Raw genomic sequence first — 55,156 nt, 5'->3', positions numbered from 1 at the left:
CAAGATCACGAGGTCTTTGACCATGCGTCCACTGCGTCCGTTCAACTTCAACACCTCCGCCGAGCTCTTCCCCGCTGCGATCCGCAAGAAGAAGCGCGCGGGCTTCACGTATCGCCGGTTCGGCACTGCGGCCGAAGCCGTGCAGTTCGCGATGGAGCAGTTGCCGACGGATTCGCTGAACGGCGCCTATCTCCAGGTCGAGGAAGCGCGTTTCGACCAGAACGGCATCCGCTCGCTCTACGAGAGCGAAGCCTTCCCGCTCGAGCGCCACCGCAAGCCCGAGCCGGTCGCCGAGACCGACGCCGACGCGGCGTAAGCTCTTTCACCAAGCTCCGATGCGCGCTGAAAGCGCGATGGCCGAAAAGCCGTCGCGCTTTTTGCTTTTTTGGGGCTTTCTCGCCGCAATGACGACGCGGAGAAATTCGGCGCATGATCGACCAGATGGACGCGCGGCGAGCGTCCTCAGCCGCCGCCCTACATCCGCGGCTGCTTGTCGAGCCAGCGGCGGAGCAGGCGGACGTTGCGCATATTGGCGCGGAACATGACGTCGAAGGCGTCGCCTGCGAACGGCACGATGCCGACCACACCGTCGACGGCGACATTGCCGAGCATGCGCGCGGTAATGTACCAGGGCGCGCCGAGCGCCCGCGCCTCGCGCACCAGCCACAGCGAGATCGCGGTGGTGATGATGTCGCCGACGACAGGGATCAGCCCGATCAACCCGTCGATGCCGTAACGGATATTGGTGCCGGGCAGGACGAATGCGACATCGAGCAGTTTTGCAATCGCCTCGATTCGTGCGATCCGCTGTTCCCGCGTAAGATTGGCGAACGGATTTCCTTGACCGAAGTCGAAGCGAAACTCCTGAAACCCCTCCTTCAACGTTTCGGGGCGGATCTCGTGGCCGTCTTGATCGATGATTGGCCCGCGCGCCTCGGTGCCCGAAAAGGGCGCGCGCGAGCGGCCCCCGGAACGGGGCCGGCGCGGAGCAAGGATATCGTCGTCAGACATGGTCATGGCCTCTGGGAAACGCCCCGGTGCGGCGGAGGTTGCTACACCGCGCCCGAACGTCGCGCCCTCAGGTCGAGGCCGCCGCCGGTTGCGGCTCCTCGATATATCTATGCACGATCCAGGACGAAATCACCGACGGCACGAAGCCGACGAGGCCATAGAGGATGAACTGCACCGCGCCCGAATCCGGCCCGCGCGAGCCGTAGGTCAGCGACGCCAGGACGAAGGCGAACAGCCCGACCAGCAGCATCCGCAAGCCCGGGCGAATTCGCTTGATGTGGATCAGGATGTCGTCAACCGCGCCGATCATCAGCGATGGCAGGAAGCCGAACAGGTAGCTGTATTGCAGGGTCTTGAAGAACACCACGAACAGCTTGCCGACCTCGCCGAGGCTGGTCTGGGCCCAATAGCCGGACTGATAGGTCGTCGTCAGCAGCAGCAGGAACCCGCCGACGAACGGACCAACCAGCGCAAACACCAGATAGCGTTTCATCCAAAACCCTCACATATCCGCCCATTTATAGCAGCGCGGCGGGAAGGTTGGATAGCGGGGTTCCGACGGATGTCCGGCCCTGCCCTGTTCGGGAACGTCTGGCAAATCGGCGAGTTCTCAGGGCACTGCGAATTCTGATTTGTCCCAGCACGATTGGATCCAATGATGCGTTGTACAGCCCTGCTTCTCGCGACGGTCACGTTGACGACCGTCACCGGCCTTTCGAGCGTCTCCGCTCTCGCGCAAGGCCACATGGGCACCTCGCAGGAGCAGAACGCCTGCTCGCGCGATGCGTCGCGGCTGTGCCGCAAGGACCTCGGCAATGACGGCGCGGTGCAAAGCTGCCTGCAGGCCAACCGGGCCAAGCTGTCGAAGTCTTGCAGCAAGGTGTTCCAGAGCCATGGCATGTAAGATCGGCATGTAAGATCGGAATGTGAGATCGGCATGTAAGTGCGGAGACGCATTGTGCGTGACGTAGGCGCAACAATTGCGAATTCATTCGCGCCGCCCATTGCAGCTCTTTGACAATGGCGCATACTTCCCTCGGGCGGCGCAGCACTTTTCGATTCGAACATCATGAAATCGAGCGACCACATGCGGGATTGAGTTCCCGGCGTGAAGGCTGAGATATGCGGCAGATCAAGCCGCGTGCGGCGCCCCAAAACCAAGTGGTTCAATCCTGGGAATTCGGGGACGCATTCCGCATGACACGCTTCAAGACCATCGCAACTCTCTTCGCCCTCGCCACCACCGCCATCGTGGTCCAGACATTACCCAGCCACGCCTTCTCGTCCGAAGCACAACAGATGTGCTCGGGCGATGCGATGCGGCTGTGCTCCAGTGAGATTCCCGACATCCCCCGGATCAGGGCCTGCATGGTGCAGAAGAAAGCGCAGGTGAGCCCCGGCTGCCGCGCCGTGATGGACCGCGAGCACGCCGCCGCAACGGCGTCGCGCAAGCGGGAAGCGGCGGCGCAGTAGGACCCTGCTGTCATTCCGGGGCGATGCGCAGCGTCGAGCCCGGAATGACGAAAAGGCTAGTGTCGCCCCTAGTCGCCCCACTGCGCAAACGCATCGCTGAAGGCGCGCTCGCCGGGGACGCCTTTTTCAATGATGAGAGTGCCGCGGCGCTGGTTGGCGTAGACCAACGGCACTTCGAACCAGGAACGCGCCTTGAGAAGCTGAACGTTGCGGCTGCGGTCCGCGTCAACATTGGAGAGGCCGACCAGGAAGAAGCCGTCGGTGACCTTGACCGCCATGCCCGCAAGCGGCGTGCCGCGCGCCTGCTCGTTCGGCTTGAGCAGGATGCCCGGCACGCTGGAGACGCCGCCGCCCGGGAAATCCAGCGGCAGCACGAAGGTGAGCTCCGCAGTGTGGCTCGCCGGCAGCGACGAGTCGGTGTTGCGGCGGAACGACATCGTCATCTTGAACTTGCGGTCGGGGATCTCGATGTCGGCGCGCACCGCGACATCGGCCTTCTGATTGCCTAACGCCTTGATCGGCTCGAGCCGCCATATCACCGTACCGACATATTGCTTGCCCTTGGGATCGGACGGATCCTCGTCGCAGAGAGCAGCCTTCTGCGCCACCGGCACGATCGACTGGTCGCTGGAAGGCTGGCCGATGCGATCGGGAATCTTCGGCTTGCTCTGCGGCTGAGCCGGATCCTTCGGAGCCTCCACCACCTGCTGGGTCGGCGAGGACGTGAACAGGTTGGTCGCGACCTGGAGAATGCCGGCGCCGGCCAGGACGAGCGCGATGCCGATGGCGACGGCGTTCTTGAACGGGAAGGGTGAGCCGGTGCGGGCCGGCCGAACGGGCTTCGGGTAAGGCGTCAACGTTGAGGGCGGCGGAGGCCGATCGACGCCGCCACGAGGACCAGTTTCACCGTATCGGAGAGCCGCTTCAATTGCGCTCGCAATATCTTCAAGCTTATCGTTCGTTGCTTTCGGAGGGCGAGAGCTCTCACCACCCAATCGATTGGCCGTAACAGCTTTATCGACCGTCGCGTTCGATGTAGCTACGATCTTTTCCAGACGCCTATTCAGCTCGTCCAAGTCCGAACGCAGTGTTTCGTGCCGGATACGAAGGAATTGCCGCGTAGCCAAGCTATGAAGGGTGTCCGGAAGCTGGTCAGAGCTCGGCATTTCCGCGCGGCCTACCAAAACCGGAATGACCAGCTTCTTTTGGCTCAGGGCGGCTTCGATTTCCAACCGCACGAAGTCTCGCGGATCATCCAATCTTCTTTTGGAACCATTTGCCGCGTCGAGCCAGCGAATGCCTATCACCACAAGCAGTATGGAGCTTTGTGCTACCTTTTCTTCCAACACCTGGACGAAGTCTGCGCCAAGCGGAATCGCGTCCACATCGAAGAATACGTCTGCATGGCCGAACGTCCTGGCCAAGCGCTCGAATAAAAGATGCGCAAATGACGGGTCGTCGTCGCGCCGGTAACTGATGAAAATGCCGCCGCCCATGCCCACGCCGCGCCCCTTCGACGGCTAGCCTAGCGAATCTCCATACACGTTCAAAGTGCAATAAAGCAGGGCGAATATTGTCTCTTTAGTCGCCCCACTGCGCGAAGGCGTCATTGAAGGCGCGTTCGCCGGGGGCGCCCTTCTCGATCGCGATGATGGCGCGGCGCTGGTTGGTGTAGACCATCGGCATGTCGAACCACGAGCGCTCTTTCAGCAACTGGATGTTGCGGGAGCGATCCGCGTCGACATTCGACAATCCGACCAGGAAGAGGGTCGAGATGCCGGTCGGGCCCTTCAGCGGATCCGTCACCTTCGAATCCGTGACCTTCACGGCATAGCCCGCAAGCGGCGTGCCGCGCGCCTGCTCGTTAGACTTCATCAGGACGCCCGGCACATTGGCGATGCCGCCGCCCGGGAAATCCGTAGGAACGGTGAAGTTCAATTCGATGGTGTGGCTCGCCGGCAGCGATGCATCGGTGTTGCGCACGAACGACATCGTCATCTTGAACTTGCGGTCGGGGATCTCGATGTCGGCGCGCACGGCGACGTCGGCCTTCTGGGTGCCCGACGCCTTGATCGGCTCGAGCCGCCACACCACCGAGCCGACATATTGCTTGCCCTTCGGATCGGACGGATCCTCGTCATAGAGCACGACCTTCTGCGCCACCGGCGCGACCGGCTGATCGGCCGAGGGCTGGCCGACGCGATCCGGAATCTTGGGCTTGCTCTGCGGCTGCGACGGATCCTTCGGCGCCTCAGCCACCTGGGTCGGCGAGGACTTGAACAGGCCGCTCACGGTCTGGACCACCTGCTTGCCCCAGAGGATGCCGGCGCCGACCAGGATCAGCACGATGCCGATGGCGATCGCGCTCTTGAACGGGAACATCGAGCCGCTGCGCCTGGGCTTCTTGGCATTGCGGTCGAGGACGGGAATGTGCGGGCGCCCCGACGGCGGCCGCGGCGCATAGCGCTCGGCCTCCTCGATCGACTCGTCATAGGAATAGGGCGCCTCGCCCTCGCCAACGCGGTTCTCCAGGCTCGGCTCGAGCCGGTCGAATTCCGGCGAGGGCGAGGGCACGTTGGCATAGGTGCGGCGCGCGGCGCGGTTGGCCTGCGCGGCGGCGCCGCCGAGATCGTTGGCATCGGCCGTGATGTCGCGGAAGCCGCGTACACCCGGAGCCGGCGGCAGCGCCGGCGGCGGACCGACGTCCGCCGGACGGCGCGGAGCTGCGCGATCGCGTCCGGCCGGTGGAGGAGCCGGGGGCTCCGGCATCGGCGGTGCGGACGGACCGGGTTGGCGCGGCGCGTCGAAACGCGGCGCCCGCGGCGGACGTTGGGCATCGCCCTGGTCATCGACGTTGAAGGACGGGCGGTCGGCGCGCGGCGGCGTCGGCGCCGGACGCGTCCGGGGCGGACCAGGTGGAGGGGCGGCAGTTGCGTTGCCCTCGGCGGCACGGGTGCTAGCCCTGCGGAACGCATCGCCGCTGCCACTGGGGCGAGCAGCGCCACCGGGGCGCGAGGCCTCGCGAGCGCGCTGGGCGGCTTCCGATTCGACCTTGCGGACGGCCTCTTCCAGCGACAGCCGTTCGCGGGTGATCTCGGATTCGGAGAGCGGCGGCTGAACACTGCGAAGCTGCGCGATCAGCGCCGTGCGTGCCCGCTCATAGAGCGCGCGACGGCTTTCGCCGGGAGCGTTGGGGTCCAGGGCGGCAATAGCGCGGGCGATCAGCGGATAGTAATCAGCCATTTCTACTCAATTATACGCGCGTCCCGGTAAGATATCGTTAAGCCTCAAACGGATTTTGCACCAGGATAGTATCCTCGCGTTCGGGGCTGGTGGAAAGCAGCGCCACCGGACACCCGACCAATTCCTCGATCCGGCGGACATATTTGATCGCCTGGGCCGGCAGCTGGGCCCACGACCGGGCGTTGGCGGTCGGCTCCTTCCAGCCCTCGATGGTCTCGTAGATCGGCTCGACCCGTGCCTGGGCGCCCTCGCCGGCCGGGAAGTAGTCGATCTCCTTGCCGTCGAGCTTGTAGCCGACACAGACCTCGATCGTGTCGAAGCCGTCGAGGATATCGAGCTTCGTCAGCGCCAAACCGGTGATGCCGCACGTCCGGACGGTCTGCCGTACCAGCACGGCATCGAACCAGCCGCAGCGGCGCTTGCGCCCGGTATTGACGCCGAACTCGCGGCCGCGGCGGCCGATCTCCTCGCCGATCTCGTTCAGGAGTTCGGTCGGGAACGGGCCCTGGCCGACCCGGGTCGTGTAGGCCTTGCAGATGCCAAGCACATAGCCGACCGCGCCCGGGCCCATGCCGGTGCCGGTCGCCGCCTGCGCCGCCACCGTGTTGGACGAGGTGACGTAGGGATAGGTGCCGTGGTCGACGTCGAGCAACGCGCCCTGCGCGCCTTCGAACAGGATGCGCTTGCCGGCGCGCCGCTCCTGATCGAGCAGGCGCCACACGGTCTCGGCATAGGGCAGAAGCTGCGGCGCCAGCGCGCTCAGTTCCTTCAGGATGTCCTTGCCGTCGAACTCCGGAAGGTTGAGGCCGCGGCGGAGTGCGTTGTGGTGCGCCAGCAGCCGGTCGATCTTGTGCGGCAGCGTGTCGAGGTCGGCGAGGTCCATCAGCCGAATGGCGCGGCGGCCGACCTTGTCCTCATAGGCAGGTCCAATGCCGCGGCGCGTGGTGCCGATCGCGGTCGCCGAGTTGGACGATTCGCGAAGCGCATCGAGCTCGCGATGCAGCGGCAGGATCAGGGTGACGTTCTCCGCGACCCGCAGATTCTCCGGGCCGACCGCGACGCCCTGCCCGCGCAGCTTGGCGACCTCGTCGAGGAAGGCCTGCGCATCGAACACCACGCCGTTGCCGATGACAGCCAGTTTCGACGGGCGCAGCACGCCCGAGGGCAACAGCGCGAGCTTGTAGGTCTCGCCGTTGATGACCAGCGTGTGGCCGGCGTTATGACCGCCCTGGAAGCGCGCGACGATGTCCGCCTGCTCCGACAACCAGTCGACGATCTTGCCCTTCCCTTCGTCGCCCCATTGGGCGCCGACGACGACAACGTTGGCCATTCGCGGGTAATCCCTATTCAATCCGTCTCTTAGGAGCCATGATCCTCGCGGAAAACCGGTGCCCACTTTTCCGGGATCATGCCTGCGCCCAGCCCTCTCGGCGGCCCAGGGCCGCTCGCATGCGAGGCAGCCAACCGGATAACGGAAGCAGCCTCTCTAGGCAAGCAAGAACGGGGCTTTTTCAGGATCATGAAGACTATTTAAGCCATTGATATCCCCCGAAAATCCAGAGCCCTGCCGGGGATGGCCCGGCAAGCTTCGACCAAAGCGTGAGACCCCATATCTGCCGCCGCATGGTCGCGATGCATCCGACCCCCGTTGCTGCAACCGCGATTTCCGTGTCTGTGGGCTGCGCCGGGCTATGAGCCGGCCCTGATATCGCAGGGCCGGGGCCTCGGCGCATGACGCGGGGCCATAACAATCACAATGTCCGCCACCGGCCAGACCACGAGCACGGATACATCCGGTCACAACTGGATCGCCAACCAGCCTTATCTGCTGCTCAGCATCAGCGCGCTGTGCTGGGCCGGTAACGCCATCGTCGGGCGGCTTGCCGCCGGCCACATCCCGCCGGTGACGCTGTCGTTCCTGCGCTGGACCTTCGCCTTCCTGCTGGTGCTGCCGTTCGCCTGGAAGCATCTGGCACAGGACTGGCCGGCGATCCGCAGCAAGCTCGGCCTGATGGTGACGCTCTCGATCATCGGCATCGGCGCCTTCAACACGCTGCAATACTGGGCGCTGGAGCATACCCAGGCGCTGAATACGCTGCTGCTGCAATCGGCCGCGCCGCTGATCGTGGCGCTGTGGTCGCTGGCCATCCTCGGTATCAGGCTCACCGCGGCACAGGCGTTCGGCGTGCTCTTGTCGATGTGCGGTGTGCTGATCATCCTGCTGCATGGCGACTTCACCACGCTGTCGAACATCGACTTCAACAAGGGCGACCTCATCTTCATCGTCGCGCTGATCTTTTTCGCGCTCTATTCGGTGCTGAGCCTGAAGCGGCCGGCGATGCACGGCCTGTCGTTCCTCGCCTTCACCTTCGGCGCCGGCGCCGCATGTCTCATCCCGCTCGAGATCTGGGAGCTGTACGCGCGCCCGGTAATGAAGCTCGACGCGCCGAACCTGCTCACCTTATTTTATGTCGCAGTATTCCCCTCGACGCTCGCCTATCTCTGCTTCAATCGCGGCGTGCGCCTGATCGGCGCCAACCGCGCCGCGCCGTTTTTCCACGTGGTGCCGGTGTTCGGCTCAATCATGGCCATGGTGTTTTTGGGCGAACACCCGCAGGCGTTCCACTTCATCGGCTTTGCGCTGGTGCTGTCGGGCGTGTTCGCGGCGTCACGGAAGCAGGCGGCGTAGGCTCGAGCATTCCGTCAAAGGTCATCGCAAGCCGGTCGGCGATCAGGCGTTCGCCGACGGGTTCATCCATACCATTTCCCAGACATAACCATCGGGGTCTTCGACGTGCCGGTTGTACATGAAGCCGAGATCCTGTGCAGGGTTGGGGTCGGCGCGACCGCCCGCAGCCACCGCGCGAGTCAGCGTCGCATCGACGGCATCGCGGTCGTCGACCGTGAGAGCGAACATGGCCTGGCTGTCGCGGCGCGCGTCGCCGATCTGGCGCTGGGTGAATTCACGATAGTGGTCATGGGTGAGCAGCATCACGCCGATCGCGTCGGTGAACATGAGCGAGGTCGAATTCGCGCCGGAGAACCGAGGATTCACCGCGCCACCGAGCGCCACGTAGAACGCCGTCGATGCGGCGAGGTCGCGTACGGGCAGGTTAACCAGAATCATCTTGGACATTGCTCTTCCTTCAAATGCGGCCGGAAGCCGCGTTATGGTCTGACATCAGGACCAGAAAACTCTCGGCGCTCCACATCAGAAGCTGCCTATCGGCCTCTCGGACACCTTGAACCGCATTCAAATGTAGCGCGCAGCGCCCATGCACAGCGCGGCGATGCCGAGCAGGCCCGCTGCCACGCGCTGAGCCCCGGCGATACGTGAACGCAGATCCTCCGGATTGCCGACGCCGCGACGCAAGGCCGCGAGCGCACGGGGACCGATCGCCGCCTGCACACCGGCCGCGATCAGTGCGCAGACCGCGCCGACCGCAAGCACCTGTTCGGTCGTGCCGAAACTGCCGGAATGAACGAGATGCCCGAGATAGCCGCCGGTCAGGATGGCAATCGTCGCCGCGCCGAGTTGTGGAAAGACGAGCTGCTCCCCGCCGGCACCGCCCGTGCGGGCCAGCGCAAAGCTTGATCCCGCCCAGAACACGGACGACAACACGTGAAGCGACAGGGCGATCACAAGGGCGGACTGCATGGCAAGCTCCAGCTTTCCAAATTTGATATACAACATGTATATCCAATACGTCGACATGGCAAGGTCATGACGAAACGCAATTATGTGAGCCCTGCGCGTGCCTCAGCGGCGGCAGAGACGCGCGAGCGCATCATTGCGGCCGGCGCCAAATTGCTACGCAGGGACGCCAGCATCGCGAACTTCTCGCTCGACGTCGTGGCGAAGGCGGCCGGCGTCACCCGGCTGACCGTCTACAATCAGTTCGGATCGCGGCGCGGTTTGCTGGAAGCCGTGTTCGACGACATCGCGCGTGAAGGCGGCCTGTTCGAGCTGCCCGACGTGATGACGATGACGGATCCGCGCGCAGCACTCGACCGCGTCGTCTCGATCTTCTGCGCGTTCTGGTCACACGACCCTGCCATCGGCGGGCTCAACCAGGCCATGGCGACCGATCCCGAATTCGGCGACTCGCTGATCGAACGCAACGAGCGCCGGCGCGAGCTGCTGGCGGCGCTGCTGCCGCGCATCGTCGGCAAGCCCCCGGCGAAGCACGCCGTGCAGGATGCGGTCGATCTGATCTTCGTGCTGACGAGCTATCCGACGTTTGCGGCGCTGAGCCCGCAGCGATCGGCGGAGGAGGTCTGCCAGCTGTTGCTAAGGGCGTGTCGTGACGCCGTGGATGCAGTCGTGGAAGAACGGAAGACATAAGCGCGTTGCGCCGAGCTGGACGTCAACCGATCTTGAACTTGCTGTAGGCTTCGCTGGTCGCGATGATGACGTGCTCGGCGCAGCCGTTGACGCGATGCGGGTCGGCTTCGCGCTCGTAGGCCTCCGACGTCATCATGTCGAGGAAGGCCGCGACGGATGGATAAAACACCAGCGCGACGAAATCCCAGTTGTTGCCATCGTGCAGACCGAGGGCGATCGCCCTGGCCTCGCCGGTCCAGAGCAGTGTGCCGCCGCGAGCCTTGATCATCGGCACTGTGATCGCACTGTAACGAAGATAGGCGTCCCAGCCCGATCCGTCGCCGTCGCGCGAGCGATCATGGAAGCGCATCAAGTTCAGCATCACCACCGGCGCATCCCGGTCGAGGCCTTCCAGGCCCGCGATGTTCAACATATTAACCGCCAACGGCACCTCCTCCGGTCGAGCCTGCATTGTAGCATTGCGGCGGCGTGACTTGTGCCACGACGGCAATCCGGCGCAAGGTTGTTTCCGACGCCAATGACGATTGCTTCGCCCGCGCCGAAGGCCTCCAATCCGGCCAGCTGGCTCAACAACCAGCCTTATCTGCTGCTCAGCCTGAGCTCGCTGTTCTGGGCCGCCAATATCGTGCTCGCGCGCCATGTCGGCGCGCATGTGCCGCCGTTGACGGTGACCACGATCCGCTGGTTCGGCGTGTTCCTGATCCTGCTGCCGTTCTCATGGCCGCATCTCAAGCGCGACTGGCCGGCCTTGCGCAAGAGCCTGCCCTTGATGCTGTTCCTGTCGCTGGTCGGTTTCGCCTTCAACAACGCGATCTCGTACTGGGCGCTGCAATATACGGAGGCGCTGAACGCGCTGCTGATCCAGTCGGCAGGTCCCCTGTTCGTGGCGCTGTGGTCGCTGGTGCTGTTCGGCGTTCGGCTGACGCGCGGACAGCTCGCCGGCATCGCCATCTCGCTGCTCGGCGTGCTGATCATCATCCTGCGCGGCGATCTCGCAGCGCTCGCGAGCATCAGCTTCAACAGGGGCGACATCATGTTTGCGTCGTCCCTGATCGCTTTCGGGATCTACTCCGCCTTCATCCCGCGCCGGCCAAAGGTTCATCAGCTCTCCTTTCTCTCCTTCACCACCTGCTGCGGCGCGATCATGCTGCTGCCCACGGCGATCTGGGAAGCCCTCAGCGGCAAGGTCCTGCAATTCGACACGGTGACGCTGGCGACGTTGGCCTACATCCTGATCTTCCCCTCGACGCTCGCCTATCTCTTCTTCAACCGCGGCGTGGCGCTGATCGGTCCGAACCGGGCTGCACCGTTCTTCCATCTGGTGCCGGTGTTCGGCTCGGCGATGGCGATCCTCCTGCTCGGGGAAAAGCTCCAGCCGTTTCATTTGATCGGCTACGCGCTGGTTCTCGCCGGCGTCGTGATCGCCTCGCGCCGGGGATCTGCGGCGACGTAATTCCGCGGCACGGGCGATCTCTTGTCCCGGACGCGCTGCGGCACGTAGTGACGCTGCGCAGAGCCGGGACCCAGTTTGCCGCGGCATGGGCCCCGGCTCTGCAGCGCACCGCTGAAGAAGCGCTGCGCTGCGTCCGGGGCACGAGACCGAGTTAACTCACGCCTTTTGATTTTTGCTTGGACAAGCTAGGTTCCCCGCCAACGAAAAAGAGGGAACGAACAACACATGCTGTCATCACTGATCCGCGCCCTGCGCACTGCCGGCGCGGCCGCGCTCTGCGTTGCAGCCGCATCCGCCGCACAGGCCGACACCTGGCCGAGCCGCAACATCACGCTGGTGCTGCCGTTCGCGGCCGGCAGCGGCACCGACACCACGACGCGGCTGATCTCGCAGCATCTAGCCCAAGCGCTCGGCGTCGGCATCGTGATCGAGAACAAGGCGGGCGCCAACGGCATGATCGCTGCGACCTATGTCGCGAAAGCGGCGCCCGACGGCTACACGCTGCTGGTGACGACCAACACCACCCATTCGGCCAACCCCTTTCTGCTCAAGAGCCTGACCTACGATCCCGTCAAGGATTTCACTCCGATCGCGCGCACCGGCGATCTGCCCTTCATGCTGGTGATCCATCCCGACGTGCCGGCCAAGACCGTCGGCGAGCTCGTCGCCTACGGCAAGGCCAATCCGGGCAAGCTGAGCTACGCCTCGGGCTCGTCGTCGGCGATCGTGTCGGGGGCGACCTTCGCGCAAAAGGCCGGGCTCGACCTGCTGCACGTGCCCTACAAGAGCTCGCCGCCGGCGCTCAACGACGTCATGGGCGGCCGCGTCTCGATGATGTTCGTCGACATCCTCACCGGCCTGCCGCATGTGCAGGGCAACGCGCTGCACGCGCTCGCCGTCACCACCAGGGACCGCACACCGCTGGTGCCCAACCTGCCCTCGATGCAGGAGGCCGGCGTGCCTGATTTCGACATCTCGTCCTGGCAGGGCTATTTCGGCCCGGCCGGCATGCCGAAGGACATCGTGACGCGGCTCAATGCCGAGATCCGCAAGATCGTCGAGAAGCCGGAGATCAAGGCCCAGCTCGCCACGCTCGGCATGGATGCCTTCTCCGGCACGCCGGAGGAGCTCGGCAAATTCGTAGATCAGCAACTGGTGCTGTGGGAGCGGCTGATCCGCGACGCGGGGATCGAGAAGCAGTAGGGCAGCGCCCTCAGCACCCTCCGTCATGGCCGGGCTTGTCCCGGCCATCCACGCGCATCCGAGCGTGCGGTGCCTGAGAATGTGGATGCCCGGGACAAGCCCGGGCATGACGTCGTGGTTGATAGCAGCGCAAGCAGGTTTGGCTTTACGCCGCGCGCACCTTGGAGAGGAAACCGTCGACCGCGCTGCGTAGCGCGCCGGACTGGCTGTCCAGCTCGCGGGCGTTGGTCAGCACGTCGGTGGCCGCCGCGCCGGTCGCTTCCGCGGCCGAGGTGACGCTGCCGATATTGGCGTTGATCTCGCTCGAGCCGGCGGCGACCGACTGGATGTTGCGCGCGATCTCGCGGGTCGCCTCGCCCTGTTGCTCGATCGAGGCGGAGATGCCCGCCGTGATCTCGCTCATCTCGGCGATGGTCTGCGTGATGCCGCCGATCGCGGCGACCGCATCGCTGGTCGAGGTCTGCATCGCCGCGACCTGGGCGGAGATTTCCTCGGTGGCCTTGGCGGTCTGGTTGGCGAGCGCCTTGACCTCGGAGGCGACGACGGCGAAGCCGCGGCCGGACTCGCCGGCACGCGCGGCCTCGATGGTGGCGTTGAGCGCGAGCAGATTGGTCTGCGCCGCGATCGAATGAATGAGCTTGACCACCTCGCCGATCTTCTCGGCGCCGGTGGAGAGCTCCTGCACCGTGGCGTTGGTACGCTCGGCATCGCTGACGGCGCGGCTCGCAACTTCGGTCGAGCGCGTCACCTGGCGGGAGATTTCCGCAACCGAGCTCGACAGCTCTTCGGCAGCCGCGGCAACCGTACCGACATTGCCGGAGGCTTTTTGCGAGGCGGCGCCGACTGTGGCCGCGCGCGACGAGGCGTCGCTGGCGGTCGCGGTCATCGACTGCGCCGTGCTCTGCATGCCGGCCGCAGCCGACGAGACCGAGCGGACGATGCCGTTGACGCTACGTTCGAAGTCGCTGGCGATGCCCTCCATCGCACTGCGACGTTCCGCCGCGGCGCGTTCCTTGGCGTCCGCCTCGGTCTTCTCGAGGTCGCGGATACGGACGGCGTTGTCCTTGAAGATCTGGACGGTCGAAGCCATCGCGCCGATCTCGTCGCCGCGGCCGACGCCGGGGATGTCGCCTTCGAGCTTGCCGTCGGCGAGATCCTTCATGCGGGTGCCGAGCAGCGCCAGCGGGCGGCTGATGCTGCGGCCGATCAGCCAGGCAACGCTGCCGGCAACGATGACGATGCCGAGGATGGCGAGGCCGAGCAGCCAGAACACCGGGCCCATCTTGGCGTCGATGTCGTCGAGATAGGCGCCGGTGCCGAGATACATGTCGAAGCCGGGGACCGCCACCGCGTAGCCGATCTTGCGGATCGGCTTTTCCTGGCCGGGCTTCACATATTCATAATAAAGCAGGATCGAGCCGTTGGCCTTGACGCCTTCCATCAGCTCGACCGACAGCTTGCGGCCGTTGGTCACGACGTCCATGCGGTTGGCGCCGATCTGCTTCGGATCGGGCGCGAGCTGCGTGATGCCGTCATAGGACGTGCCGAACAGATAGCCCGAGCCGTTGTCGTAGGTCATCGCATTGCCGTAGCGGCGAAGCTCGGCCATGGCCGCATCCTTCGTCAGCTCGCCGGCATCGACACGTTTCTTCAGCGCGGCCGCATAGTTGCGTCCCAAGTCGGCGATCGACTTGGTCTGATCGATGCGTGCATTCACCATCTCGTGCTTCATCAGATAACCGGCGAGAACGCCGGAGATGCACAGGCCAAACAGCGTGACGCCGACAAGGATGCCAAGCTTGGGGGCGATCTTCAGATTGCTCAACTTCACGGGATGGCTCCGGCAAAAAAGGGATACGGGCACGCGAGTGAATCGTTCGAAATTGAATCAACTTTTAGTGTGAGACCCCTTAGCAAGTTACTTACGTGCCTCCGTAGAAGCCCTGACGATGCCGTCAAAACCGGCAATAATCATCATGCCGGACAACCGTGAATTGTACGCAGGCGCATCGAATTCGCGTAAAAGACGCAAAGGCCCGCCAAGAAGGCCGGGCCCGCAACAAGAACCGACAAACCAAATCGGGAGCAGGAAATGCCGAAATACAGGGTGGTGACGCCAAAGGGCGCGAGCTTCACGGTCGCGGGCAGCGATTATTCGTACGAGCGCGAGGCGCTCGATCCGATCGACGCCGAGATCGTCGAGGCGCCGGCCAACGAGGCGGAGTTCATCGCCGCCGCCAGGAATGCCGACGCGATCTACGCCAAGGGCATCCCGATCACCAAAACCATCATCGAGGCACTGGAAAGCTGCAAGGTCATCACGCTCGGCTCGGTCGGCGTTGACAGCGTCGACGTCAAGGCCGCGACCGCGCGCGGCATTCCCGTCACCAACATCCCCGACACTTTCATCGAGGAGGTCGCCGACCACGCCATGATGCTGCTGCTCGCGGGCTTCCGCCGCCTGGTCGAGCAGGACCGGATGGTGCGCGACGGCCGCTGGGCCGAAGGCCGGCCGGCCCTCCTGAAAGTCCCGCGGCTGATGGGCCAGACGCTCGGCTTCGTCTCGTTCGGCCGCGTCGCGCGTGCGGTTGCGAAGCGCGCAGCGCCGTTCGGCCTGCGCATGATGGCCTACGATCCCTTCATCCAGGAAACGCTGATGTCCGAGCACGGCGTCATCCCGGCAACACTGAACGAGGTACTGTCGCAATCCGACTTCGTCTCGATGCACGCCCCTGCCCGGCCTGAGGTGCATCACATGCTGACCGAGAAACATTTTCGGCAGATGAAAAAGAGTGCGGTGTTCATCAACACCGGCCGCGGCGCCACGGTGGATGAGGAAAGCCTGATCAAGGCACTGCAGGAGGGCTGGATCGCGCATGCCGCCCTCGACGTGCTGGAGAAAGAACCGCCGTTGCACAACAACCCCATCCTCAGCATGGAGAACGTGACCCTGACCGCCCATGTCGCCTCGGCCTCGGCACGGTTCGACGAGGCGCGCAAGCGCCGCGTGGGCTACGAATTGTCACTGGTGCTTCAGGGCATGTGGCCGGTAAGCTGCGTCAATCCGTCGGTGCTGCAAGACACCGCGCTCCGCCGCTGGCAGCCCGTCGGCATGGACCGCGGGCCGAACAGCTAGGCGGCCGGCGCAACAAGCGCCAAAAGACCGAAACGGCCCTTCACCGGCGATCAACGCCGGGAAGGGAGACATCATAGGGAGGTACTGATGAGGAACGACATCACACGTCGTGATGCCTTGGCGCTGGGCCTGTCCGCTGCGACGTTTGCCGCCACTGGTGCTGCAGCGCAAACATCCAACATCAAGGCTGCCGACGTCCCGGCGCCCAAGCGCGAGATCGAGAAGGGCGCAACGCTGCGCATGCTGCGGCCGGTGCGCTTCGTCCAGGCCGACGAGGACGTGTTCCGCGCCAATGCGGCCAAATTCACCAAGGAGACCGGCGTCGAGGTCAAGGTCGACTTCGTCGGCTGGGAGGACATCAACCAGCAGACCGCGGTCACCGCCAATTCCGGCGCCGGCCCCGACATCATCATCGGCTTCTCCGATGCACCGCACATCTATATCGACAAGCTGATCGAGCTCACCGACGTCGCCGACTATGTCGGCAAGCGCTATGGCGGCTGGCTGCCGCTGGCGCAGCGCTACGGCAAGAAGAACAAGAGTGATTCCTGGATCGGGCTGCCGTTCGGCGCCACCGCGGGTCCCCTGATCTATCGCAAGTCGATCCTGCAATCGGTCGGCTTCGACAAGGTGCCGGAAGACCATGCCGGCATTGTCGACCTCTGCCAGAAGCTGCAAAAGGCCGGCAAGCCGGCGGGCTTCGCGCTCGGCAACGCCAAGGGCGACGGCAACGGCTTTGCGAACTGGGCGCTGTGGTCGCACAACGCCGCCTTGCTCGATGAAGAGGGCAACGTCGTCATCAACAGCAAGGAAACCATCGCCGCGCTGAACTGGGTCAAGCAACTCTACCCGACCTTCATCGCCGGCACGACGTCGTGGAACGACGTCAGCAACAACCGCGCCTACGCCGCACAGGAGATCTCCCTGAGCGCGAACGGCGTCTCGCTGTATTTCTCTCTGAAGAACGATCCCGCGACCAAGGCGATCGCCGAAGACACCGAACATCAATTGCTGCCGAAGGGCCTGGCCAAGGTCTCGCCGATGGCGGGCCTGACGCTGAACGCCATGGTGTTCAAGCACAGCCAGTATCCCAACGCCGCAAAGGCCTTCCTGCAATTCATGCTGGAAAAGGACCAGTACGAGCCGTGGCTCAACGCCAATTCCGGCTATTGGGCCCAGCCGCTGGCCGCCTATGCCGAGGCCGCCGTGTGGTCGCAGGATCCCAAGGTGAAGCTGTTCAAGGACACCATGAACAGCACCTATTATGACGGCTATGCGGGCCCGATCTCGACCGCGACCGGCGCCGTCAGCGCCGACTACGTGCTGATCCAGATGTGCGCGTCCGTCGCAACCGGCGCCGCCACGCCGGAGGCCGCAGCCGCGGAGGCCGAGCAGCGCTGCAAGCGGTATTTTAGAAGGCAGAAGTAAGGCCGTCATTGCGAGGAGCGAAGCGACGAAGCAATCCAGACTGTAGCTGCGGAGACAGACTGGATTGCTTCGCTTCGCTCGCAATGACGGGTGTGGTGACTTTCACAGACAGGACAACCCCTCAATGTCCGTGACGACGCTCTCTTCTCCCGCCTTTGTACACCGCCAGCAATCCTGGCTGGTCCGCCTGTTCGACTACAAGCCGTTCCTGATCGTGATGTGCCTTGCGCCCGCGATCGGGCTGCTCGGGGTGTTCCTGACCTATCCGCTCGGCCTCGGCATCTGGCTTGCCTTCACCGACACCACGATCGGCCGCAAGGGCGTCTATGTCGGCCTCGAGAATTTTCAGTATCTGCTCACCGACTCGTTGTGGTGGAACGCGGTGTTCTACAGCGTGGTCTACACGGGCATTGCGACCTTCGGGAAATTCGCGCTCGGCTTCTGGCTGGCGCTGCTGCTCAACAACCATTTTCCGTTCAAGAGCCTGCTGCGCGCGATCATCCTGCTGCCCTGGATCGTGCCGACGGTGCTCTCGGCGCTGGCGTTCTGGTGGATCTACGATCCGCAATTCTCGATCATCTCCTATCTGCTGGTCGACGTGCTGCACTGGCGCTCGACCAATATCGACTTCCTCGGCTCGCCCTGGCCGGCACGGTTCTCGCTGATCGCCGCCAACATCTGGCGCGGCATTCCCTTTGTCGCGATCTCGCTGCTCGCTGGACTCCAGACCATCTCGCCCTCGCTCTACGAGGCCGCGATGCTCGACGGCGCCAGCGCATGGCAGCGCTTTCGCTACATCACCTTCCCGATGATGATGCCGATCCTCGCCATCGTCATGACCTTCTCGATCATCTTCACCTTCACCGACTTCCAGCTGGTCTACGCCATCACCCGCGGTGGCCCCGGCAACTCGACCCATCTGCTGGCGACGCTGGCGTTCCAGCGCGGTATTGCCGGCGGCGAGCTCGGCGAAGGTGCGGCGATCGCGGTATCGATGATCCCGTTCCTGGTGTTCGCGACGCTGTTTTCCTATTTCGGCCTGGCGCGCCGCAAATGGCAGCAGGGAGAGAGCAATGACTGATACCGTCGCTCAACCGGCCGTCGCCGACGCGAAAGCGGCGCCCGACACCATGGCCTGGGATTCCGGGCTGCGGCGGCTGATGATGATCTATCTGCCGCTCGGCTGCTTCGTGCTGATCCTGCTGTTTCCGTTCTACTGGATGGCGATCACGTCGTTCAAGCCGAACGCGGAGCTGATGAACTACAAAGAGCACAACCCGTTCTGGATCTCCTCGCCGACGCTCGCCCACATCAAGCATCTCTTGTTCGACACCGCCTATCCGCGCTGGCTGTGGACCACGATGATGGTGGCGATCGGCTCGACCACGCTGTCGCTGATCGCGAGCACGCTTGCGGCCTACGCGATCGAGCGCCTGCGCTTCCGCGGCAGTCCCTATGTCGGACTCGGCATCTATATGGCCTATCTCGTGCCGCCGTCGATCCTGTTCATTCCGCTGGCGACCGTGGTGGTGCAGTTCGGCCTGTTCGACTCGCCGCTGGCGCTGATCCTGGTCTATCCGACCTTCCTGGTGCCGTTCTGCACCTGGCTGCTGATCGGCTATTTCAAGTCGATCCCCTACGAGCTCGAGGAATGCGCGCTGGTCGATGGCGCCACGCGCCTCCAGATCCTGCGCCGGATCACGCTGCCGCTGGCGGTGCCCGGCCTGATCTCGGCCGGCATCTTCTCGTTCACGCTGTCCTGGAACGAGTTCATCTACGCGCTCGCCTTCATCCAGAGCGGCGCCAACAAGACCGTGCCGGTCGCGATCCTGACCGAGCTCGTCACCGGCGACGTCTACCAATGGGGTGCGCTGATGGCGGGATCGCTGCTCGGCTCGCTGCCGGTCGCGATCTTCTACTCGCTGTTCGTGGATTACTACGTGTCCTCGCTGACAGGTGCGGTGAAGGAGTAGCAGCTTCCGTGCGATCGCGAAGGTTCGTGCACTCCTGATAGATCGCTGACGCGTTTCGTTCGATCTTGCGGCGCAGATGGCGGGGGACGCCCCTTGACGCCGTCGTTGATCCCTCGAGATCGCGAGGCTTGCATGTCATCGCCACGACCTCATCAACTCTCAAGGCGCGGCTTCTGCCTGTGTTGCGTCGGCGGCGCGGCGTTCGCGGCCACCGGCGGATGGCTCACCCCGAGGCAGGCCTACGCGGAAGCGCGCGGCCTTGTCAGCCTGATCAAAGACAGCGCGGCAATTTCACCGATCAAGACCTACAAGCTGCGCGGAAATATCAGCGTGCTCGAAGGCTCCGGAGGCACTATCGCCGTTCTGACGGGACCTGACGGCAAGTTGCTGATCGATGCGGGCATCCGTGTCTCGCGTCCCCAACTGACCAAGGCGCTGGCCGATCTGGGCGCCGATCCCGTCACCCACCTCGTCAACACCCACTGGCACTTCGATCACGCCGACGGCAACGAATGGCTGCATGCGGCGGGCGCAAAAATCATTGCGCAGGAAAATACCCGAAAGCACCTCGCCGAAGTGCAGCGGGTCGAGGACTGGGACTACAATTTCCTTCCGCTCGGCGCAGGCGGAATTCCAAGTGAGGTCTTTGCCCGCAGCCACGAGCTCAAGCTCAACGGGGCCTCGATCGCCCTGAAATATTACGGACCCGCGCACACCGATAGCGACATCTCCGTCACCTTCGCCGAAGCCAACGTCGTTCACGTCGCCGATCTGTTCTGGAACGGCATCTATCCGTTCATCGACTATTCGACCGGCGGCAGCATCGACGGGATGATCGCTGCCTGCGACGCCAACCTCGCGGCCATGGATAAGGACACGATCGTCATCGCCGGGCATGGCAAGCCAGTCGGCAGCAAGGCCGAATTCCTGGCCTTTCGCGAGATGCTCGTCGGGATCCGCGACAACGTCGCCCGGCTCAAGAAGCAGGGGCGAACGCGGGACGAAACCGTTGCGGCCAAGCCGACCGCGGCGTTCGACGCGATATGGGGGCAGTTCGTGATCGACCCCGGCTTCTTCACCCGACTGGTCTACGAAGGCGTTTGAGAACCCCGCCGTCATCGGCAATCCCGCATTCTGAAAACGAGATTGACATGAGCACCGCAGAAATTTCGTGGACTATTACGTGTCATCGCTGACGGGCGCAGCGAAGGAATAGCAAGAGCTAGGTGAGTTGCGCCTTGAGGCGTGGGATGACCCAGTCAATAAAGGCACGGAGCTTGAGCGGCATGGGCTTGCGCTCCTGATAGACGACATGTACCGGCCACGGCGCCTGTTCGAATTGATCGAGCATGATGACGAGCTTTCCGGCCCGCCGTGCGGCCTCCATCTTGTAGGACATCACGCGGGTGATGCCGGCGCCCGCAACGGCGGCTTCGATCGCTGCCTCGGAGTCGCTGACGGTCAGTCGCGACCGTATCGGGACCGCGATCTCACGGCCATCCGTCACGAACTTCCAGGCGCGCTGAGCCGCAAGGCTGTCTATGCCGATACAGTCGTGAGCCGCGAGATCTCCAGGCGCCTTCGGCTCTCCGCGTTTGGCAACATAGCCGGGGCTTGCACAGAGCACGAACCGGACCGAGCCGACCCGCGTTGCGATCATATTGCTGTCCGGGAGATTGCCGATCCGAACCGAGACATCGATGTTCTCCTCGACCGTGTCGACGATGCGGTCGGTCATCACGAGCCGCACGGCGATCTCGGGAAAGGCGTCCATGAACCCGAGAGCGATCGGCAACAGGTGCATGTGCCCCAGCCCCCATGGCGATGTGACTGCGAGATCGCCCTTCGGGGTCCTGTACTCGCCGGAAACCTCCCGCTCAGCTTCTTCCACCTGCTCGACGATGCGCTTGCATGCGTCGATGTAGGAACGCCCGGCATCAGTCAGCGCCGTCCGACGCGACGATCTCTGAAACAATTGGGCTGCCAGCCGCGACTCGAGTTCGGCCACAGTGCGGCTGACGGTCGCAACCGGAATATTGAGGCGCCGGGAGGCAGCTGAAAAGCTACCGGTCTCGGTGACCGCGATGATCACCGACATGGCCTCCAACCGGTCCATACGTCCTAGCTTTCCACATCCTGAGAAGTTGCTTACCGATCTTATCGGCTGCTCGGCACTGCAGCAATCGGCTACTGCGAAGCCGCGCCGCCTCTATGCGCGAATATGAGTATTTTGACTGGGGATAACGACATGACTACAGCAAGGGTTACGCCGACAGCCAAGCTCGATCGCCGGCACCTCGTTCTTGGATTGTCGGGAATGGCGGTTGCTGCAGCGGCTTCGGATGCATCGGCAAAGCCGCAGCAGAGCAGCCACCGCGCCAGCACCGGATATCCGGTCACCTACCATCGAACCAAGACGGTCGACGGGATCAAGATCTTCTATCGTGAAGCCGGGCCGAAGGACGCTCCCGTTGTGCTGCTGCTGCACGGCTTCCCGACCTCCTCGCACATGTTCCGCAACCTGATCCCGGCACTCGCGGATCGCTACCACGTGATTGCCCCCGATTACCCCGGCTATGGCCAGAGCGACATGCCGCCGCGCGAATCTTTCAAGTACACGTTTGATCGCTTCGGCGAGCTCGTCGACGGCCTGCTCGACCAGCTCGGTGTCAAGCGCTATACGATGTACGTCATGGATTACGGTGCTCCCGTCGGTTGGCGGTTGGCGCTGAAGCATCCCGAGCGCGTCAGCGGCCTGATCGTCCAGAACGGCAACGCCTATGATGAAGGGCTGAAGGAGTTCTGGAATCCGATCAAGCAATACTGGGCCGACGGGTCAGCGACGAGCCGTCAGGCGCTAATGAAGCTGCTGACGCTGGAGACGACCAAATTCCAGTACACCGACGGCATGTCGGACGTGGCTCGGATTTCGCCTGACAACTGGGTCCATGACCAGGCGCTGCTCGACCGGCCGGGAAACAACGACATCCAGCTCGACATGTTCTATGACTATCGGACCAATCTGCCGCTCTATCCGGCGGTGCAGGCCTATTTCCGCAAGCACAAGCCGCCGACGCTGATCGTCTGGGGCAAGAACGATTTCATCTTTCCCGCCGACGGCGCGCATCCCTACAAGCGCGACCTGCCGCAGGTGGAATTTCATCTGATCAACTCCGGCCATTTCCTTCTCGAGGACAGGTTCGACGAGGTCGCGCCACTGATCCGCGATTTCCTCGCCCGCAAAATTGCCTGATGGCTCCGAAGGGACGGTCATGAATGCCGCCTTCGACGCCATGACCGTTCCGGCCGCCTCCGCGCTGTTTGCATCGGCGGCCAACGCCCAGAGCGTCCGCGACCTGCGTGGGCCTCTTTGCCATCTTCCATTCGCTGTTCGTGGACTACTACGTGTCATCGCTGACCGGCGCGGTAAGGGAATAATCTGCGGGCGTCTTTACAACGGAAAATCGCGCGCATAGGCTCCAGAACATTAATTTCTGATTTTCTGGAGCATTTGACATGAAGACATTGGCATTGATCGTCGCCGCCGTTCTGTTGCTCATCCCTGCTGCATCCAGCGTGCAGGCTCAAACCGCAAGTTCGACGGCGGCGAAGAAGAGCAGCAAGCCATCACAGGCCAATAACCTCCCGCGCTGCACCAAGGCGAGGAAAATGTCCGGCCAGCCGTGCTACGGCGGATAACGCTTCGCGGCAGGCCAAACGAAGCTCCGGAGATCGCTCCGGGGCTTGCGCCTGCGGCCATTGGCCCGGTTTCACAAAACTGCAATGTGCCGTCCGCATAAGGCGTCGTCCGCTAACAGGAGACGCACATGCGCGCGACTTTTCTCTCTACCGTCGCAACGATCATTCTCGCCGCGAGCACGGCGCTCGCGCAGAGCGAAGGCGAATTCCCGGCCAAGCTCGCCGGCCACGTGGTGATGCCGGCCGCGACCTTCATCGACGCGCCGGCCGACGCGCCCGCCGATCTCAAGACCTCGGGCAAATACACCACCGGCAAGCGTGTCGACGCGCTCGGCACCGTGATGGGCAAGTCCTATGAGCGGTCGACCGGCGTGTCGCTGCCGTTCAAGGGCCAGCCGCTGCAGGGCCATTCCGGCATCAAGCACATGCCCGACGGCAGCTACTGGGTGATCACCGACAACGGCATGGGCGCACGCGCCAACTCGCCGGACTCGATGCTGTATCTCAACCGCTACAAGATGGATTGGGCCAGCGGCAAGATCGAGCGTCAGGAGACCATCTTCCTGCACGATCCCGACAAGAAGGTCCCCTTCCGCATCGTCCACGAGGACACCCAGAAGCGCTACCTCACCGGCTCCGATTTCGACACCGAGGGCTTCCAGATCATCGGCGACACCTTCTGGATCGGCGACGAGTTCGGCCCCTACATCCTGAAGGCCGACAAGACCGGAAAAATCCTCGGCGTGTTCGAGACCATTGCCGACGGCAAGCCGGTGCGCTCGCCGGATCACTGGGCGGTGGCGACGCCGGGCGCGCCGGGCGCGACCTACACCAACGTCAATTTGCGCCGCTCCAAGGGCTACGAGGGCTTTGCCTCGTCGAAGGACGGCAAATTCCTCTACGGCCTGCTCGAGGGGCCGCTGTGGGACGCCGAGAAGAAGGATTGGGAAAAGGTCGACGGCAAGGAAGCCTCCCGCATCCTTGAGTTCGACATCGCCGCGGAAAAATTCACCGGCCGCTACTGGCAGTATGTGTTCGAGCAGAACGGCAACGCCATCGGCGATTTCAACATGATCGACCCGAGCGCCGGCCTCATCATCGAGCGCGACAACGGCGAAGGCACCGCAGACAAGGCCTGCCCGCAAGGCACCCGCGGCGAGAACTGCTTCCCTGACGTGGCCAAGTTCAAGCGCGTCTACAAGATTGAGCTGAGCGACGCCAATGTCGGCAAGCCCGTGCGCAAGATCGGCTATATCGACCTGATGAAGATCCAGGATCCCGACAAGAAGGCCCGCAAAGCCCTCAATGACGGCGTCTACACTTTCCCGTTCTTCACCATCGAGAACGTCGATCGCGTCGACGACACCCACATCATCGTCGGCAACGACAACAATTTGCCGTTCTCCTCCAGCCGCGATCCCAACAAGGCCGACGACGACGAGTTCATGCTGCTCGACGTCGCGGATTTTCTGAAGGCGAAGTAAAGCGACGCTCTCTCAACACGGTCATCGCCCGGCTTGACCGGGCGATCCAGTACGCCGGGGCGCCAGCGATAGAAGCGTGCAGCCTCGGCGTACTGGATGCCCCGGTCAAGCCGGGGCATCCAGTGGTGGATTTAGCGCACCGTAAACTCCACCGGGATCGAAAAGCTCATCGAGCCGTTCTTGATCTCGTCCGGGATCGGCGGAAACGGCGAGGCCTGGCGGATCATCGACATGGCCTGGGCGTCGAAGGCGGCAACGCCCGACGAACCACCGAGACGGCTGGACGTCACCTGCCCGCTGCGGCTGAGGGTGAAGCTCAGCCTGGCGACGCCGCGCGCGCCGCCGCCGCTCGACGGATATTGGTGAAAGCGCATCAGATGCGCGCGGACGCGTTGATTGTAGGACGCAACAGCTGAAGCGACCGCACCTGCGCTCATAGCGGATGCCATCGGCGCCTCGCGCTCGGCCCGCGGCGGCGCGCTGGTGCGCGGCGCGGGCGTTGCGTCCGACGGCTTCTTCGCCTCGCGACGAACGACCTTCGGCCTCGAAGGTGCGGGCTTTTCGACCGGCACGATCTTCGCCGGCTCGGGCTTGGCCGGTGTGGCTTCCTGCTTCTGCTCCGGCGGCGCCACGACGTCAGGCTTTTCCTGCGGCGGTGTCGGCGCGATGGTCTCTTCGACCATCTGTCGCTGCACCGGCTCCGGCGGCGAAGCGTCGGCCTCCTGCATCAACAGCCCCGGCGCAACATCGTCATGCGTCGGCTGCGGCGCCGACGTCGCCGGCGACATATCGATCATGATCGCCGGCAGGGTCACGCCTTGCTCGGGCTGCGACCTCAGCCAGCTCATCGCCAGCAGCGCGGCGGCAATATGCAACACCACGATCACCGCGCCCGACACGCCCCAGCGCGCGGTTTCGCGCTCTCGCAGCGACTCGTACAGGGCAAAGGCGTTCGCCGCGGCCATCAGCTGCGTCCGTCGAGGCCGACCAGGGCGACCTTGAGATAGCCGGCATTGCGCAGGGTGTTCATCACCTTCATCAAGTCGCCATAGGAGACGGCCTTGTCGGCGCGCAGATAGATGCGCTCGTCCTTGCGGCCCTTGGTGACGGCGTCGAGCGCAGCGGCGAGACCGTCGCGCGCCATCGTGTCTTCGCCGACGGCGATGGTGAGATCCGGCTTCACCGTGACAAAAATCGGCTTGTCCGGCCGCGGCGCCGGCTCCGCGGCCGTCGCGGGCAACTCGACGCCGATGTCGACGGTGGCGAGCGGGGCTGCCACCATGAAGATGATCAGCAGCACCAGCATCACGTCGATGAACGGCGTGACGTTGATCTCATGGGTGACGTCGAGATCGTCAGGGACGCCGCGCTTGAGCGGCGATCCGGTACGTGCGCCGAGCTTCGCGCCCATGGCCTACTCCGCCGCCCGCGACAGGCGGAACTCCCTGTTGTCGCGCTGGCGGCTGACCAGCAGCATCAACTGCGCCGAGGCGTCGCCGAGCAGCGCACGGTAATTGGCGATGCCGCGGACGAGATGGTTGTAGATCACCACCGCTGGAATAGCGGCGACGAGGCCGAGCGCGGTGGCGAGCAACGCCTCGGCGATGCCGGGCGCGACCACCGCAAGGCTCGTGGTGTGGCTCTCGGAGATGCCGATGAAGGCGTTCATGATGCCCCAGACGGTGCCGAACAGGCCGACGAACGGCGCGGTGGCGCCGATCGTCGCGAGCACGCCGGTGCCGCGCGCGATCTGCCGCGACATCGCCGCCTCGACCCGCTCCAGCCGCAGCGCCACGCGCTCCTGAAGGCCGTCGTCGAGCACGCCGCCGGAGAGCTCGGCTTCCTTCGCGCAGGACTGGATGAGCTGGGCGACTGCATCACGTGCGTCGCCGGCCCGCTCGGCCGCCTCCGTCAGCTTGATGTTGCCTTCGAGCTCGCGCGTGCGCTGCACGGCGAGCGTGCCCTTGCGGCGCAACTCGATGGTCTTGGCGAGCCACACCGTCCATGTCACCAGCGAGGCGATGGCGAGGCCCACCATCACGGTCTTCACGATGATGTCGGCGCCGAGGAACATGCCCCAGGGCGACAAATTGCGCGGCAACAGCGCCTCGTCGATCGCGAAGGCCGGGGCCGGCACGAGCGCCAGCGCGATTGTTACGATCATTTGCCGAAGCTTTGAAACGCCCTGCATCCTGATCTCCCGACAGAAAGTAGGCTACGCCACGACCGAGGCCGCGATCCGCTCCGCAAGCTGCCGGAACCGCACCAGCTGATCGCTGCGCAGCGCCCGGGTCTCATCGCGGCCGACGAACACCTTGAACATGATGCCGCCATCGGCATTGACGAAGGCGATGAACGCCGAGCTTTTGCCCATGAAGGGACGCTCGACGAAAGCGACAGCCGCACAGCGCTCGTGGCGGAGATGGCCGTGCAATCCCTTCGGCTGCATTAGGTTGAAATAGCCGCGGCCGATCTCGCCCGCGGGAATGGGACCGGTGAACTCGAAGATCGCATCGTCGGTGTGGACGATCAGCGTGACCTCGCCCCATTGCGCGATGTCCTGCATGGCGGCGGCGAAATGCTCGCCGCCTCCAATCCGCACCATGGACGACGGCAGCGCCTCGATCACCGCGCGCGGGGTGACCTTGCGCTCACGCGCAACGTCCTCGATCACCACGCCGGGATTGTCGGCCATATACGCCTTGAGATCGGTGCTCAGCATGTCCAGCTCCTTATCGACGCCGCCTCAGGCGGCCGCGGCCTTGCGCTCGCTCTGGATCACCTCAAAGCCCTCGAACTTGGGGTGGCCGAGATAGAGGCTCTCGCCGGTCGGATTGTCGGCGCGGGCATGGGCACGACGGAATTGGTCCGAGCGCGTCCACGCCTCGAACGCCGCTTTGTCGGCCCAAAGCGTGTGCGACGAATAGAGCGTGTGGTCCTCGGCCTCCGGGCCCTTCAACAGATGAAACTCGACGAAGCCCGGCATGGTGCCGAGATAGGATTCACGGGTCGCCCAGACGGTTTCGAACGCGGTCTCCGCGCCCTTCTTCACCTGGAAACGATTCATGGCGATGAACATAAGAGTCTCTCCTTCTGATCAAAACGAAAACGCACCGAGGCCGCGCTGGAGCATCAGCGCGGCCCGGCGGGATTGCTGGTGTTGCGGCGCCTAGGGCTTACGCACCTCCAAAGTGAATCTTCAGGCCCGCCTTGTAGACCCGGCCCGGACCCGGGCTCGTCCACAGCACGTCGTTCTGCGTGGTGCCGTCGGTCGAGCTGCCCGGAATCGCGTAAGGCCGGTAGTACTGGTTCAGGAGATTGTCGATCGAGGCCGAGAACACGATGTCCTTGGTCGCGTTGTAAGTCAGGTACATGTTGATCAGGTCGTAGCCGGTCGAAGGCACATAGCCGGCGGGCACATCGTTGTTCGGACCGTATGACGCCCACTGCGCCGACAGGATCAGGGTGCGATCAAGCAGGCGGACACCGCCTGTCGTGACGACCTTGGTCGGGGTGATGGTCGCGAGCCCGATATTGGTCTGGACGTTCTTGCCCTTGATGTAATGCCCGGCGACGCCGACGAACCAGTCGCCGGCATCGTACATCGTCTCCGCCTCAAAGCCCTCGATGCGGGCATTGGCGATGTTCTGGTACTGGTAGAACTGGCTGAACGAGCCGAACCCGGTCGGGACCGGCGTCGATGCCACGAGGTCGATGTAGTCGGAGACGTCGTTGCGGAACAGATTGATCTTGCCGCGGAACGAGTCGGAGGCCGAGAAGATGTTGTCGTATTTCAGGTTGAAGCCGACTTCCTTGTTCTTGCCGACTTCAGGGCGAAGGTTCGGGTTGGGCAGGAAGCAGAACAGGCCGGACGTGCCGTCGGGGCAGACGAAGAAGGCCGGACCGCCGCCGGTCGCATGCGCGCCGGAGATCACCGTCTCGGTGATCGAGGGCGCACGATAGCCTTCGGCGTAGCTGACATAGGGCTGGAAGCCCGCGACCGGTGTGACGCCGAGGGTGATCTTCGGCGAGAAGCGGTCGCCGCCGGTGTTGGTGCTGCCCGATTGCAGATTGTAGCGGTCGTAACGGATCGCGCTCACAGCCTCGAACCAGGTGCCGTAATTCTGCTTCAGCTGGATGAAACCGCCCGACACGGTGCGGATGCCGCTCGGCGTGGTGATGTTGGAGTTGCCGCGGCTGTCGGTCGTGATCACGTCGTCCTGGAACGCGTCGAAGCCGTAGGTGACGGCATTGCGCCAGTCGCCGACGTTGAAGCGCGTGGTGTTGTTGGCGTCGATGCCAAACGTGTCGAGCGAATAGCTGCGCTTGTCGCCGACGCAGCCGGAGATGTTGTTGCCGACATTGCCTGCGCCGCAATAGGCCGCGCCCGAGGTCGAGTAGTGATAGGTCTTGGTCTGGTCGTTGTCGGTGCGGTTGCCATAGACCGACACGTGCGAGTCGAACAGATTGTCGCTCGGCAGCGAATAGTTCCAGGTGACCGTGCCGGTGTAGTTCTTGGTGTCGGACGCATACACCGACGAGCCCTGATAGAGCGCGCGCTGCGCCGCGGTCGCCACCGGACCGGTGTTCATCTGCCCGATCGTGTATTGATAGTCCTGGAAGGTGGCGCCGAACTTGACCTCGTGACCGAGGGCGGGGCGCACCGTGAGCTTCAACAGCCCGGCCTCGACCTGGTTGTTGGTGTTGCCGATCTCGGTGCCGTTGCCGTCCTTGTAGTTGCCCTGCGTGCGGTAGACCGCGCCGCCGAAGACATCGACATCGGGCGTGGCGCGGACGCCGCCGAAGACCGAGCCGAGGCCGCGATTGTTGTTGGAGCCGTAGGTACCGGAGAGATCGACGCCCCAACGCTCGCCGGGACGCAGCACGTCGTTGATGTCCTTGGTGCGGAACGAGACCAGGCCGCCGATCGCGCCGGAGCCGTAGATGTTGGCGGTAGGTCCGCGCACCACGTCGACGCCGCCGATCAATTCAGGATCGAGGAAGAAGGAGCCGTTGGCGTTGTGGCCAGTGCGCTGATAGTTCTGCCGTGCGCCGTCGACGACGACCGCGACGCGGCCGAAATCCTGCAGGCCGCGGACGTTGATGACGGTCGCGGGATCGTCGCCGCGCTCCTGGAACGACACGCCGGGCACGGCATAGAAGATGCCCGACAGCCGGTTGGGCTGAAGCCCCTGGATCTGCTCGAGTGAAATCGAGCTGACCGGCGCGAGCGCGTCGATCGCGCGCTCCTTGGTCTTCGTTGCAGCGACCGTGATCGTGTCGAGCGTTTGAACGGACGCCGTGCCGGCCTGGGCGCGGGCGTTCATGGCGTCGGGCGTTGCCTGCTGCGCAACTTGCGGCTTGGCCGGCTTGCGCTTGGCCTGCTTCGGCCGTTCCGAGGACACACCTTCAGCCTGTGGCTGAATCGTCTGCGCAAAACTGCTTTCCGTCGCCAATGCCGCGATCGAAACCACCGACGCGCCCAAAATCAAGGCGCGCGAATACCTAGCCCCGTCAGCCATAACCCCAACCCAATCATCTATCTTAATTTGGCTGGCGTGCGCCGCACGAGGCGAGCGACTGGCTGGCTATTTTCTGGTGCGGACTCCCCGGCCGCATTGCCATAATTGGTTACGTGGCAACACTCGGGCGGTCAATGTCATCAGGTTGCAGTTTATATCGATTGTAAATTGCCGCCGTTGGAATGCGCCTGATGCCGCCTGTACAAACAGGCAGCATCTGAAATTTCGAAAGCGCATCACACCAACAATGTCAGCAGCATCCGGAGACAACCACGGCGATGCCGCCGGGCCGACACAAAGCCCTTCTGCAACAACGAGAACGCTCACCGTGCGCGGGAGCCGGATCGACAGCCGCGAGCTGTTTGCGGCCGAGCGCGAGATCATCATCGCGCATGGCGAGGACAGCTATCGCCTTCGCCTCACCTCGCAGAACAAGCTGATCCTGACCAAGTAACCCGTCATGACATTTTGTCGCACCCTCACACAGCTCCTGATCTCCGGCACGATCGCGCTTGTGTCTCCCGCGCACGCTGCCGGTATCACCGTGCATGACGCGCGCAATCGCGACGTCACTGTTGCCGATTTCGCCCGCACGGTCTCGATCGGCGGTGCCATCACCGAGATCCTCTATGCGCTCGGGCTGGAGAGCCGGCTCGTCGGCGTCGACACCACGAGTCTTTATCCGGCAGCGGCGCTGCACGACAAACCCAATGTCGGCTATATGCGCCAGATTTCCGCCGAGGGCGTGCTCGGCCTCAACCCGACGCTGATCCTGGCGATCCAGGGGTCGGGCCCGCGCGAGACCATGGACCTGCTGGAGACGGCGAAGGTGCCGCTGGTGCTGGTGCCCGAAACCTTCTCCGAGGACGGCCTGATCGAGAAGATCAAGCTGGTCGGCCATGCCATGGGCGTCGATGCGCGCGCCGAGTGTCTGAGCACCGCCGTGAGTGCGGATCTTGCGCAGCTCCGCGCCCTCCGCACCAAGGTGACGAAGCCGGTGCGCGTGATGTTCGTGATGTCGCTCCAGAACGGGCGCGCGATGGTCGCCGGCCACAAGACCGCTGCGGACGAGATCATCCAGCTCGCCGGCGCGGCCAATGCGGTCGAGGATTACGACGGCTACAAGATCATCGGCGACGAGGCGATCGTGGCCGCAAAACCCGATGTCGTGCTGTCGATCGAGCGCGGCAAGGAATCGCTCCAGGCCGACGCGGTCTACACCCATCCCGGCTTTGCGCTGACGCCGGTCGCGGCCAACAAGAGTTTTATCACGATGGACGGGCTCTATCTGCTCGGCTTCGGTCCGCGCACGGCAGCGGCGGCGCGTGATCTCTCCGTCAAGCTTTATCCGGCGTTGGCCGATGGCGGCGCGTTCAAATCGGCTCTGTCAGCAACGAATTGCCGGCAATGAATGTGGCGGCCGGGACGGATGCGCAGAGCCCGCGACGAGCGGGCGCGGGACGGCGGTTTACGTCGATTGCGATTCCCTTTCTGCTCGCAGTGCTGGTTGTCACCGCCATCATTGCGCTGACGGTCGGCGCAGCCGGCATTCCCCTCTCCCGTTTGCCCGCCGCGCTCGGATTCACCGGCAACACCACCGCCGATGCCATGACGGCGCGCGACCAGCTCGTGCTGTGGTCGATCCGCATTCCCCGGATCGCGGCGACCGCGATGGTGGGCGGCCTGCTCGCCGCGGCCGGCGCGATCATGCAGGGCCTGTTTCGCAATCCGCTCGCCGATCCCGCGCTGGTCGGCGTCTCCAGCGGCGGCGCGCTGGCGGCGGCAAGCGCGATTGTCTTCACCGATTCACGCTTCGGCGAGACGCTGCGCTTTCTCCAGACCGAGCTGCTGCCGCTCGCGGCCTTCGCGGGATCGCTGGCCACGACCGCCCTCCTCTATGGCATCTCCAGCCGCGCCGGGCGGACCTCGATCGCGATCTTCCTGCTCGCCGGCGTCGCCATCACCGCCATTACCAATGCCGGCGTCGGGCTTCTGGTGTTCATCGCCGACGACCGCCAGCTCCGCGACATCACGTTCTGGCTGCTGGGCTCGATGAGCGGCGCGACCTGGACCAAGGCTGCCGTGCTGGCGCCGATCCTCGTCATCGGGCTTGGCGCCTGTGTGTACATTGCGCGCGGCCTCGATTTGCTGGTGCTTGGCGAGGCCGACGCCTTTCACGGCGGTGTCGATGTCGAGCGTCTCAAGCGGATCTCGATCGTCATGGTCTCCGCCATGACCGGCGTTGCGGTGTCGATCAGCGGCGTCATCGGTTTCGTCGGCATCGTCGTGCCGCATCTCTTGCGCCTCGTCATCGGCCCCGCGCATCGCCTGCTGCTGCCGGCCTCGGTGCTGTCAGGCGCGATCCTGATGGTCGGCGCCGATACGCTGGCGCGCACCATCGTGGCGCCGGCAGAAATGCCGATCGGTATCTTGACCGCCGCGGTCGGCGCCCCGGTCTTTTTGGGGATTTTGCTGCGACAGCGCGGGCTCGGCTCGCTATGAGCGCGGTGATCGAGGCGCAAGCCCTCAGCAAGCGCGCCGGTCGCGCGACGCTGCTCGATGGCGTTAGCCTCTCGGTTGCAGCCGGCGAGATGGTCGCCATCATCGGTCCGAACGGCGCCGGCAAGTCGACCTTGCTGCGGCTGCTCTCCGGCGATCTCCGACCGAACGAAGGCGAGGTGCGGCTGAAGCAGCGCGATATCCGCGGCTACACACCACGCGAGCTCGCTGCGCGCCGCGCAATGCTGTCCCAGCACATCAACGTCACCTTCCCGTTCACGGTCGAGGAGATCGTGCTGATGGGCGCGGGCGACCGCAACGCGCGCGACGCCGGTTCGCTTGTCGACGCTGCGCTGGATGAGGTCGGGTTATCGCATTTTCGCGAGCGGAAATTGCCGACGCTGTCCGGCGGCGAGCAGCAACGCACCCATTTCGCCCGCGTGCTGGTGCAGCTCGCCTGCGGCGAGGCCGAGCATGGACCGGGATTGCTGCTGCTGGACGAGCCGACGTCGAGCCTCGACCTGCGCCACCAGATCGACCTCGTCGAGGCCGCGCGCCGCCGCGCGGCCAATGGCACGGCCGTCATCGCGATCCTGCACGACCTCAATCTCGCGATACGCTTTGCGGACCGGCTCGTCGTGCTGAACGGCGGCAAGCTCGCCGCCGACGGTCCCCGCGCGGACATCGTCACGCGCGAGATCATCCGCGAGATTTTCGAGATCGACGCCGTCGTTCACGAGGCCGACGGCGTGCCCTACGTGCTGCCGCAATCGATGCGGGCGGTGGTGCCACAGTGACGGTCCGCTCCCTCCCCCGCTTGCGGGGGAGGGCTGGGGAGAGGGTGTCTCCGCAACGGGACAATCCCCCAGAGGAAAGAACCCTCACCCCTCCCTCTCCCGCAAGCGGGAGAGGGAGCGCACCTCCTTCTTGACAAACTAACCCGCCGGCACGATCACCACGCTCTTGTCCTTGGGCCAGCGGATGCGCCAGGCGAACTTGATCTCCTTGATCTCTCCGGGTTTTGCGTCGAACGCCCATTCCAGCACGCCGCGCTTGTCGCGCAGATTCGTGGTCGTGGGCGGTGTGGTCGAGGACTGCATCTCGACGCCAATCTCCTCGTTTTCGCTGACCGGAAGTTGATCCTCGATCGCGATGCGGATCGGGAAGTCGTGACCGTTGCGAACGACGGTGCGGAACGAACGCGCGTCGGTCTTGGAGGACACGATCACGCCGGCCGTGCCTTCGTTCTGCCTGATGACGGTGCGCTCGATCTTGATCTTGTCGTCGGCGCCGAAGCCGAGCCGGATCGCGTCGTTCCGCGCGGCAGTCGAGAATTTGCTGCGGCCGACGAACGTGCCGTCGCGGAAGATCGCGACCTTGCCGGGCAGCAGATTGGTATCCTCGGCGAGCTTGAACGACGCCTCGAGGTAAGCGGTGGGATCCACGACCGGGACGGCGCGGATGGCGAGGTCAGGCGTCACCGTCATGGAGGAAATGAGCAGGCTCTTGGCACCCTCGGCGGCACCGAGGCTGACGCGGCCGGGAATCCTGAAGGTGGCCTGGAAATCGCCGATCTCGGCGACCGCCTGCTGCTCGTCGGCGCGTTCCGCAAGATCTTCCCCGGATCTACTAGCGGAGGCGGCGGCTTCCATCTTTCGCAGCATCGGCGCCGCAGCCGGCATCGCCGTATCGGAGGCGGACCCGAATGCCCGCGGCTTCGGCACTTGCAAATATTGCGCGATCAATGAATTCAGCTCCGGCGCACTGCCGCCGCGGCCGATGCGCACCGTGGAGACGCCGAGCGTGACATTCGACCAATCCTCGCCGGTCGATTGCGTGACCTCGGCGCGGCGGACCAATTCGACCTGCGGCTTGCGATCCTTGGCGCCGGTGTCGAGCCGGGCGTCATAGAGCGGCAGCCAGCGCGCATTGCGCACGGCATAGGTCACCCGCAGCGTCGCCTTGGTCGCGGCGGCCGAGGCAACGTCGATCCGGACCTCGAGCTTGCTCGGCGGCTTGGCCGAGCGCTCGGCTTCGAGTTGCGCGATCTGGCGGTCGATCTCGCGCTGCTTTCGCGCGGCATCGCGGATCGCGGTGTCGGCGGTCGCGATCTCCTCGGCGACCGCGGCAAAGGCCGTGCGCCATTCGGTGATCGGCCTCGCCTCACCCTTTTCGCCAAGGCCGGCGGGAGAGGCTTCGGCAAAGTGCTGCGCGAATTTGCGCCGCGCAGTGGCCGAGTCGATCGCGCCTTGCAGATCGGCGCGCTGATCCTTGAGCGCCTCGATGCGCTTGTCGAGCTCGGGCAGGTTGACGGGCGGCGCGGCACGTGGCGGCCGCGCGTCGATCGTGCCGATGGTGAGTTTTGCGCCCGCCTCGCCTTCGACCCGAAGGGAGGACGGATCGAGCGAGAGCGGAAAATCCCTGGCGACCAGCGTGCTGTCGCCTGAGGCAAGGTCCAGTGCAATGACACGGGTGACAGTGGCGCCGTCAGGGTAAACCGTGACGGTGTCGATGGCCGATGTGGCATCCACATCGGCGGCCCATGACGGTGACGCGAATGCCGCGGTCACCAGGACCAGGCTCGTCGTTGCTAAACATCTTGCGGTGATGCGCATAAAAGTCCCTCCTGCCGATATCGCTACGCCGCCAGCCGGACGCGCGATCAAATGCCTCGCCAACATGGTTGGACGCGGCAGGGAAGGAACTGGTTCGATTGGGGTTTCCGTGGGGCGCCGCTGCGGCGACGCCATGGCCGCGGAACGTGTCGTCGTCCCGCGGCTGAACGTTACATTTGGGTAGGCGAACCCTGACCGAAGATGCGGCGGAGCAGATCTGTCACGTTCTTGGCGCCGGCCTTCTTCAAAATGCCGGCACGGTAGCCCTCGACCGTCCGCGCACTGAGATGCATGCGCCGGGCGATCTCCTTGTTGGTCAAGCCGGCAGCAAGATGCTCGAGCACGTCGCCTTCGCGCCCCGTCAGGGGTTCACAGCCGGGCAGCCAGCGCTGCCGGCTCGCGCCGGGCTGCGCGACCTCGTCGATGGCGGCATCGATCCGGTCGACGATGTCGCGGGTGCGGAACGGCTTTTCGATGAAGTCGGCCGCGCCGCTCTTGATCGCGTCGACCGCCATGGCGATGCTGCCGTTCGCCGACGTCACCAGGACCGGCGCCATGCAATTGTCCTCGCGCAACCGCCTGAGCACGTCGAGGGCGGAGCGATCCGGCGGCATCTCCAGCAGCACGCAGGCCGGCATCCGCGCCTTGGCTTCCGACAACAGCGAAGCGCCATCGGCGAAGCAGATCATGTCATAGGCGCTCTGTTGGAGCGCGCTTGAAAGTTGTTCGCGGGAGGCGGCGTCAGTTTCAATGACGAACACCTCACCCTTGGAAAGCATGTTCCCCGGCATAATCCCGATCCAGCAATGTCTTGGTCAAATGAAAGGAGACGGCCGGGGCTCCATCGCGCCCGCCGTCCATGAGCACGGCATTCACGCCTGTGCTTCGGTCTTCCTTATGTATGTTCCACGCTGTTCCCGGATTTGACGGATCGGGACAGAAACTTTACATTTGGGGACATCTGCCGGAATGATTGACGGGAACAGGTCACATGACCGACCTCATTCGCAGCGCAGGCTTGAGTTGTTACCCGGAGGTCGCCCGGTCGGTCGGGCTCGACCCCAGACAGATGATGCGCAAGGTCAGGCTGCCGCTGACCGTCCTCGACAAGCCGGATACGCCCATTGCGGTCTCTGGCCTGCGTCGGCTGCTCGAATTGTCAGCAGAGGCGTCCGGTGCCGAAGATTTCGGCTTGCGGCTCGCCGAGCACGGCGGGCTGACCAATTTCGGCGCGGTCGGCCTGATCGTGCGCGAACAGGCAACCGTCGGCGAAGCGATCGACGCGTTCTCGCGATTCATTCACATCCATCACGACGGCATGAAGCTCGACGTCTCCCGCAGCAAGCAGACGGTGACCATCACGCTGCATCTACGCGGCCGGCAGCCCACCGCGCCGCGGCAGTCGATCGACATGGCGCTGGGCAGCATCCACCGCATCATCCAGTCGCTGTTCGGCAGCGATTGGCGGCCGCTGGAGGTGCGTCTGCATTATCCGCCGCCGCACGACCGCAAGCGCTATCGCGACTTCTTCGGCTGCCGCGTGACGTTCAACGCCGAGGACGATGCGATCCTGCTGTCGGCGCATGACATGGAGCGCCGGATCCCGAGCGCGCACCCGCTGATCGCGAGCTATCTGCGCAAGCGGATCGAGGCGATCGAGACCCGGCCGGCGAGCTGGGAGGGGAAGGTCGACGAGGTCGTGCGCAGCCTGCTCGCCACCGGCGACTGCACGGTCGAGCGCGTCGCCGAGCATCTCGCCTGCACCCGCCGTACCATCCACCGGCATTTGGCCGAGGCCGGCACCAGCTTCTCGGCCATTCTCGACGCACAGCGCGCCGATCTCGTGATCCAGTTGATCGACGATCCCGACCGGCCGCTGTCAGATATCGCCGCGCAGCTCGGCTTCTCCGCGCAAAGCGCGATGGCCCGCTGGTTCAGGGGCCGCTTCGGCTGCAGCATCAGCGCATGGCGCAAGGGCGTGCGGCCGCTGGCGAGGGCCCGCGGCGTGCCGTCGGCCAGCGCGGCTTAGGCGCGATCCGTAGATCAGGCGTGCTCAAAGGGGCCGACTTCGCGGATGACCTTGCAGATTTGCAGGAAGCCGCTCGCATAGAATTCGGCATGCCCCCGTTTCATGGTCTCGACGTGCTCCGGATGAGTCCGCCAGGCTTCGAGTGCCGCCTCCGACGCAAAGCGAAACACGGTCAGCTCCTCGCCATCGTCGGCCTTGAACGACTTGACCGACAGAAAGCCTGGAAGGCTGCTGACAATATTGTACATGCGCTCGCCCAGCCGGTCATACTCCTCGAGCGAGACGCCATCCCGCAAATTCAGGCCTCCGATCACAACGACTTCGCCGATCATTTTCGATCCATTCCTCAATCGTGTTTCCACGCCAGGCTAGCAGCAGGCGCACCTCGAATGATAGTTTCGGATCGATGGCGGCGCTTGTTACGCCGGAGAAAATTTTAGCGTGCCGGGACCGGCACGCCGATGATCGCGAGTGCGCGCCGGGGTCTGCCGGCGAGCAGCGGGCCGAATGCGACCGCAAACCCGAGGAACGCGACGATCCAGCCGCAGGCCGCGATGTGCAGCAGCGCATCGCTATGGGCCGGCAACACCACGGCCGCGACCCGTGCCAGCGCCGCGACGATGATTGCGACATAGATGCCTTGGGTCGCCGGTGAGGCCGTCAGCGCCTGTCCGGTATGGCCGAGGCTTGCGCGCGTCATCACCGCGAGCGTCATGATTCCGGCAGCCCCCGTCATCCAGGCGTGAATGCCCGCACTCGGCGGCAGCACGCCGAAGCCGGCCAAGGCGTTCAGCAGGAAGCCTGATGGCACGAAGGTGTAGCCGATGTGAAGGATCACGAGCAGCCGCTCGCGCATGGTGCGGTCACCGGCCCAGCGCGCCAGCCGGACCAGATGCAGCGCGCCGACAAGCGCCATCACCGCACCGGTGATCGTGTTCAGCGGCGCCACGATCCATGCGATCAGCGCCAGCGCGCTCAATCCGATCACCGCGCCGTCGAAGCGCCCGAACGGCACCGGCAGGCGGCCGGGATTGAACTTGACCAGCCAGTTGCGGGTGAAGCTCGGGATGATGCGGCCGCCGATCAGCGAGATCATCACCACAACCACACTGACGCCGACGCGGATGCCGACATCGGCCGCGCCTTCGTAATGCGCTTCGAGATGGAAGCCGACATTGCCCGCGAGCAGCACCAGTACGAGCACCACGACGGGTAGGTTGCGCCAGTTACCGCCCGCGATGATCTCGCGCGTGGCGGCCGCGACGACCAGCGCCAGGAAGGCGGCATCGACGACCAGCGCAAACGCCCAACCGATCTCGGCGGACAGCGTCACTGCGGCGCGCCCGGCGAGCCAGACCACCAGCAGCGCCCCCAGCGAGGTCCCCTGGATCGGCAGCCGCCCGGTCCAGTTCGGGATCGCCGTGAACAGGAATCCGGTGATGACGGCCGGCAGGAAGCCATAAAGCATCTCGTGGACGTGCCAGTCGCGTGGCGCGAAGGCCGATGTCACCGACAATTCGCCATAGAACATCGGCAACCAGACTAGGATCGACAGCCCCGCCTGGATAGCGGCGAGCAGGAAAAAGGGCCGAAAGCTGTTCGCAAACAGCGGCCAGCCTTCAAAATTGCGGGTTCGGGTGCCAGCCATGGGGCAACTCCTGTGAATTCGGACTGTTGTCTGGAAAATACTGCCGTCCGGCCGGCCCGTTTTGCGCTATCGCAAACATCTGCTGCTGCACGGCCATGTCCGCGCGGCCAAGACCACGCCGACCGGCGAGCAGATCGTGTTGCGCTATGTCGCGCCCGGCGAAACCTTTGGCCTCGCGATGGCGATTGGCGCTGCGCATTATCCGGCGACCGCGATGGCGGTCGAAGACAGCGTCGTGCTGATCTGGCCAATTTCGGCCTGGCGGCCTATGCCTCTCCCCGCAGGCGAGCAGAGGTGAAAACTACACCGCACGGCTGTGCAATTGCTTCCCCGGATCCAGATGCGCATCGAATGCGGCCGCAACGCTGCGAACCAGGAAGCGCGCGTCGGTCGCGACCGCGAGCCGGTCGCCGTCAAGCTTCACGACGCCGTCCGAGATCAGCGGCTTCAGGCGCGACGCCGATTGCAACATCGTCTCGGCCTCTGCGCCGTGGCGCGCACAGATGTCGCCGAGATCGGCGCTGAACTCGCACATGATGCGCTCGATGATGTCGGCGCGCAGCCGGTCGTCGTCGGTGAGCCCATAACCCTTCACGATGGCCAGGCCGCCGGCGGCGATGCTCTGCGCATAGGCCCCGATCTGCACCTCGTTCTGGACATAGCCCTGCGGCAGATGTCCGATCGCGCTCGCACCAAAGCCGAGCAGCACCTCACCTCTGTCGGTGGTGTAGCCCTGGAAATTACGGCGCAGCGTCCGGTCCTCGAAGGCTACGGCCATGGCGTCGTCGGGACGCGCGAAATGATCGAGCCCGATCTGAACGTAGCCAGCCTCCTTCAGCGCATCGGCGATCGCGCAGGCCTGATCGTGCCGCGCGAGGCCATCCGGCAGGTGCTTCTCATCGATCATGCGCTGGTGCTTCTTGAAAGCGGGCACATGCGCATAGCCGAACACCGAGAAGCGGTCGGGCCCGAGCTCAAGCGAGCGCCGCACGGTGGCCAGGCAGGACGCGACGGTCTGGTGCGGCAGTCCATAGATGAGATCGAAGTTGATGCCGTTGACGCCGGCGCGCTGGAGCATGCCGACGACGGACGCCGTCTGCTCAAAACTCTGCACGCGGTTGATCGCGCGCTGCACGATCGGGTCAAAGCTCTGCACGCCGAGGCTGGCGCGGTTGACGCCTGAGAGCCGCATGGCCTCGACCATATCGGCCGTGAGCGTCCTCGGGTCGATCTCGACCGCGATCTCGGCCGATGGCAGCACGAAGAATGCGTGGCGCATCTCTGCCATCAATTCGGCAAAGGCCTCCGGCGCCATGATCGTCGGCGTGCCGCCGCCGAAATGGATGTGCTCGACCTTGATGCGGCGGCCGATGGTTTTTGCGACCTGCGCGATCTCGCTGCGCAGCGTCCGCTGATAGGCCGCGATCAATTCGTCGCGGCGGACGATCTGGGTATGACAGCCGCAATACCAGCACATCTCGCGGCAGAACGGCACGTGCAGATACAGTGACGCGCTGGCGCCGGAGGGAAGCTCGGACAACCACTTTGCGTAGGAATCGGCGCCGATCGCCGGCGAAAAGTGCGGCGCGGTCGGATAGCTCGTGTAGCGCGGCAGGCGTTCTTCGCCGTAGCTCGCTGCGAGGTCAGTCCTCATATCTTACCCATTCGTATTCATGCCGCGGCGCGACGCGGCAAATTCCGGATGGCATTGGACTACCCGTTTTCGGACCAGCGACCTTGCGCTCGCTCAAAGTCCGGGCGCCGGATCTGGCCGATGATGGCGTCAATGTTGAAGAACGACGGCGGCGCCTCAGACCCCGTCATTGCGACGAAGCGGAGCAATCCAGAATCTTTCAACAGTCTGGATTGCTTCGTCGCAAGGGCTCCTCGCAATGACGAGATGGGAGCGGGCGCGACTCTCAACTGTCACCGCCTGCGCGGTAACATCACATCGTCCGCGCGAACATGCGGAAGCCCGGCGCGCCGATGATCGCCTCGAAAGCGGGATCGCGTTTCTCTCCCGCGAACGCAAAGCCGGCCTTGGCATAGGCGCGCTCGGCGGGCGTGTTGCCGATCAGGAACGAGACCGTCGCACGGGCAAATCCAGCCTCCCGCCCCTTCTCCAGCGCGTGCGCGATCAGTGCCTGCACGAGGCCGCGGCCACCATAGGCGGGATCCGTCGCGACATGCTCGATCATCCAGTCGCCCTCGCCGCCCTGGACCCAGCAGGCACGCGTGTAGGTGCCGCGCCGCCGGATGGCTTCGAGCTCAAGCGCTGCAAGCCCCGCCTCGGCGGCGACTTCCTCGACCGCGTGCCAGGCCGCAGGCCCCGTGCCGGCCGCCGGCAGCGCGCATAGTGCGGCAGCAGGCCTGGCATCGATCTCGGCGACCAGGAATTGCGAGACGTGCCACATCGACACCGCGCGCGCGACCGCGATGCGCGCGATGAATTCGCGGCACTCCGCCTCGGGCCAGCCGAGCGCGACGTCGAACCAGCCGCGCGGCCGGTGGCCGCGCTGCGCTGACAGGATGGTTTGTGCGATGAAATGAGCGTCGTCGGGACGCGCAGACCGTATCGTCATGCGCGCCCCTTTTTGCTGCGACCTTACGTGTTCTTCAGCGCGACGCGGAATTCGGCTTCGGTCTTGGCCTTGACCTCGTCGAGCGAAACGCCGTCGGCGAGCTCGATCAGGGCCATGCCGCCGTCGCCGTGCTTGTCGATGGTGAAGACAGCGAGATCCGTGACGACCATGTCGACCACGCGCTCGCCGGTCAGCGGCAAATTGCACTTCTTGAGCAGCTTCGAGCCGTCCTTGGCCGAATGCTCCATCACCACGACGACGCGCTTGACGCCGGCGACGAGATCCATCGCGCCCCCCATGCCCTTGACCATCTTGCCGGGGATCATCCAGTTGGCGAGATCGCCATTCTGGGCCACCTGCATGGCGCCGAGGATCGACAGGTCCATGTGACCGCCGCGGATCATGCCGAACGAATCCGCGCTGGAGAAATACGAGGTCGACGGCAGCTCGCTCACGGTCTGCTTGCCGGCGTTGATGAGGTCGGCGTCTTCCTCGCCCTCATAGGGGAACGGGCCCATGCCGAGCATGCCGTTCTCGCTCTGGAGGCTGACGTCGACGCCATCGGGGATGAAGTTCGAGACCAGCGTCGGGATGCCGATGCCGAGATTGACGTAGTAGCCGTCACGCAATTCCTTCGCGGCGCGCGCAGCCATCTGTTCACGGGTCCAGGCCATGTGGCTCTCCTGATCTTAAGCGGCGGTGCGCGGGCGGGTGTTGCGGAATTCGATGCGCTTCTTGGCCGAGCCGACCTCGACGATGCGCTTCACGAAAATGCCGGGCGTGTGGATGTGGTCGGGATTGAGTTCACCGGCCGGAACCAGATGCTCGACCTCGGCCACCGTGATTTTGGCTGCGGTCGCCATCATCGGGTTAAAGTTGCGCGCGGTCTTGCGGTAGATCAGGTTGCCGGCGGTGTCGCCCTTCCAGGCGTGCACGATGGCGAGATCGGCGAACAGGCCGCGCTCCATCAGATACTTCTCGCCGTCGAACTCCTTCACTTCCTTGCCTTCGGCGATCAGCGTGCCGACGCCGGTCTTGGTGTAGAAGGCCGGGATACCGGCGCCGCCGGCGCGGATGCGCTCGGCCAGCGTGCCCTGCGGGTTGAATTCGAGCTCCAGCTCGCCGGCGAGGAATTGCTGGGCGAACAGCTTGTTCTCGCCGACATAGGACGAGATCATCTTCTTGATCTGGCGGGTTTCGAGCAGGCGGCTGAGGCCGATGCCGTCGACGCCGGCATTGTTGGAGACCACCGTCAGGCCCTTGACGCCGGACTCGCGGATCGCGTCGGACAGCGCCTCGGCAATGCCGCAGAGGCCGAAGCCGCCCGACATGATCATCATGTTGTCTTTGAGAACGCCCTCGAGCGCCGACTTGGCGTCGGGATAGACCTTGTTCATGCAAAAAACCTCGACTGAACCTTCGGCTTGCAGGCGTCGCGCCTTATTGGCGGCGATTATTAGGCGAAATCGTCCGAGGCCGTCAATGATACGGGGTTCTCCGCTGCACGGGGCGGTGGTAGAAGCTGCCCACGCGGTGGGCAGAACCGCCCGTGGCCTTGAAAGCGACAAGAAAACCCATCAAGTTGCGGCACTTAACATAACAGGACTTGGACAGGATCCTGGGCGCGGGGGCGCGCAGGTTTTCCGGCCCGCCCTTCTGGCTCCAACGACCAACCCGATCAGGACATGCCATTGACCATGGCCCAAGGAATAAAGCGCCTCGGGACGCCGATCGCGGCTCTGCTCGGCGTCGTGCTGATCGCCCTGATCGCGACCTCATGGCTCGTCAACCGCGACGCGCTGCGCAAGGCGGTCGAGGCCCAGATCCGCGACGTCACCGGGCTCGAGCTCAATGTCGCAGGCAACATCGACATCTCGCTGCTGCCGGCGAGCTACATCTCGTTCCATGACGTCGGCCTGAAGGGCGGCGGCACCAGCGACCCCGCGCTGCATGTCGACGTACTCACCGCCAATCTGCGGCTGCTGCCGCTGCTGCTCCAGCGCTTCGAGATCGCCGACCTGACGCTGCTGCGGCCGCGCATCCATGTCAGCCTGAAGCCGGACGGCGAGAGCAACTGGACGCCCTTCATCCAGACCATCGCGCGCACGATGAAGCCCGGGGCCGACAACCAGGTGTCGTTCTCCGAGATCAGGATCCAGGACGGCGTGCTCAATTACGAGGACGCCGCCACGCATGCCACCGAGAAGTTCGAGGACATCGATCTGTCGCTGGCCTGGCCCTCGATCTCGCGCTCCTTCGCCGCGACCGGACAATTCGACTGGCGCGGCGAGCGCGTCGACGGCGCGATCAGCTTTGCCGACTTCGTCGCCGCCCTCTCCGGCGACCGTTCCGGCCTGAAGGCGCGGATCGCCAGTCCCCCGCTCAAGCTTGCCTTCGACGGCAGCGTCGCCAACCGGACCAGCCCGATGATGGAGGGCACGCTCACCATCGACAGCCCATCCTTGCGCAACGCGCTGCGCTGGACTGGCCAGCCGCAACCCGGCAGCGGCGGCTTCGGCCGGTTCGCGCTGAAGGCGCGCGCCAACGTGGTCGGCGCCTCGATCGCGCTCACCAACGTCAATGTCGAGCTCGACGGCAATACCGCCGAGGGCGTCATGACCTACGCCAATAACGGCCGGCAGACGCTGCAGGCGACGCTTGCCGCCGACGCGCTCGATTTCACGCCCTATATCTCGACCTTCCGCCTGCTCGCGAGCGGTGCGCGCGACTGGAACAGGCAGCTGTTCGATCTCAACGGCCTCTCAACCACCGACCTCGACATGCGCCTGTCGGCAGCAAAGCTGACGGTCGGGCCGACCAGGCTCGGCCGCACCGCGATCGGCGCCAATTTGCGCAACGGCGCGCTGGCGCTTTCCGTGGGCGAAGCCCAGGTCTATGGCGGCATCGCCAAGGGCTCGTTCGGCATCGCGCGCTCCGACACCGTCGCCGACATCAAGGCGCAATTCCAGTTCACCGATGTCGACCTCCAGGCCTGCGCCTCCGAACTGTTCGGCCTCAGCAAGCTGTCCGGCCGCGGCAACATCAACGTCTCCCTGTTCGCTTCCGGCTCGAGCCCGTTCGGCCTCGTGCAGTCGCTCGACGGCAGCGCGAACGTCACGGGGCATGACGGCGCGATCGCGGGCTTCAACGCCGAGCAGTTGCTGAAGCGGCTGGAGCGGCGGCCGCTGTCGGGCGGCGGCAATTTCCGCAACGGCTCGACCCCCTTCAACAACCTCACCATCGCAGTGAAATTCTCCGACGGCGTTGCCACTGCCGAGGACATTCGCATCGAAGGGCCGGCTACGAAGATCACGCTGACCGGCACCGCCTCCGTGCCGACGCGAGAATACGACATGAAGGGGGTGGCGAGCCTCAACACGACGTCCGGCTTCGAATTGCCCTTCGTCGTACAGGGCCCCTGGGACGATCCCCTGATCTTCCCGGATTCGGAAGTCCTGATCCGCCGCTCGCCTTTCGGTGCGCAGCTGCTCAAGCCGCAGAAGGACGACAAGACTGGCGACACGGTGCGATCGGTCATCGAGAAGATCACCGGCGTCAAGCGCCCCGCGCCGGCAGACTCGCCGACGGCCGAGAACGCCAAGGAAAACGCCAAGGACAACGCCAAGTCCAACTAGAGCGGTCGGCGTCGTTCTCTTTAGGATTGCCTGCCTGCGCGCCACGGGCTCGGCTTGCCAAACCCAATACCGCGACCGATTTTCATCCAAGCGCGACGTCAAGCGGCCGATTGCGTCGTCGAAATCCAGCTCTTGTCCTCCCGCACCGCTGTTGCGGGCTCGATCTTCGTGCCGGTCGCGACTTCGCGAGTGCCGCTCTGTCCCAGTTCACGGGCCAATACCTCGCGGTCACAGGCGTCCTCCCACAGCGAAACCGTTATGGCTGCGACACAGTTGCTGATCATGCTGGTCAGCGCCCGCGCCTCCGACATGAAGCGGTCGATGCCGACAAGCAGCGCCACGCCGGTCACGGGCAAATCCGGCATAACGGAGAGGGTCGCGACAAGCGCGACGAAGCCGCTGCCGGTGACACCAGCCGCCCCTTTGGACGTCAGCAGCATCAGACCGAGCATCGCCGCAATCTGCCCCCATGACAGGTGAATGTCGCAGGCCTGCGCGATGAAGATGGAAGCCAAGGTGAGATAAATGGCGCTTCCGTCCAAGTTGAAAGAGTAGCCCATCGGCAATACAAGCCCCGACACGCCTTTCCGGCATCCGAGCTGCTCCAGTTTGCGCAGCGCGCCAGGCAGTGCCGGCTCCGACGATGACGTGCCGAGCACGATTAGCAGTTCTTCCTTGAAGTAGCGGATGGTCTTCCACAGACTGAAGCCGTTCAGCCGCGCCAGCGTACCAAGCACGACAACCACGAAGACGGAGCAGGCGATATAGAATGTCAGGATCAGCAGTCCGAGCGAGCCAATCGAACGGACGCCGTAGCGGCCCACCGTGAACGCCATAGCTCCAAACGCGCCGAGCGGAGCGAGTTTCATGATGAAGCCGAAGGACACAAACAGCACCTGTGAGAACGAGGCGACCGCCTTTGTCACCACAGCACCCCCATCGCCGGCACGGCTGAGGCCAAAGGCGATCAGGATGGAGAGCAGCAGCACCGGCAGCACTTCACCATCGGCAAACGCCCCGAAGAATGAATGCGGGATGATGTGAAGCACGAAGTCCGCGAATCCGGTCACGCCTGCCTGCTTGGTGAATTTCGCGGCCACCGACGGATCCAGCGTACTGACGGAAACATGCATGCCGACGCCCGGCTGGATCAGCGATACAGCGATCAGCCCAGCCACCAGTGCGAGCACGGTCAGCAGGTAAAACAGCGCCATGGATTTCACCAGCGTGCGGCCGACTTCCCGGGAATCGCTGAGGCTGTTGATGCCGCTGACGATGGTGCAGAACACGATCGGCGCGATCATCATCTTGACCAGCTTGACGAAGCCGTCTCCGAACGGCTTCAGCGCGGCACCGAATTCAGGCCAGAGGTGGCCCGTGAGGACACCCAGGATGAGACCGATCAGCACCTGAACGTAGAGAATCCGGTAGAATGGCTTTCGCGCCTCACTGTTCGCGGGCTCAACCAGCGCTTGCATGTGCATTCTCGTTTCTCCCATGGGTCTGATTTTTTTTGGCTCTGATTTTTTTGAAAGCTTCAAAAACGGTCCGGCTTCAGGCCGCCAGGACCGAATGAGGCACGTGCGATCGGCGGGCGAAGACGTGGCCTTCGAAAATTCGGCGGGCGGTCCGCTGCACCCGGGCAACCGGACCAGGCTCCAGCCGAACCACGAGCTGGCCGGAGGGATGGGCGAGCGTAATCGCCACCGGCGGCGCCAGCGGTCCGACCATCTCTGCGGCGATCGTTCCGGGCGTGACGCAGGCCGTCGCGATCGCGACAGCGCCGGTCACGGCCAGCGCGCTATGGCAGTCGTGCGGCATGAAGTACCGGGTGTTCAACGTCGCCAGGCCTGCGGACGCAATCAGAACCGGTTTCGGAATCACCATTGCCCCAGAATTCCGAAAGCCCATCCGGCATCCAGCCTCGATGCGCAAGCCTTCGAGACGGGCGCGGAAAGAGCTGTCGGCGAAGTCCGAGGGTGCCTCGCGGCCGCTCCACCCCAGATCCGCCGCGCGGACCAGCATGACGGGCATGGCCGCGTCGATGCAGGTCACATCGATCCCTTCGATGTGGTCGACCGGTCGTCCTGTGGGTAGCAGGCGACCGGTGCGTGCGCCGGCCGCATTGGGGAACGACAATTCAATAGGCGCGGCCGTTCCGGGTACCCCGTCTATCTGCGCTTCGCCCTCGTAGGTCACCCGCCCGCCGGGGGTAGCGACCGTCGCATCAATCAGCTTGCCAGTGTTGACGTTGTGAATACGCACGTGGGTGCGATCTGCGACGGCGGCGACCAAGCCCGCTTCTATTGCGAACGGCCCCACGGCCGCCAGCATGTTTCCGCAGTTGGGCGAGGTATCGACGATCCCTTCACGAACCCGCACCTGGGCAAACAGGTAATCAACATCGGCGCCGGGCACCGATCCCGGTCCAATGATCGCGACCTTGTTGATCACGGCATTGCCGCCGCCGATCCCATCGATTCCAAGGTCGTGCCCACCTCCCATCACGGACAGCAGGACCGCGTCGCGCAAGCTGGGGTCGGCCGGAAGATCGCTGGCCAGAAAAAACGGCCCACGGGAGGTGCCTCCGCGCATGACCACACAGGGAATCGCAATCTGATCGTTCATGGAGCTCTTCCGTTCGGCGACATCTTCGCTTCAACAGACGATCCTTCGTCGCAACTATTTTGTAAAATGCAAATATCTGAGGTATTAATGCATAATGTGGTATAATGGAGCCTGCGCATGAATGCGGAACTGCTCGACCTCAAGGCGTTCATCACCGTCGCGGAGACGGGGAGCTTTGTGCGGACCGCCAAGGCGCTGAACCTGTCTCAGCCAGCGCTCAGCCGACGCATTCAGAAGCTGGAAGAAAGCCTCGGTGCGCCGTTGCTCGAACGGTCGACCCGTCACGTCAATCTCACCATGACGGGCCGCGACTTCCTGCCGAAGGTGCGCCGCCTCATCGACGAGTTCGAGACCTCGGTGCTCGCCATCCACGACATCGGCGCGCGAAGTTCAGGATTGGTCTCGGTGGCTGCGGTGCCGACGGCGGTGTTCTATTTCCTGCCGCGTGCGATCGGCCGGTTCGCCGAAGCGTATCCGCGCATTCGCATCCGGATTCTGGACATCGGTGCCAATGAGGGATTGGAAGCGGTCGCGCGTGGAGAAGCCGACTTCGGCATCAATTTCATCGGTGCCTCGCATGCCGAAATTGAATTTGAGAAGCTGGTCGAGGACCCTTTCGTCCTGGCCTGCCGTCATGACCACCCGTTGGCATCGCGCAAACAGGTAAGTTGGTCCGAGATTGCGCCGCACCGAGTCATCACCGTCGGTCGTAACAGCGGCAATCGCGCGTTGATCGACAATGCGCTGGCGCAACACGGCCTGCAGCTGAACTGGTCCTATGAAGTCGCTCACCTCTCCGGATCGCTTGGCCTGGTCGAAGAGGGACTTGGGATCGCCGTACTGCCGAGGCTCGCGACGCCTGCCGCCGGTCATCCGATCATTCACACCATTCGGTTGATCGAGCCTGAAGTGTCGCGGACGATCGGAATCGTGCGCAGGCACGGGGCGACACTATCACCTCATGCCAGCCAATTTCTGAAGATGCTCCTCGAGGCTTGGCGCTCTCCTTCCCAAGCGAACGCGCAAGGCAAGCCGCGGTCCCGATCCGCGGAGACGAGCTCGAATGCCGTTTCCGTCAACCTGAAGGGGAAACGCTGATAGCTCGCCCGCGTAGCGGTCGCAAGACCGTTCCGGTTTGGAGTTCCCCGGATCAGGCCCGCCGTGCTCTCAAAGGCATTTTCGGATGGCGCGGCCGGAGCACTGTGCGCCGGGTGGTTGCGTTGCGTGCTTATACTACAAGCAAGCAGGTCTTTGCTGGCGCCGAGCAGGTGTGTGGACCAGCGGACGCCCGGACGGGGCCAGAACGCACGAAGCGAATTGATTGCCACGAATTAATGCGGCGATTGGATCGATGCACGCATTAAGCATCTCCGCTCGCCGGACACCCCCACGACCTAGGTCTGACAAGATGCGTTGATTGCGCTACCACCATGCGCTAGTGTTTTTTCCGACCGGTTAAAACACCGGCGGCTTGAGGGAGAAAATCGTGAAATCCAAGGTTATTGGCGCAGTATCAATGGCGGTCGCTGCGGCCGGGCTGTTTGCAGCCGCTGCACCCGCATTTGCGCAGCAGAAGACGATTACGGTCTGGTGGGGCAAGGGCTTCTACCGCTCCGAAGACGACGCATTGCTCGACACGATCAAGAAGTTCGAAGCCAAGACCGGCATCAAGGTCGAATTGTCGCAGTATGCGATCCAGGACATGATTCCGAAGACGGTCGCAGCGCTCGACGCCGGCACCGTGCCCGATGTCGCCTATTCCGATTCCTATGACGTGCAGGCGCAGGGCAAGTGGGCCTATGAGGGCAAGCTCGAGGACCTCTCGGACGTCATGGAGCCGATCAAGGGCCGGTTCGTGCAGAACACGCTCGACGCCTCGATCCTCTATAACGATGTCACCAAGAAGAAGGCCTATTACGGCTTCCCGCTGAAGCAACAGAGCATGCATGTCGAGATCTGGAACGACATGCTGGAGAAGGCCGGCTTCAAGCTCGCCGACATCCCGACCGATTGGGCGGGCTACTGGACGTTCTGGTGCGACAAAGTGCAGCCGGGGATCCGCAAAGCCACCAGCCAGCGCATCTACGGTGTCGGCCAGCCGATGGGCGTGGAATCCACCGACGCCTTCCAGTCGTTCTACACCTTCATGGACGCTTATCACGTCAAGCTGGTCGATGACGACGGCAAGCTCCTGGTCGACGATCCCAAGGTCCGCGAGAACCTGATCAGCGCGCTGAAGGACTACACCGACACCTATATCAAGGGCTGCACCCCGCCCTCCTCCACGACCTGGAAGGATCCGGACAACAACGTCGCCTTCCACAACAAGACCATCGTGATGACCCATAACTTCACGATCTCGATCGCGGCGAAGTGGTTCGAGGACTCCCAGAACCAGGCTCTCACCCAGGAGCAGCGCGACGCCGGCAAGAAGGCCTATGAGCAGGACATCGTCACGGCGTCCTTTCCGAAGGCGCCGGATGGTTCAACCATCCGCTACCGCTCGGACGTCAAGACCGGGCTGGTGTTCACCGCGGCCAAGAACAAGGCCGAGGCCAAGCAGTTCATCAGCTTCCTGCTGCAGGAAGAGAACGTGCGCCCCTATATCGAGGGCGCGCTCGGCCGCTGGTTCCCGGTGACCAAGGAAAGCCAGGCCAGCCCGTTCTGGCAGGCCGACAAGCACCGCAAGGCGGTCTACGCCCAGTTTACCGGCGGCACCGCGGCGTTCGACTTCACCAAGAACTGGAAGTTCACGATCCTCAACAACGAGAACGTGTGGGCGAAGGCGATGAACCGCGTCGTCAGCGAGAAGGTCCCGGTCGACAAGGCCGTCGACGAGCTGATCGCCCGCATCAAGCAGGTTGCAGGCTAAGTTCTCTCTCCCTCTCCCCGCTGGCGCGGGGAGAGCTGAAACGCTAATACCGGCCGCCTCGTGCGGCCGGAAGTCCTTTCAAAGAGTCCCAAAGAATGGCGATTACGCTCTCTGGCGATCAGGCGATCCCCGCCCCACCCTTGTCGTCGCGGCTGACCCCGGCGCAGGTCTGGGGCATCGTGCTGCTCGCGCCCTATCTGCTGGTTTTCCTCGCCTTTGTCGTCTATCCCGTCTGCTACGGGCTGTGGCTGGCGCGGGCCCCGTCGAACTATGTCGCGCTGTACAACGATCCGATCTTTGCGCGCGCCGCGGTCAACACGCTGATCTTCCTGGTCATCGGCATCAACATCAAGATGCTGATCGCGCTGTTCCTGTCGGGCTTCTTCGCCCAGCAGCGCACCTGGATCAAATGGCTCTCGGTGATCTTCATCCTGCCCTGGGCGGTGCCGTCGATCCCGACCATTCTGTCGGTGCGCTTCATGTTCAATCCCGAATGGGGCGTGATCAACCACCTCATCTTCTCCTTCACCGGCGATGACGGCCCGAACTGGCTGAACGACCCGACCGTGGCGCTGACCATGGCGATCGGCGTGCACATCTGGAAGTCGCTGCCGTTCTGGACGCTGATTCTGATCACCGGGCGCCTTGCGATCCCGCACGATCTGTTCGAGGCCGCCGAGGTCGACGGCGCGAGCTGGTGGCAGAAATTCCGCTTCATCACCTGGCCGTCGATGCAGACGCTCTACATCACCTGCACGCTGCTCTCGATGATCTGGACGCTTGGCGACTTCAACAGCGTCTATCTGCTCACCGGCGGCGGGCCGGCCGACCTGACGCACGTGCTGGCGACGCTCGGCATCCGCTATCTCCGGCTCGACCAGCTCTCGCTCGCGATGGCTTCCATCGTCTGCGCGATGCCGTTCGTCCTGCCGCTTGTTTACTTCATGATGAAACGGTTGTCGCGATGAAGCTCCCCGGCGTAAGCGAATTCTCCTGGCGCGACGTCGCGACCGAGGCACGGTTGCTGCTGATCGGCATTCCCGTCTTCCTGTGGACGATGATTCCGATCTATCACATGTTCCTGTTCGCAATTTCTCCTAAGGAGGACGCGTTCTCGGGCAAGCTGTGGCCGGACCATCCGACGCTGCACAACTTCGAGATCGTGTTCAAGCAGCAGCATTACTTCCTCCGCGACTTCTACGCGCAGTTCTGGAATTCGCTCGTGATCGCGGCCGCCGTCGGCGTGCTGACGCTGATCATCGCGACCGCCGCGGCGTTCTCGATCTCGCGGCTGAAGGTGCCGGGCGGCCGCACCGTGTTGAACCTCGCGCTCTTCACCTATTTCATCCCCGCGGCGTTCCTCGCTGTGCCGATGTACCGGACCATGGGCAATTACGGGCTGCTCAACAATCATTGGTCGCTGATCCTGGCGATGGTGACGATCGCGAGCCCCTACGCGATCTGGGTGCTCAAGCAGGCTTCCGACAAGCTGCCGGTCGAGCTGGATGAGGCAGCCGTGATGGACGGCGCGACGACGCTGCAGATCTTCCGCCTGGTCTATCTGCCGCTGATGATGCCCTCGCTGGTCGCGATCGGCACCTATGCGGTGCTGCTGGCCTGGAACGAATATCTCTACGCGTTCCTGCTGCTGTCGAACGACCGCGAGATCACCCTGCCCGTCGCGCTCGGCAACTTCCTCGCCGCCGACGATTCGCCGTGGGAGCTGTTGATGACCACCGGCTTCATCTACGCGCTGCCGCCGGCCGCGGTCTACTACGCCTTCCGCCGCTACATGGTGGGCGGGCTCACGGCGGGTGCGGTGAAGTCCTGACGCAACAGGACGGATCGAGGCGCTGCAAACAAGGCGTTCGAGCAATACCGTGGACAATTGAAGATTGTCCACGACTGCTCTAACCTCCTTGCCCCAAGGCGGGGCCCGGCATCATGCGCAGCAACGACGCAATCCATCTCGGCTTGATGCTGCTGGCTCTCGCAGCAGCCTATCGGGTGCCGTTCGAACTGTTGCTGCTGGCCTATGTCGTGCTGGGACCGGCGCATTACTTCACCGAGATTTCCTGGCTGCACGACCGCAGCTACTATCTGCCTCACCGCGGGATTGCCGTGGTCCTCGCAATCGTTGCCGTGGTCGCCGCCCTGATCGACAATGCCTCCTGGTTCGGCTTTGCGATGTGGGGCGCGCTAATCGTCTGCGCCATGCTGGCAGCGACCCATTCGGCGGTCGAGAGCATGCTGCTGTTCATGGCAGCGATCGCACTGTCGGCGATCATGTATTCGAGCGGCTCCTCGCTCGCCGTGATCGGCATCCTGATTCCGACGCTGATCCATGTCTCGCTGTTCACGCTGGTCTTCATGGTGCTCGGCGCGCACCGGTCCGGTAGCCGGGTGCAGGTTGCGCTGGTGATCTTCTATCTCGTCGCGATCGCCACGATCCTGCTGCTGCCGCCGGCCGCGGAAATCCGGATCGCGAGCTTTGCCCGGGTCGGGCAGGACTATTTCGGCAATGTCGGCCCGGCGCTGGGCCGGCTGTTCGGCGTGCCCGGCCTTGTGCTCGACACCAGGCTGACCAGCCTGCTCGCCTTCGTCTACACCTATCACTACCTCAACTGGTTCATCAAAGCAGACGTGATCCGCTGGACCGCAGTGCCGAAAGCCCGGCTGGCGGCAATGGCCGCCGCCAGCGCCGCCTCCACGGCGCTCTATTTCTACGACTATGCGTTCGGCTTCACCTTCCTGCTGGCGCTGAGCCTGATCCACATCCTGCTCGAGTTTCCGCTCGACAGCCTTGCGCTGCGGCAGCTCGGCGCCGCCGTGCAGGGCGCGGTACGCGCGCGGCGCGCCGGTCCCGTCGCGGCTTCCGCGACGCGGGTCCGGTCGACAGGCACGAAGGCGTCGCAACGGACGACGCGGCCGCGGTGACCCGAAATCAGATCTCCGCGATGCGCCTGACGAAGGGTGGCAGCGCGCAAAGGTCCTCAGGCCGCCTTGCGCACAGTCTGCAGAAACTCCGCGACAGCTGTCTTGAGAGCGCGTGCCTGATCCTGCAACGCCGAGGCGGCCGTGAGTGCGGCTTCGGCGCCGGCATCGGTCTCGCCGGCCACGGTGCGGACGTCGCCGACCTGGTCGGTCACGGCCGCTGTGCCGTTGGCGGCCTGCTCGACGTTGCGCGCGATCTCGCTGGTTGCCGCACCCTGCTCCTCGACTGCTGAGGCAATCGTCGTCGCGATCTCCGTCATCTCGGCGATGGTTCTGCCGATCTGGCCGATCGCAGCGACCGATTGTCCGGTCGAGCCCTGGATCTCGGCGACAAGCCCTGCGATCTCTTCGGTGGCACGCCCGGTCTGGGTCGCAAGGCTCTTCACTTCGTTGGCGACCACGGCAAAGCCCTTGCCGGCGTCGCCGGCCCGCGCCGATTCGATCGTGGCATTGAGCGCCAGAAGGTTGGTCTGGCTCGCGATCGCCTGGATCAGCTGGACCACGGTGCCGATCCGCTCGGCCGAATCCGACAGCGCGCGCATCAACGTCTCGGTACGCGAGGCCTCTTCCTTGGCCTGATCCGACACCGATACGGAGCGCGCGACCTGACTCGAAATCTCCTTGATCGAGGCGGCGAGCTGATGCGTCGCGGCCGCGACGGTCTGCACGTTCGAGGACGCCTGGGCCGATGTCGCGGCGACCTGCTCGGCCAGCGAGCGACCGCGCTCGGCGACACGGGCGAGACTTCCGGCGCTCTGGCCCATCTCCTCGGCACGGCTCGAGACGCCGCCAATGACGCCCTCCATGCCGCGATCGAAGCGGTCGGCGAGCTGAGCCATCATCGACGCACGTACGGTCTCCGCCGCGGCACGCTGCGCGGCAGATTCCTGCTCCATGCGCCGGACGGTCTGTGCATTCTGACGGAACACCTCGACGGCACCGGCGATACGGCCAATTTCGTCACCGCGCTCGCCGCCCGGGATCGCCTCGTCGAGTTCGCCCGCCGCAAGGCTCTGCATGCGCAAGGTCATCTGACCGATCGGGCGCGACACGCTACGTCCGATCAGCCAGGCCAGCAGGGCACCCAGAACAAGCGCGAGCGCGGCCACGGTGAAGACGAGATTGCGGGTCTGATCGACCGACCCGGCCGTCAGCCGGCTCTGCTCGGTGCGCATCGCGCCGAGCGCCCGGCTGATCTCGGCCGCCTTGGCGTCGATCGCGCTGCTGGACTTGACGAGATCGGCCTGCGCCTTGCGCAGTTCGCTCATCGCGGCAGACAGCTCCGTCAGCGTCGCCGATTGATCGGCAAGCACCTTTTTCAGGGCCGCGATCAGGCTCTTCAATCGCGGCGCGTCGACATCGGCGATCTCCGCCTCGCTGTCGGCCACCGCGGCCAGCGCATAGCCGATCGTCATCCCGGCATCGTCGGCGTCGACCTGGGCCTGGGTAATGGTGAAGCGCAGCATCGAGACGCGCATCGCATCCACCGTGCCGGCCAGACGCAGCGGCTGGAGCAGACGGTCAGGCTGGTTCGCAAGCGCCACATTGATCGCGCCGACATCGAGTCCTGCCGAGGCGCCGAGCGCCTCGCCCTTTGTGCTCGCGCTGCGCAGGCGATCGACCGCGGCAGCAACCGCCGTGAAGGATTTTCGATATGTGCCAAGCGCATCGACCAGAGCGCTCC

Annotated in this window: 53 protein-coding genes and 1 pseudogene (1 of these 54 cut by a window edge); 27 read left to right on the top strand and 27 right to left on the bottom strand. The window is 64.2% G+C overall.

Features of this window, described 5'->3' with window-relative positions; genetic code table 11:
* Positions 1-22: 22 nt before the first annotated feature.
* Positions 23-316 (top strand): hypothetical protein, encoded by a 294-nt coding sequence (locus B5V03_RS36750; RefSeq protein ID WP_129275288.1) that lies wholly within the window; start codon positions 23-25, stop codon positions 314-316.
* A gap of 158 nt (positions 317-474) precedes the next feature.
* Here B5V03_RS36750 and B5V03_RS36745 read toward each other — a convergent pair whose 3' ends face one another.
* Together B5V03_RS36745 and B5V03_RS36740 are read right to left on the bottom strand one after the other, a co-directional pair.
* The gene (locus B5V03_RS36745) at positions 475-1,017 is read right to left on the bottom strand and encodes a DUF4112 domain-containing protein (RefSeq protein ID WP_129275287.1); all 543 of its coding nucleotides are present in this window, start codon (positions 1,015-1,017) and stop codon (positions 475-477) included.
* 61 nt (positions 1,018-1,078) lie between these two features.
* Positions 1,079-1,504 (bottom strand): DUF5413 family protein, encoded by a 426-nt coding sequence (locus B5V03_RS36740; protein WP_129275286.1) that lies wholly within the window; start codon positions 1,502-1,504, stop codon positions 1,079-1,081.
* Between the two features lie 165 nt (positions 1,505-1,669).
* Between B5V03_RS36740 and B5V03_RS36735 the strand changes: the two genes are divergently transcribed.
* Positions 1,670-1,915 (top strand): hypothetical protein, encoded by a 246-nt coding sequence (locus tag B5V03_RS36735; protein ID WP_164988550.1) that lies wholly within the window; start codon positions 1,670-1,672, stop codon positions 1,913-1,915.
* Between the two features lie 293 nt (positions 1,916-2,208).
* The gene (locus B5V03_RS36730) at positions 2,209-2,484 is read left to right on the top strand and encodes a hypothetical protein (RefSeq protein ID WP_164988521.1); all 276 of its coding nucleotides are present in this window, start codon (positions 2,209-2,211) and stop codon (positions 2,482-2,484) included.
* A gap of 68 nt (positions 2,485-2,552) precedes the next feature.
* Here B5V03_RS36730 and B5V03_RS36725 read toward each other — a convergent pair whose 3' ends face one another.
* The 3 genes from B5V03_RS36725 to B5V03_RS36715 all read right to left on the bottom strand — a co-directional run bounded on the left by B5V03_RS36725 (position 2,553) and on the right by B5V03_RS36715 (position 7,057).
* Positions 2,553-3,980, bottom strand: coding sequence for a toll/interleukin-1 receptor domain-containing protein (locus B5V03_RS36725; RefSeq protein ID WP_245502468.1), 1,428 nt, complete (start codon positions 3,978-3,980; stop codon positions 2,553-2,555).
* 85 nt (positions 3,981-4,065) lie between these two features.
* Positions 4,066-5,727 (bottom strand): hypothetical protein, encoded by a 1,662-nt coding sequence (locus B5V03_RS36720; protein WP_129275283.1) that lies wholly within the window; start codon positions 5,725-5,727, stop codon positions 4,066-4,068.
* Positions 5,728-5,764: 37 nt separating this feature from the next.
* Positions 5,765-7,057 carry an adenylosuccinate synthase gene (locus tag B5V03_RS36715; RefSeq protein ID WP_129275282.1) on the bottom strand — a complete coding sequence of 431 codons (1,293 nt, stop codon included), beginning with the start codon at positions 7,055-7,057 and terminating at the stop codon, positions 5,765-5,767.
* Positions 7,058-7,483: 426 nt separating this feature from the next.
* On the opposite strand from B5V03_RS36715, the gene B5V03_RS36710 reads away from it, so the two are divergent.
* Positions 7,484-8,416 (top strand): DMT family transporter, encoded by a 933-nt coding sequence (locus B5V03_RS36710; protein WP_129275281.1) that lies wholly within the window; start codon positions 7,484-7,486, stop codon positions 8,414-8,416.
* Between the two features lie 42 nt (positions 8,417-8,458).
* Here the strand turns inward: B5V03_RS36710 and B5V03_RS36705 are convergent, their stop codons facing one another.
* Together B5V03_RS36705 and B5V03_RS36700 are read right to left on the bottom strand one after the other, a co-directional pair.
* Positions 8,459-8,863: a VOC family protein gene (locus B5V03_RS36705; protein WP_129275280.1), complete on the bottom strand. Its 405-nt coding sequence runs from the start codon at positions 8,861-8,863 to the stop codon at positions 8,459-8,461.
* A 117-nt stretch (positions 8,864-8,980) separates the two neighbouring features.
* Positions 8,981-9,385: a hypothetical protein gene (locus B5V03_RS36700; protein ID WP_129275279.1), complete on the bottom strand. Its 405-nt coding sequence runs from the start codon at positions 9,383-9,385 to the stop codon at positions 8,981-8,983.
* A 66-nt stretch (positions 9,386-9,451) separates the two neighbouring features.
* Here B5V03_RS36700 and B5V03_RS36695 point away from each other — a divergent pair, with 66 nt between their 5' ends.
* Positions 9,452-10,072, top strand: coding sequence for a TetR/AcrR family transcriptional regulator (locus B5V03_RS36695; protein WP_129275278.1), 621 nt, complete (start codon positions 9,452-9,454; stop codon positions 10,070-10,072).
* A gap of 22 nt (positions 10,073-10,094) precedes the next feature.
* On the opposite strand, the gene B5V03_RS36690 is transcribed toward B5V03_RS36695, so the two are convergent.
* Positions 10,095-10,484, bottom strand: coding sequence for a DUF1330 domain-containing protein (locus B5V03_RS36690; protein WP_206736240.1), 390 nt, complete (start codon positions 10,482-10,484; stop codon positions 10,095-10,097).
* Between the two features lie 105 nt (positions 10,485-10,589).
* Here B5V03_RS36690 and B5V03_RS36685 point away from each other — a divergent pair, with 105 nt between their 5' ends.
* Together B5V03_RS36685 and B5V03_RS36680 are read left to right on the top strand one after the other, a co-directional pair.
* Positions 10,590-11,525 (top strand): DMT family transporter, encoded by a 936-nt coding sequence (locus B5V03_RS36685; protein WP_164988519.1) that lies wholly within the window; start codon positions 10,590-10,592, stop codon positions 11,523-11,525.
* Between the two features lie 225 nt (positions 11,526-11,750).
* Entirely contained in the window at positions 11,751-12,728 is a 978-nt protein-coding gene (locus B5V03_RS36680; RefSeq protein WP_129275276.1) for a Bug family tripartite tricarboxylate transporter substrate binding protein, read from the top strand.
* Positions 12,729-12,873: 145 nt separating this feature from the next.
* Here B5V03_RS36680 and B5V03_RS36675 read toward each other — a convergent pair whose 3' ends face one another.
* The gene (locus tag B5V03_RS36675; protein ID WP_129275275.1) at positions 12,874-14,559 is read right to left on the bottom strand and encodes a methyl-accepting chemotaxis protein; all 1,686 of its coding nucleotides are present in this window, start codon (positions 14,557-14,559) and stop codon (positions 12,874-12,876) included.
* A gap of 261 nt (positions 14,560-14,820) precedes the next feature.
* On the opposite strand from B5V03_RS36675, the gene B5V03_RS36670 reads away from it, so the two are divergent.
* From B5V03_RS36670 to B5V03_RS36650, 5 genes are all read left to right on the top strand, one after another.
* Complete coding sequence (locus tag B5V03_RS36670) at positions 14,821-15,864, top strand: C-terminal binding protein (RefSeq protein ID WP_129275274.1); 1,044 nt, start codon at positions 14,821-14,823, stop codon at positions 15,862-15,864.
* Between the two features lie 87 nt (positions 15,865-15,951).
* A complete protein-coding gene (locus B5V03_RS36665; RefSeq protein ID WP_129275273.1) occupies positions 15,952-17,292 on the top strand; it encodes an ABC transporter substrate-binding protein in 1,341 nt (446 codons plus the stop codon).
* Positions 17,293-17,416: 124 nt separating this feature from the next.
* Positions 17,417-18,373: a carbohydrate ABC transporter permease gene (locus B5V03_RS36660; RefSeq protein WP_129275272.1), complete on the top strand. Its 957-nt coding sequence runs from the start codon at positions 17,417-17,419 to the stop codon at positions 18,371-18,373.
* Complete coding sequence (locus B5V03_RS36655; protein WP_129275271.1) at positions 18,366-19,265, top strand: carbohydrate ABC transporter permease; 900 nt, start codon at positions 18,366-18,368, stop codon at positions 19,263-19,265. The genes B5V03_RS36660 and B5V03_RS36655 overlap by 8 nt, the downstream gene beginning before the upstream one ends.
* A 132-nt stretch (positions 19,266-19,397) precedes the next feature.
* Positions 19,398-20,369 (top strand): MBL fold metallo-hydrolase, encoded by a 972-nt coding sequence (locus tag B5V03_RS36650; RefSeq protein WP_129275270.1) that lies wholly within the window; start codon positions 19,398-19,400, stop codon positions 20,367-20,369.
* A gap of 118 nt (positions 20,370-20,487) precedes the next feature.
* Here the strand turns inward: B5V03_RS36650 and B5V03_RS36645 are convergent, their stop codons facing one another.
* Complete coding sequence (locus B5V03_RS36645; protein WP_129275269.1) at positions 20,488-21,381, bottom strand: LysR family transcriptional regulator; 894 nt, start codon at positions 21,379-21,381, stop codon at positions 20,488-20,490.
* A gap of 132 nt (positions 21,382-21,513) precedes the next feature.
* On the opposite strand from B5V03_RS36645, the gene B5V03_RS36640 reads away from it, so the two are divergent.
* The 3 genes from B5V03_RS36640 (at position 21,514) to B5V03_RS36625 (ending at position 24,448) form a co-directional block, all read left to right on the top strand.
* Complete coding sequence (locus B5V03_RS36640) at positions 21,514-22,518, top strand: alpha/beta fold hydrolase (protein ID WP_129275268.1); 1,005 nt, start codon at positions 21,514-21,516, stop codon at positions 22,516-22,518.
* Positions 22,519-22,781: 263 nt separating this feature from the next.
* Positions 22,782-22,964 (top strand): hypothetical protein, encoded by a 183-nt coding sequence (locus tag B5V03_RS36630; protein WP_129275266.1) that lies wholly within the window; start codon positions 22,782-22,784, stop codon positions 22,962-22,964.
* 128 nt (positions 22,965-23,092) lie between these two features.
* Positions 23,093-24,448, top strand: coding sequence for an esterase-like activity of phytase family protein (locus B5V03_RS36625; RefSeq protein ID WP_129275265.1), 1,356 nt, complete (start codon positions 23,093-23,095; stop codon positions 24,446-24,448).
* Positions 24,449-24,579: 131 nt separating this feature from the next.
* Here B5V03_RS36625 and B5V03_RS36620 read toward each other — a convergent pair whose 3' ends face one another.
* The 6 genes from B5V03_RS36620 to B5V03_RS36595 all read right to left on the bottom strand — a co-directional run bounded on the left by B5V03_RS36620 (position 24,580) and on the right by B5V03_RS36595 (position 29,970).
* Positions 24,580-25,413, bottom strand: coding sequence for a TonB family protein (locus B5V03_RS36620; RefSeq protein WP_129275264.1), 834 nt, complete (start codon positions 25,411-25,413; stop codon positions 24,580-24,582).
* Positions 25,413-25,859 (bottom strand): TonB system transport protein ExbD, encoded by a 447-nt coding sequence (gene exbD / locus B5V03_RS36615; protein ID WP_129275263.1) that lies wholly within the window; start codon positions 25,857-25,859, stop codon positions 25,413-25,415. The genes B5V03_RS36620 and exbD overlap by 1 nt, the downstream gene beginning before the upstream one ends.
* Positions 25,860-25,862: 3 nt before the next feature.
* Positions 25,863-26,639, bottom strand: coding sequence for a tonB-system energizer ExbB (gene exbB / locus B5V03_RS36610; RefSeq protein ID WP_129275262.1), 777 nt, complete (start codon positions 26,637-26,639; stop codon positions 25,863-25,865).
* Positions 26,640-26,663: 24 nt separating this feature from the next.
* Complete coding sequence (gene hutX / locus B5V03_RS36605; protein WP_129275261.1) at positions 26,664-27,170, bottom strand: heme utilization cystosolic carrier protein HutX; 507 nt, start codon at positions 27,168-27,170, stop codon at positions 26,664-26,666.
* Positions 27,171-27,194: 24 nt separating this feature from the next.
* Complete coding sequence (locus B5V03_RS36600) at positions 27,195-27,527, bottom strand: antibiotic biosynthesis monooxygenase family protein (protein WP_129275260.1); 333 nt, start codon at positions 27,525-27,527, stop codon at positions 27,195-27,197.
* Between the two features lie 97 nt (positions 27,528-27,624).
* Positions 27,625-29,970 carry a TonB-dependent hemoglobin/transferrin/lactoferrin family receptor gene (locus B5V03_RS36595; protein WP_129275259.1) on the bottom strand — a complete coding sequence of 782 codons (2,346 nt, stop codon included), beginning with the start codon at positions 29,968-29,970 and terminating at the stop codon, positions 27,625-27,627.
* Positions 29,971-30,298: 328 nt separating this feature from the next.
* Between B5V03_RS36595 and hemP the strand changes: the two genes are divergently transcribed.
* The 4 genes from hemP to B5V03_RS36575 are packed head-to-tail and all read left to right on the top strand — an operon-like array spanning position 30,299 to position 33,266.
* Positions 30,299-30,424 (top strand): hemin uptake protein HemP, encoded by a 126-nt coding sequence (gene hemP / locus B5V03_RS43100; RefSeq protein ID WP_081492870.1) that lies wholly within the window; start codon positions 30,299-30,301, stop codon positions 30,422-30,424.
* A gap of 6 nt (positions 30,425-30,430) precedes the next feature.
* Positions 30,431-31,381, top strand: coding sequence for a heme/hemin ABC transporter substrate-binding protein (locus B5V03_RS36585; protein WP_129275257.1), 951 nt, complete (start codon positions 30,431-30,433; stop codon positions 31,379-31,381).
* Positions 31,378-32,472: a FecCD family ABC transporter permease gene (locus tag B5V03_RS36580; RefSeq protein ID WP_129275256.1), complete on the top strand. Its 1,095-nt coding sequence runs from the start codon at positions 31,378-31,380 to the stop codon at positions 32,470-32,472. Before B5V03_RS36585 ends, B5V03_RS36580 begins: the two co-directional genes overlap by 4 nt.
* Positions 32,469-33,266 (top strand): heme ABC transporter ATP-binding protein, encoded by a 798-nt coding sequence (locus tag B5V03_RS36575; protein ID WP_129275255.1) that lies wholly within the window; start codon positions 32,469-32,471, stop codon positions 33,264-33,266. Before B5V03_RS36580 ends, B5V03_RS36575 begins: the two co-directional genes overlap by 4 nt.
* A gap of 138 nt (positions 33,267-33,404) precedes the next feature.
* Here the strand turns inward: B5V03_RS36575 and B5V03_RS36570 are convergent, their stop codons facing one another.
* Entirely contained in the window at positions 33,405-35,084 is a 1,680-nt protein-coding gene (locus B5V03_RS36570) for a mucoidy inhibitor MuiA family protein (protein ID WP_129275254.1), read from the bottom strand.
* A gap of 170 nt (positions 35,085-35,254) precedes the next feature.
* On the bottom strand, positions 35,255-35,875 hold the full coding sequence (locus B5V03_RS36565; protein WP_129275253.1) for a response regulator transcription factor: 621 nt from the start codon (positions 35,873-35,875) through the stop codon (positions 35,255-35,257).
* A gap of 200 nt (positions 35,876-36,075) precedes the next feature.
* Between B5V03_RS36565 and B5V03_RS36560 the strand changes: the two genes are divergently transcribed.
* Complete coding sequence (locus B5V03_RS36560) at positions 36,076-37,113, top strand: AraC family transcriptional regulator (protein ID WP_129275252.1); 1,038 nt, start codon at positions 36,076-36,078, stop codon at positions 37,111-37,113.
* 14 nt (positions 37,114-37,127) lie between these two features.
* Here the strand turns inward: B5V03_RS36560 and B5V03_RS36555 are convergent, their stop codons facing one another.
* Both B5V03_RS36555 and B5V03_RS36550 read right to left on the bottom strand, forming a co-directional pair.
* On the bottom strand, positions 37,128-37,445 hold the full coding sequence (locus B5V03_RS36555) for an antibiotic biosynthesis monooxygenase family protein (RefSeq protein ID WP_129275251.1): 318 nt from the start codon (positions 37,443-37,445) through the stop codon (positions 37,128-37,130).
* 104 nt (positions 37,446-37,549) lie between these two features.
* A complete protein-coding gene (locus tag B5V03_RS36550; protein WP_129275250.1) occupies positions 37,550-38,761 on the bottom strand; it encodes an NnrS family protein in 1,212 nt (403 codons plus the stop codon).
* A 79-nt stretch (positions 38,762-38,840) separates the two neighbouring features.
* On the opposite strand from B5V03_RS36550, the pseudogene B5V03_RS36545 reads away from it, so the two are divergent.
* Positions 38,841-39,023: pseudogene (locus B5V03_RS36545) on the top strand (cyclic nucleotide-binding domain-containing protein); the annotation flags it as partial.
* A 39-nt stretch (positions 39,024-39,062) separates the two neighbouring features.
* Here the strand turns inward: B5V03_RS36545 and hemN are convergent.
* The 4 genes from hemN to B5V03_RS36525 form a co-directional block, all read right to left on the bottom strand.
* Positions 39,063-40,415: an oxygen-independent coproporphyrinogen III oxidase gene (gene hemN, locus B5V03_RS36540; protein ID WP_129275249.1), complete on the bottom strand. Its 1,353-nt coding sequence runs from the start codon at positions 40,413-40,415 to the stop codon at positions 39,063-39,065.
* Positions 40,416-40,707: 292 nt separating this feature from the next.
* Positions 40,708-41,343 carry a GNAT family N-acetyltransferase gene (locus B5V03_RS36535; protein WP_129275248.1) on the bottom strand — a complete coding sequence of 212 codons (636 nt, stop codon included), beginning with the start codon at positions 41,341-41,343 and terminating at the stop codon, positions 40,708-40,710.
* 23 nt (positions 41,344-41,366) lie between these two features.
* Positions 41,367-42,017 carry a CoA transferase subunit B gene (locus tag B5V03_RS36530; RefSeq protein WP_129275247.1) on the bottom strand — a complete coding sequence of 217 codons (651 nt, stop codon included), beginning with the start codon at positions 42,015-42,017 and terminating at the stop codon, positions 41,367-41,369.
* Positions 42,018-42,032: 15 nt separating this feature from the next.
* Positions 42,033-42,740 carry a CoA transferase subunit A gene (locus B5V03_RS36525; RefSeq protein ID WP_129275246.1) on the bottom strand — a complete coding sequence of 236 codons (708 nt, stop codon included), beginning with the start codon at positions 42,738-42,740 and terminating at the stop codon, positions 42,033-42,035.
* A 300-nt stretch (positions 42,741-43,040) separates the two neighbouring features.
* Here B5V03_RS36525 and B5V03_RS36520 point away from each other — a divergent pair, with 300 nt between their 5' ends.
* Positions 43,041-44,978, top strand: coding sequence for an AsmA family protein (locus B5V03_RS36520; RefSeq protein ID WP_164988518.1), 1,938 nt, complete (start codon positions 43,041-43,043; stop codon positions 44,976-44,978).
* Between the two features lie 98 nt (positions 44,979-45,076).
* Here the strand turns inward: B5V03_RS36520 and dctA are convergent, their stop codons facing one another.
* On the bottom strand, positions 45,077-46,462 hold the full coding sequence (gene dctA / locus B5V03_RS36515) for a C4-dicarboxylate transporter DctA (protein WP_129275505.1): 1,386 nt from the start codon (positions 46,460-46,462) through the stop codon (positions 45,077-45,079).
* A gap of 70 nt (positions 46,463-46,532) precedes the next feature.
* Positions 46,533-47,606, bottom strand: coding sequence for a 4-oxalomesaconate tautomerase (locus B5V03_RS36510; protein WP_129275244.1), 1,074 nt, complete (start codon positions 47,604-47,606; stop codon positions 46,533-46,535).
* Positions 47,607-47,723: 117 nt separating this feature from the next.
* Between B5V03_RS36510 and B5V03_RS36505 the strand changes: the two genes are divergently transcribed.
* From B5V03_RS36505 to B5V03_RS36485, 5 genes are all read left to right on the top strand, one after another.
* The gene (locus tag B5V03_RS36505) at positions 47,724-48,704 is read left to right on the top strand and encodes a LysR family transcriptional regulator (RefSeq protein WP_129275243.1); all 981 of its coding nucleotides are present in this window, start codon (positions 47,724-47,726) and stop codon (positions 48,702-48,704) included.
* Between the two features lie 388 nt (positions 48,705-49,092).
* The gene (locus B5V03_RS36500; RefSeq protein WP_129275242.1) at positions 49,093-50,478 is read left to right on the top strand and encodes an ABC transporter substrate-binding protein; all 1,386 of its coding nucleotides are present in this window, start codon (positions 49,093-49,095) and stop codon (positions 50,476-50,478) included.
* 95 nt (positions 50,479-50,573) lie between these two features.
* The gene (locus tag B5V03_RS36495; RefSeq protein ID WP_129275241.1) at positions 50,574-51,446 is read left to right on the top strand and encodes a carbohydrate ABC transporter permease; all 873 of its coding nucleotides are present in this window, start codon (positions 50,574-50,576) and stop codon (positions 51,444-51,446) included.
* Positions 51,443-52,309 (top strand): carbohydrate ABC transporter permease, encoded by an 867-nt coding sequence (locus B5V03_RS36490; RefSeq protein ID WP_129275240.1) that lies wholly within the window; start codon positions 51,443-51,445, stop codon positions 52,307-52,309. The genes B5V03_RS36495 and B5V03_RS36490 overlap by 4 nt, the downstream gene beginning before the upstream one ends.
* A 113-nt stretch (positions 52,310-52,422) precedes the next feature.
* Positions 52,423-53,415, top strand: coding sequence for a hypothetical protein (locus tag B5V03_RS36485; RefSeq protein WP_129275239.1), 993 nt, complete (start codon positions 52,423-52,425; stop codon positions 53,413-53,415).
* A 56-nt stretch (positions 53,416-53,471) separates the two neighbouring features.
* Here B5V03_RS36485 and B5V03_RS36480 read toward each other — a convergent pair whose 3' ends face one another.
* Positions 53,472-55,156: the 3' portion of a methyl-accepting chemotaxis protein gene (locus tag B5V03_RS36480; RefSeq protein ID WP_129275238.1), read on the bottom strand. It continues 343 nt past the right edge of the window; the window shows 1,685 of its 2,028 coding nt (coding positions 344-2,028); its start codon lies beyond the right edge, outside the window — the gene reads right to left on this strand; it ends in the stop codon at positions 53,472-53,474.

The sequence above is a fragment of the Bradyrhizobium betae genome (genome assembly GCF_004123905.1).
In the GTDB taxonomy this organism is placed as follows: domain Bacteria; phylum Pseudomonadota; class Alphaproteobacteria; order Rhizobiales; family Xanthobacteraceae; genus Bradyrhizobium; species Bradyrhizobium betae_A.
The sequence above is the reverse complement of the archived record's forward strand: the minus strand, read 5'-3'. Positions and strand labels throughout refer to the sequence as shown.

Excerpts from the sequence above, each read along its gene's own strand:
- B5V03_RS36750 (WP_129275288.1), top strand. The coding sequence starts at position 23 with ATGCGTCCACTGCGTCCGTTCAACTTCAACACCTCCGCCGAGCTCTTC.
- B5V03_RS36745 (WP_129275287.1), bottom strand. The coding sequence starts at position 1,017 with ATGACCATGTCTGACGACGATATCCTTGCTCCGCGCCGGCCCCGTTCC.
- B5V03_RS36740 (WP_129275286.1), bottom strand. The coding sequence starts at position 1,504 with ATGAAACGCTATCTGGTGTTTGCGCTGGTTGGTCCGTTCGTCGGCGGG.
- B5V03_RS36735 (WP_164988550.1), top strand. The coding sequence starts at position 1,670 with ATGCGTTGTACAGCCCTGCTTCTCGCGACGGTCACGTTGACGACCGTC.
- B5V03_RS36730 (WP_164988521.1), top strand. The coding sequence starts at position 2,209 with ATGACACGCTTCAAGACCATCGCAACTCTCTTCGCCCTCGCCACCACC.
- B5V03_RS36725 (WP_245502468.1), bottom strand. The coding sequence starts at position 3,980 with ATGGGCGGCGGCATTTTCATCAGTTACCGGCGCGACGACGACCCGTCA.
- B5V03_RS36720 (WP_129275283.1), bottom strand. The coding sequence starts at position 5,727 with ATGGCTGATTACTATCCGCTGATCGCCCGCGCTATTGCCGCCCTGGAC.
- B5V03_RS36715 (WP_129275282.1), bottom strand. The coding sequence starts at position 7,057 with ATGGCCAACGTTGTCGTCGTCGGCGCCCAATGGGGCGACGAAGGGAAG.
- B5V03_RS36710 (WP_129275281.1), top strand. The coding sequence starts at position 7,484 with ATGTCCGCCACCGGCCAGACCACGAGCACGGATACATCCGGTCACAAC.
- B5V03_RS36705 (WP_129275280.1), bottom strand. The coding sequence starts at position 8,863 with ATGTCCAAGATGATTCTGGTTAACCTGCCCGTACGCGACCTCGCCGCA.
- B5V03_RS36700 (WP_129275279.1), bottom strand. The coding sequence starts at position 9,385 with ATGCAGTCCGCCCTTGTGATCGCCCTGTCGCTTCACGTGTTGTCGTCC.
- B5V03_RS36695 (WP_129275278.1), top strand. The coding sequence starts at position 9,452 with ATGACGAAACGCAATTATGTGAGCCCTGCGCGTGCCTCAGCGGCGGCA.
- B5V03_RS36690 (WP_206736240.1), bottom strand. The coding sequence starts at position 10,484 with ATGTTGAACATCGCGGGCCTGGAAGGCCTCGACCGGGATGCGCCGGTG.
- B5V03_RS36685 (WP_164988519.1), top strand. The coding sequence starts at position 10,590 with ATGACGATTGCTTCGCCCGCGCCGAAGGCCTCCAATCCGGCCAGCTGG.
- B5V03_RS36680 (WP_129275276.1), top strand. The coding sequence starts at position 11,751 with ATGCTGTCATCACTGATCCGCGCCCTGCGCACTGCCGGCGCGGCCGCG.
- B5V03_RS36670 (WP_129275274.1), top strand. The coding sequence starts at position 14,821 with ATGCCGAAATACAGGGTGGTGACGCCAAAGGGCGCGAGCTTCACGGTC.
- B5V03_RS36665 (WP_129275273.1), top strand. The coding sequence starts at position 15,952 with ATGAGGAACGACATCACACGTCGTGATGCCTTGGCGCTGGGCCTGTCC.
- B5V03_RS36660 (WP_129275272.1), top strand. The coding sequence starts at position 17,417 with ATGTCCGTGACGACGCTCTCTTCTCCCGCCTTTGTACACCGCCAGCAA.
- B5V03_RS36655 (WP_129275271.1), top strand. The coding sequence starts at position 18,366 with ATGACTGATACCGTCGCTCAACCGGCCGTCGCCGACGCGAAAGCGGCG.
- B5V03_RS36650 (WP_129275270.1), top strand. The coding sequence starts at position 19,398 with ATGTCATCGCCACGACCTCATCAACTCTCAAGGCGCGGCTTCTGCCTG.
- B5V03_RS36645 (WP_129275269.1), bottom strand. The coding sequence starts at position 21,381 with ATGGACCGGTTGGAGGCCATGTCGGTGATCATCGCGGTCACCGAGACC.
- B5V03_RS36640 (WP_129275268.1), top strand. The coding sequence starts at position 21,514 with ATGACTACAGCAAGGGTTACGCCGACAGCCAAGCTCGATCGCCGGCAC.
- B5V03_RS36630 (WP_129275266.1), top strand. The coding sequence starts at position 22,782 with ATGAAGACATTGGCATTGATCGTCGCCGCCGTTCTGTTGCTCATCCCT.
- B5V03_RS36625 (WP_129275265.1), top strand. The coding sequence starts at position 23,093 with ATGCGCGCGACTTTTCTCTCTACCGTCGCAACGATCATTCTCGCCGCG.
- B5V03_RS36620 (WP_129275264.1), bottom strand. The coding sequence starts at position 25,413 with ATGGCCGCGGCGAACGCCTTTGCCCTGTACGAGTCGCTGCGAGAGCGC.
- exbD (WP_129275263.1), bottom strand. The coding sequence starts at position 25,859 with ATGGGCGCGAAGCTCGGCGCACGTACCGGATCGCCGCTCAAGCGCGGC.
- exbB (WP_129275262.1), bottom strand. The coding sequence starts at position 26,639 with ATGCAGGGCGTTTCAAAGCTTCGGCAAATGATCGTAACAATCGCGCTG.
- hutX (WP_129275261.1), bottom strand. The coding sequence starts at position 27,170 with ATGCTGAGCACCGATCTCAAGGCGTATATGGCCGACAATCCCGGCGTG.
- B5V03_RS36600 (WP_129275260.1), bottom strand. The coding sequence starts at position 27,527 with ATGTTCATCGCCATGAATCGTTTCCAGGTGAAGAAGGGCGCGGAGACC.
- B5V03_RS36595 (WP_129275259.1), bottom strand. The coding sequence starts at position 29,970 with ATGGCTGACGGGGCTAGGTATTCGCGCGCCTTGATTTTGGGCGCGTCG.
- B5V03_RS36585 (WP_129275257.1), top strand. The coding sequence starts at position 30,431 with ATGACATTTTGTCGCACCCTCACACAGCTCCTGATCTCCGGCACGATC.
- B5V03_RS36580 (WP_129275256.1), top strand. The coding sequence starts at position 31,378 with ATGAATGTGGCGGCCGGGACGGATGCGCAGAGCCCGCGACGAGCGGGC.
- B5V03_RS36575 (WP_129275255.1), top strand. The coding sequence starts at position 32,469 with ATGAGCGCGGTGATCGAGGCGCAAGCCCTCAGCAAGCGCGCCGGTCGC.
- B5V03_RS36570 (WP_129275254.1), bottom strand. The coding sequence starts at position 35,084 with ATGCGCATCACCGCAAGATGTTTAGCAACGACGAGCCTGGTCCTGGTG.
- B5V03_RS36565 (WP_129275253.1), bottom strand. The coding sequence starts at position 35,875 with ATGCCGGGGAACATGCTTTCCAAGGGTGAGGTGTTCGTCATTGAAACT.
- B5V03_RS36560 (WP_129275252.1), top strand. The coding sequence starts at position 36,076 with ATGACCGACCTCATTCGCAGCGCAGGCTTGAGTTGTTACCCGGAGGTC.
- B5V03_RS36555 (WP_129275251.1), bottom strand. The coding sequence starts at position 37,445 with ATGATCGGCGAAGTCGTTGTGATCGGAGGCCTGAATTTGCGGGATGGC.
- B5V03_RS36550 (WP_129275250.1), bottom strand. The coding sequence starts at position 38,761 with ATGGCTGGCACCCGAACCCGCAATTTTGAAGGCTGGCCGCTGTTTGCG.
- hemN (WP_129275249.1), bottom strand. The coding sequence starts at position 40,415 with ATGAGGACTGACCTCGCAGCGAGCTACGGCGAAGAACGCCTGCCGCGC.
- B5V03_RS36535 (WP_129275248.1), bottom strand. The coding sequence starts at position 41,343 with ATGACGATACGGTCTGCGCGTCCCGACGACGCTCATTTCATCGCACAA.
- B5V03_RS36530 (WP_129275247.1), bottom strand. The coding sequence starts at position 42,017 with ATGGCCTGGACCCGTGAACAGATGGCTGCGCGCGCCGCGAAGGAATTG.
- B5V03_RS36525 (WP_129275246.1), bottom strand. The coding sequence starts at position 42,740 with ATGAACAAGGTCTATCCCGACGCCAAGTCGGCGCTCGAGGGCGTTCTC.
- B5V03_RS36520 (WP_164988518.1), top strand. The coding sequence starts at position 43,041 with ATGGCCCAAGGAATAAAGCGCCTCGGGACGCCGATCGCGGCTCTGCTC.
- dctA (WP_129275505.1), bottom strand. The coding sequence starts at position 46,462 with ATGCACATGCAAGCGCTGGTTGAGCCCGCGAACAGTGAGGCGCGAAAG.
- B5V03_RS36510 (WP_129275244.1), bottom strand. The coding sequence starts at position 47,606 with ATGAACGATCAGATTGCGATTCCCTGTGTGGTCATGCGCGGAGGCACC.
- B5V03_RS36505 (WP_129275243.1), top strand. The coding sequence starts at position 47,724 with ATGAATGCGGAACTGCTCGACCTCAAGGCGTTCATCACCGTCGCGGAG.
- B5V03_RS36495 (WP_129275241.1), top strand. The coding sequence starts at position 50,574 with ATGGCGATTACGCTCTCTGGCGATCAGGCGATCCCCGCCCCACCCTTG.
- B5V03_RS36490 (WP_129275240.1), top strand. The coding sequence starts at position 51,443 with ATGAAGCTCCCCGGCGTAAGCGAATTCTCCTGGCGCGACGTCGCGACC.
- B5V03_RS36485 (WP_129275239.1), top strand. The coding sequence starts at position 52,423 with ATGCGCAGCAACGACGCAATCCATCTCGGCTTGATGCTGCTGGCTCTC.